Source organism: Rhizobium sp. 01L419, assembly GCF_056400025.1.
This window is the reverse complement of record NZ_JBFTSM010000001.1, coordinates 113,787-169,569: the sequence shown is the minus strand read 5'-3', so window position 1 is coordinate 169,569 and position 55,783 is coordinate 113,787. Positions and strand designations below refer to the sequence as shown.

Annotated in this window: 57 protein-coding genes (1 of these 57 running past the window's edge); 20 read left to right on the top strand and 37 right to left on the bottom strand. The window is 60.1% G+C overall.

Going from position 1 to position 55,783, the window contains the following annotated elements; all coding sequences use genetic code 11:
- Positions 1–77: 77 nt before the first annotated feature.
- From AC1DUP_RS00810 to AC1DUP_RS00780, 7 genes are all read left to right on the top strand, one after another.
- Positions 78–863 carry an ABC transporter ATP-binding protein gene (locus tag AC1DUP_RS00810; RefSeq protein WP_113311287.1) on the top strand — a complete coding sequence of 262 codons (786 nt, stop codon included), beginning with the start codon at positions 78–80 and terminating at the stop codon, positions 861–863.
- 217 nt (positions 864–1,080) lie between these two features.
- Entirely contained in the window at positions 1,081–1,458 is a 378-nt protein-coding gene (locus AC1DUP_RS00805) for an endonuclease domain-containing protein (RefSeq protein WP_477831840.1), read from the top strand.
- The gene (locus AC1DUP_RS00800; protein WP_115034230.1) at positions 1,455–2,339 is read left to right on the top strand and encodes an ABC transporter permease; all 885 of its coding nucleotides are present in this window, start codon (positions 1,455–1,457) and stop codon (positions 2,337–2,339) included. The genes AC1DUP_RS00805 and AC1DUP_RS00800 overlap by 4 nt, the downstream gene beginning before the upstream one ends.
- Positions 2,336–3,463, top strand: a complete 1,128-nt coding sequence (locus AC1DUP_RS00795) for an ABC transporter permease (protein ID WP_477831839.1) — start codon at positions 2,336–2,338, stop codon at positions 3,461–3,463. The genes AC1DUP_RS00800 and AC1DUP_RS00795 overlap by 4 nt, the downstream gene beginning before the upstream one ends.
- A 54-nt stretch (positions 3,464–3,517) precedes the next feature.
- Positions 3,518–4,489: an ABC transporter substrate-binding protein gene (locus AC1DUP_RS00790; protein ID WP_113299749.1), complete on the top strand. Its 972-nt coding sequence runs from the start codon at positions 3,518–3,520 to the stop codon at positions 4,487–4,489.
- A gap of 515 nt (positions 4,490–5,004) precedes the next feature.
- Positions 5,005–6,237, top strand: a complete 1,233-nt coding sequence (locus AC1DUP_RS00785; protein ID WP_477831838.1) for an efflux RND transporter periplasmic adaptor subunit — start codon at positions 5,005–5,007, stop codon at positions 6,235–6,237.
- A 12-nt stretch (positions 6,238–6,249) separates the two neighbouring features.
- The gene (locus AC1DUP_RS00780; RefSeq protein ID WP_477831837.1) at positions 6,250–9,570 is read left to right on the top strand and encodes an efflux RND transporter permease subunit; all 3,321 of its coding nucleotides are present in this window, start codon (positions 6,250–6,252) and stop codon (positions 9,568–9,570) included.
- Positions 9,571–9,627: 57 nt separating this feature from the next.
- Here AC1DUP_RS00780 and AC1DUP_RS00775 read toward each other — a convergent pair whose 3' ends face one another.
- The gene (locus AC1DUP_RS00775) at positions 9,628–10,689 is read right to left on the bottom strand and encodes a LacI family DNA-binding transcriptional regulator (RefSeq protein WP_477831836.1); all 1,062 of its coding nucleotides are present in this window, start codon (positions 10,687–10,689) and stop codon (positions 9,628–9,630) included.
- 155 nt (positions 10,690–10,844) lie between these two features.
- Between AC1DUP_RS00775 and AC1DUP_RS00770 the strand changes: the two genes are divergently transcribed.
- A complete protein-coding gene (locus AC1DUP_RS00770) occupies positions 10,845–11,042 on the top strand; it encodes a hypothetical protein (RefSeq protein WP_477831835.1) in 198 nt (65 codons plus the stop codon).
- On the opposite strand, the gene AC1DUP_RS00765 is transcribed toward AC1DUP_RS00770, so the two are convergent.
- On the bottom strand, positions 11,011–11,265 hold the full coding sequence (locus tag AC1DUP_RS00765; RefSeq protein WP_477832142.1) for a hypothetical protein: 255 nt from the start codon (positions 11,263–11,265) through the stop codon (positions 11,011–11,013). The two genes, AC1DUP_RS00770 and AC1DUP_RS00765, sit on opposite strands and share 32 nt — an antisense overlap.
- Here AC1DUP_RS00765 and AC1DUP_RS00760 point away from each other — a divergent pair.
- Complete coding sequence (locus AC1DUP_RS00760) at positions 11,156–11,842, top strand: Crp/Fnr family transcriptional regulator (RefSeq protein ID WP_113299754.1); 687 nt, start codon at positions 11,156–11,158, stop codon at positions 11,840–11,842. The genes AC1DUP_RS00765 and AC1DUP_RS00760 overlap by 110 nt on opposite strands.
- Before the next feature lie 32 nt (positions 11,843–11,874).
- Here the strand turns inward: AC1DUP_RS00760 and ureG are convergent, their stop codons facing one another.
- The 18 genes from ureG to AC1DUP_RS00670 all read right to left on the bottom strand — a co-directional run bounded on the left by ureG (position 11,875) and on the right by AC1DUP_RS00670 (position 28,328).
- Positions 11,875–12,486, bottom strand: coding sequence for an urease accessory protein UreG (gene ureG, locus AC1DUP_RS00755; protein WP_113299755.1), 612 nt, complete (start codon positions 12,484–12,486; stop codon positions 11,875–11,877).
- An 87-nt stretch (positions 12,487–12,573) separates the two neighbouring features.
- Entirely contained in the window at positions 12,574–13,245 is a 672-nt protein-coding gene (locus tag AC1DUP_RS00750; protein WP_477831834.1) for an urease accessory protein UreF, read from the bottom strand.
- A 6-nt stretch (positions 13,246–13,251) separates the two neighbouring features.
- Positions 13,252–13,851 carry an urease accessory protein UreE gene (locus AC1DUP_RS00745; protein ID WP_477831833.1) on the bottom strand — a complete coding sequence of 200 codons (600 nt, stop codon included), beginning with the start codon at positions 13,849–13,851 and terminating at the stop codon, positions 13,252–13,254.
- A gap of 96 nt (positions 13,852–13,947) precedes the next feature.
- Positions 13,948–14,811, bottom strand: a complete 864-nt coding sequence (locus AC1DUP_RS00740; RefSeq protein WP_115034224.1) for a GGDEF domain-containing protein — start codon at positions 14,809–14,811, stop codon at positions 13,948–13,950.
- A gap of 406 nt (positions 14,812–15,217) precedes the next feature.
- Positions 15,218–15,892, bottom strand: a complete 675-nt coding sequence (locus AC1DUP_RS00735; RefSeq protein ID WP_477832129.1) for a TIGR02117 family protein — start codon at positions 15,890–15,892, stop codon at positions 15,218–15,220.
- Between the two features lie 21 nt (positions 15,893–15,913).
- On the bottom strand, positions 15,914–17,626 hold the full coding sequence (gene ureC, locus AC1DUP_RS00730; protein ID WP_477831832.1) for an urease subunit alpha: 1,713 nt from the start codon (positions 17,624–17,626) through the stop codon (positions 15,914–15,916).
- A gap of 3 nt (positions 17,627–17,629) precedes the next feature.
- Positions 17,630–18,253 (bottom strand): Urease operon accessory protein, encoded by a 624-nt coding sequence (locus AC1DUP_RS00725; RefSeq protein ID WP_477831831.1) that lies wholly within the window; start codon positions 18,251–18,253, stop codon positions 17,630–17,632.
- A gap of 16 nt (positions 18,254–18,269) precedes the next feature.
- Positions 18,270–18,680, bottom strand: a complete 411-nt coding sequence (locus AC1DUP_RS00720) for a lysozyme inhibitor LprI family protein (RefSeq protein ID WP_477831830.1) — start codon at positions 18,678–18,680, stop codon at positions 18,270–18,272.
- A gap of 27 nt (positions 18,681–18,707) precedes the next feature.
- Positions 18,708–19,013: an urease subunit beta gene (locus AC1DUP_RS00715; RefSeq protein ID WP_477831829.1), complete on the bottom strand. Its 306-nt coding sequence runs from the start codon at positions 19,011–19,013 to the stop codon at positions 18,708–18,710.
- A gap of 10 nt (positions 19,014–19,023) precedes the next feature.
- Entirely contained in the window at positions 19,024–19,275 is a 252-nt protein-coding gene (locus AC1DUP_RS00710) for a DUF1272 domain-containing protein (protein WP_477831828.1), read from the bottom strand.
- A 9-nt stretch (positions 19,276–19,284) separates the two neighbouring features.
- Positions 19,285–19,587 (bottom strand): urease subunit gamma, encoded by a 303-nt coding sequence (locus tag AC1DUP_RS00705; RefSeq protein ID WP_113299763.1) that lies wholly within the window; start codon positions 19,585–19,587, stop codon positions 19,285–19,287.
- Positions 19,588–19,607: 20 nt separating this feature from the next.
- Positions 19,608–20,432: an urease accessory protein UreD gene (locus AC1DUP_RS00700; RefSeq protein WP_477831827.1), complete on the bottom strand. Its 825-nt coding sequence runs from the start codon at positions 20,430–20,432 to the stop codon at positions 19,608–19,610.
- Between the two features lie 175 nt (positions 20,433–20,607).
- A complete protein-coding gene (urtE, locus tag AC1DUP_RS00695; RefSeq protein ID WP_113311271.1) occupies positions 20,608–21,303 on the bottom strand; it encodes an urea ABC transporter ATP-binding subunit UrtE in 696 nt (231 codons plus the stop codon).
- 1 nt (position 21,304) lies between these two features.
- On the bottom strand, positions 21,305–22,060 hold the full coding sequence (gene urtD / locus AC1DUP_RS00690) for an urea ABC transporter ATP-binding protein UrtD (protein ID WP_113311270.1): 756 nt from the start codon (positions 22,058–22,060) through the stop codon (positions 21,305–21,307).
- Positions 22,061–22,064: 4 nt separating this feature from the next.
- Positions 22,065–23,228, bottom strand: coding sequence for an urea ABC transporter permease subunit UrtC (gene urtC / locus AC1DUP_RS00685; RefSeq protein ID WP_113311269.1), 1,164 nt, complete (start codon positions 23,226–23,228; stop codon positions 22,065–22,067).
- Positions 23,225–24,844, bottom strand: a complete 1,620-nt coding sequence (gene urtB, locus AC1DUP_RS00680; protein WP_477831826.1) for an urea ABC transporter permease subunit UrtB — start codon at positions 24,842–24,844, stop codon at positions 23,225–23,227. Before urtB ends, urtC begins: the two co-directional genes overlap by 4 nt.
- Before the next feature lie 104 nt (positions 24,845–24,948).
- Positions 24,949–26,241 (bottom strand): urea ABC transporter substrate-binding protein, encoded by a 1,293-nt coding sequence (urtA, locus tag AC1DUP_RS00675; protein ID WP_113299768.1) that lies wholly within the window; start codon positions 26,239–26,241, stop codon positions 24,949–24,951.
- Between the two features lie 182 nt (positions 26,242–26,423).
- Positions 26,424–28,328 (bottom strand): acid phosphatase, encoded by a 1,905-nt coding sequence (locus AC1DUP_RS00670; RefSeq protein WP_477831825.1) that lies wholly within the window; start codon positions 28,326–28,328, stop codon positions 26,424–26,426.
- Positions 28,329–28,508: 180 nt separating this feature from the next.
- Here AC1DUP_RS00670 and AC1DUP_RS00665 point away from each other — a divergent pair, with 180 nt between their 5' ends.
- Positions 28,509–31,892 (top strand): hybrid sensor histidine kinase/response regulator, encoded by a 3,384-nt coding sequence (locus tag AC1DUP_RS00665; protein WP_477831824.1) that lies wholly within the window; start codon positions 28,509–28,511, stop codon positions 31,890–31,892.
- Positions 31,885–32,796 (top strand): response regulator transcription factor, encoded by a 912-nt coding sequence (locus AC1DUP_RS00660; RefSeq protein ID WP_113299771.1) that lies wholly within the window; start codon positions 31,885–31,887, stop codon positions 32,794–32,796. Before AC1DUP_RS00665 ends, AC1DUP_RS00660 begins: the two co-directional genes overlap by 8 nt.
- Before the next feature lie 20 nt (positions 32,797–32,816).
- On the opposite strand, the gene AC1DUP_RS00655 is transcribed toward AC1DUP_RS00660, so the two are convergent.
- The 7 genes from AC1DUP_RS00655 to AC1DUP_RS00625 form a co-directional block, all read right to left on the bottom strand.
- Complete coding sequence (locus AC1DUP_RS00655) at positions 32,817–33,785, bottom strand: 2-hydroxyacid dehydrogenase (protein ID WP_113311265.1); 969 nt, start codon at positions 33,783–33,785, stop codon at positions 32,817–32,819.
- A 159-nt stretch (positions 33,786–33,944) separates the two neighbouring features.
- Entirely contained in the window at positions 33,945–35,069 is a 1,125-nt protein-coding gene (locus AC1DUP_RS00650) for a branched-chain amino acid ABC transporter substrate-binding protein (RefSeq protein ID WP_113299773.1), read from the bottom strand.
- A gap of 120 nt (positions 35,070–35,189) precedes the next feature.
- Complete coding sequence (locus AC1DUP_RS00645; RefSeq protein ID WP_477831823.1) at positions 35,190–35,543, bottom strand: DUF6867 family protein; 354 nt, start codon at positions 35,541–35,543, stop codon at positions 35,190–35,192.
- 25 nt (positions 35,544–35,568) lie between these two features.
- Positions 35,569–36,297 carry an ABC transporter ATP-binding protein gene (locus AC1DUP_RS00640; RefSeq protein ID WP_113299775.1) on the bottom strand — a complete coding sequence of 243 codons (729 nt, stop codon included), beginning with the start codon at positions 36,295–36,297 and terminating at the stop codon, positions 35,569–35,571.
- The gene (locus tag AC1DUP_RS00635; protein ID WP_113299776.1) at positions 36,297–37,163 is read right to left on the bottom strand and encodes an ABC transporter ATP-binding protein; all 867 of its coding nucleotides are present in this window, start codon (positions 37,161–37,163) and stop codon (positions 36,297–36,299) included. The genes AC1DUP_RS00640 and AC1DUP_RS00635 overlap by 1 nt, the downstream gene beginning before the upstream one ends.
- Positions 37,163–38,560 carry a high-affinity branched-chain amino acid ABC transporter permease LivM gene (livM, locus tag AC1DUP_RS00630; protein ID WP_113299777.1) on the bottom strand — a complete coding sequence of 466 codons (1,398 nt, stop codon included), beginning with the start codon at positions 38,558–38,560 and terminating at the stop codon, positions 37,163–37,165. Before livM ends, AC1DUP_RS00635 begins: the two co-directional genes overlap by 1 nt.
- A 3-nt stretch (positions 38,561–38,563) precedes the next feature.
- A complete protein-coding gene (locus AC1DUP_RS00625) occupies positions 38,564–39,466 on the bottom strand; it encodes an ABC transporter permease subunit (RefSeq protein ID WP_113299778.1) in 903 nt (300 codons plus the stop codon).
- Positions 39,467–39,958: 492 nt separating this feature from the next.
- On the opposite strand from AC1DUP_RS00625, the gene cysQ reads away from it, so the two are divergent.
- On the top strand, positions 39,959–40,756 hold the full coding sequence (gene cysQ / locus AC1DUP_RS00620) for a 3'(2'),5'-bisphosphate nucleotidase CysQ (protein ID WP_113311264.1): 798 nt from the start codon (positions 39,959–39,961) through the stop codon (positions 40,754–40,756).
- Positions 40,757–41,444: 688 nt separating this feature from the next.
- Positions 41,445–42,161 (top strand): sugar transferase, encoded by a 717-nt coding sequence (locus AC1DUP_RS00615; RefSeq protein ID WP_113299780.1) that lies wholly within the window; start codon positions 41,445–41,447, stop codon positions 42,159–42,161.
- A 24-nt stretch (positions 42,162–42,185) separates the two neighbouring features.
- On the opposite strand, the gene AC1DUP_RS00610 is transcribed toward AC1DUP_RS00615, so the two are convergent.
- Positions 42,186–42,932, bottom strand: a complete 747-nt coding sequence (locus AC1DUP_RS00610; RefSeq protein WP_113311263.1) for a helix-turn-helix transcriptional regulator — start codon at positions 42,930–42,932, stop codon at positions 42,186–42,188.
- Between the two features lie 397 nt (positions 42,933–43,329).
- Here AC1DUP_RS00610 and sciP point away from each other — a divergent pair, with 397 nt between their 5' ends.
- A complete protein-coding gene (sciP, locus tag AC1DUP_RS00605) occupies positions 43,330–43,605 on the top strand; it encodes a CtrA inhibitor SciP (protein WP_007533628.1) in 276 nt (91 codons plus the stop codon).
- A gap of 20 nt (positions 43,606–43,625) precedes the next feature.
- On the opposite strand, the gene AC1DUP_RS00600 is transcribed toward sciP, so the two are convergent.
- Entirely contained in the window at positions 43,626–44,090 is a 465-nt protein-coding gene (locus AC1DUP_RS00600; RefSeq protein WP_113311262.1) for a paraquat-inducible protein A, read from the bottom strand.
- Between the two features lie 103 nt (positions 44,091–44,193).
- Here AC1DUP_RS00600 and AC1DUP_RS00595 point away from each other — a divergent pair, with 103 nt between their 5' ends.
- Positions 44,194–44,472 (top strand): GNAT family N-acetyltransferase, encoded by a 279-nt coding sequence (locus AC1DUP_RS00595; RefSeq protein ID WP_113311261.1) that lies wholly within the window; start codon positions 44,194–44,196, stop codon positions 44,470–44,472.
- Between the two features lie 115 nt (positions 44,473–44,587).
- On the opposite strand, the gene AC1DUP_RS00590 is transcribed toward AC1DUP_RS00595, so the two are convergent.
- Positions 44,588–44,938, bottom strand: coding sequence for a flagellar export protein FliJ (locus AC1DUP_RS00590; protein WP_112543982.1), 351 nt, complete (start codon positions 44,936–44,938; stop codon positions 44,588–44,590).
- A 435-nt stretch (positions 44,939–45,373) separates the two neighbouring features.
- Here AC1DUP_RS00590 and ctrA point away from each other — a divergent pair, with 435 nt between their 5' ends.
- Positions 45,374–46,075 carry a response regulator transcription factor CtrA gene (gene ctrA / locus AC1DUP_RS00585; protein WP_007815188.1) on the top strand — a complete coding sequence of 234 codons (702 nt, stop codon included), beginning with the start codon at positions 45,374–45,376 and terminating at the stop codon, positions 46,073–46,075.
- 126 nt (positions 46,076–46,201) lie between these two features.
- Here ctrA and AC1DUP_RS00580 read toward each other — a convergent pair whose 3' ends face one another.
- Together AC1DUP_RS00580 and chpT are read right to left on the bottom strand one after the other, a co-directional pair.
- Positions 46,202–46,564, bottom strand: coding sequence for a response regulator (locus tag AC1DUP_RS00580; protein ID WP_113299784.1), 363 nt, complete (start codon positions 46,562–46,564; stop codon positions 46,202–46,204).
- A 113-nt stretch (positions 46,565–46,677) separates the two neighbouring features.
- Complete coding sequence (chpT, locus tag AC1DUP_RS00575; protein WP_113299785.1) at positions 46,678–47,325, bottom strand: histidine phosphotransferase ChpT; 648 nt, start codon at positions 47,323–47,325, stop codon at positions 46,678–46,680.
- 181 nt (positions 47,326–47,506) lie between these two features.
- Here chpT and AC1DUP_RS00570 point away from each other — a divergent pair, with 181 nt between their 5' ends.
- The gene (locus tag AC1DUP_RS00570; RefSeq protein ID WP_113299824.1) at positions 47,507–48,097 is read left to right on the top strand and encodes an EipA family protein; all 591 of its coding nucleotides are present in this window, start codon (positions 47,507–47,509) and stop codon (positions 48,095–48,097) included.
- 130 nt (positions 48,098–48,227) lie between these two features.
- Positions 48,228–49,385: a hypothetical protein gene (locus AC1DUP_RS00565; protein WP_477831822.1), complete on the top strand. Its 1,158-nt coding sequence runs from the start codon at positions 48,228–48,230 to the stop codon at positions 49,383–49,385.
- Between the two features lie 6 nt (positions 49,386–49,391).
- Here AC1DUP_RS00565 and AC1DUP_RS00560 read toward each other — a convergent pair whose 3' ends face one another.
- Together AC1DUP_RS00560 and AC1DUP_RS00555 are read right to left on the bottom strand one after the other, a co-directional pair.
- Positions 49,392–50,216 (bottom strand): TrmH family RNA methyltransferase, encoded by an 825-nt coding sequence (locus AC1DUP_RS00560; RefSeq protein ID WP_477831821.1) that lies wholly within the window; start codon positions 50,214–50,216, stop codon positions 49,392–49,394.
- A gap of 7 nt (positions 50,217–50,223) precedes the next feature.
- On the bottom strand, positions 50,224–50,616 hold the full coding sequence (locus AC1DUP_RS00555) for a hypothetical protein (protein WP_113299788.1): 393 nt from the start codon (positions 50,614–50,616) through the stop codon (positions 50,224–50,226).
- A gap of 43 nt (positions 50,617–50,659) precedes the next feature.
- On the opposite strand from AC1DUP_RS00555, the gene AC1DUP_RS00550 reads away from it, so the two are divergent.
- Complete coding sequence (locus tag AC1DUP_RS00550) at positions 50,660–51,685, top strand: RluA family pseudouridine synthase (protein WP_477831820.1); 1,026 nt, start codon at positions 50,660–50,662, stop codon at positions 51,683–51,685.
- Positions 51,686–51,697: 12 nt separating this feature from the next.
- Here AC1DUP_RS00550 and AC1DUP_RS00545 read toward each other — a convergent pair whose 3' ends face one another.
- Positions 51,698–51,859, bottom strand: coding sequence for an entericidin (locus tag AC1DUP_RS00545; protein ID WP_113299790.1), 162 nt, complete (start codon positions 51,857–51,859; stop codon positions 51,698–51,700).
- A 267-nt stretch (positions 51,860–52,126) separates the two neighbouring features.
- Here AC1DUP_RS00545 and rpoH point away from each other — a divergent pair, with 267 nt between their 5' ends.
- On the top strand, positions 52,127–53,035 hold the full coding sequence (gene rpoH, locus AC1DUP_RS00540; RefSeq protein ID WP_113299791.1) for an RNA polymerase sigma factor RpoH: 909 nt from the start codon (positions 52,127–52,129) through the stop codon (positions 53,033–53,035).
- A 93-nt stretch (positions 53,036–53,128) separates the two neighbouring features.
- On the opposite strand, the gene AC1DUP_RS00535 is transcribed toward rpoH, so the two are convergent.
- Both AC1DUP_RS00535 and AC1DUP_RS00530 read right to left on the bottom strand, forming a co-directional pair.
- The gene (locus tag AC1DUP_RS00535; RefSeq protein WP_477831819.1) at positions 53,129–55,531 is read right to left on the bottom strand and encodes a hypothetical protein; all 2,403 of its coding nucleotides are present in this window, start codon (positions 55,529–55,531) and stop codon (positions 53,129–53,131) included.
- 60 nt (positions 55,532–55,591) lie between these two features.
- A protein-coding gene (locus AC1DUP_RS00530) for an adenylosuccinate synthase (RefSeq protein ID WP_113299793.1) crosses the window boundary here: on the bottom strand, positions 55,592–55,783 show its final stretch. 1,107 nt of this gene lie beyond the right edge of the window; 192 of the gene's 1,299 nt are visible here — the last part of the coding sequence; the start codon falls outside the window, past its right edge; the stop codon is at positions 55,592–55,594.

Below are 55,783 nucleotides of genomic sequence, written 5' to 3'. Positions count from 1 at the left end.
TGTGCTGTCGGTAAGACCGGCGGCAATAATATCACGGAAAACCGCGCCGGCGCGGCGAAAACAAGACTGGTTTATTGATGCAAGCACCCTCCGTCGTGACCGCCAAGGATCTCTGTCTCACCTACCAGACGAATGATGGGCCGGTGCATGCGCTCGCTGATGTCAATCTCGATATCCGCAAGGGCGAGTTCGTCTCCTTCATCGGCCCTTCCGGCTGCGGCAAGACGACTTTCCTGCGCGTCATCGCCGATCTCGAGCGCAAGACATCGGGCGAAATTGCCATTAACGGCATGACACCGGATGAGGCCCGCAAGGCCCGCGCCTATGGCTACGTCTTCCAGGCGCCGGCGCTCTACCCCTGGCGCACGATCGAGAAGAACATCGCCTTGCCGCTGGAGATCATGGGATACGCGAAGCCAGAGCAAAAAAAGCGAATCGCTGGAGCGCTCGATCTCGTCGAGCTTGCGGGCTTCGAGAAGAAATTCCCCTGGCAACTCTCGGGCGGCATGCAGCAGCGCGCCTCGATCGCCCGCGCGCTCGCCTTCGATGCAGACCTGCTGCTGATGGACGAACCGTTCGGGGCGCTGGACGAAATCGTCCGCGATCATCTGAACGCTGCGCTTCTGAAACTGTGGTCGCGCACCAACAAGACGATCTGTTTCGTCACCCACTCCATTCCGGAAGCCGTCTACCTCTCGACGAAGATCGTCGTGATGTCGCCGCGCCCCGGCCGCGTGACCGATATCATCGACTCGACGCTGCCCAAGGAGCGACCACTCGACATCCGCGAGACCCCCGAATTCCTGGAAATCGCCCATCGCGTCCGCGAAGGGCTGAGGGCGGGGCATAGTTATGAGCAATAGATTGGGGCTCCAGAGCGTGGCAAAGACCCCTCCCCAACCCCTCCCCACAAGGGGGAGGGGCAGATCTGCCGCACCCTCTTCTTTCATGATCGAGGCTGCTACCAGCAGCAGAGTTGAGACAGGTACGCCAAGCAGGCGGCAACCACCTGAGCCCCTCCCCCTTGTGGGGAGGGGTTGGGGAGGGGTTTTCCTTTCCACATCAGGAATGGAGGCCTGAATGCCACATTCCAACATTAAGCCCAAAACCCGTGAAAGAGCCCGTCGCCTTCGTCGTGAACTGACAAAGGCTGAATCCGCCATGTGGAACATGCTGCGAGATCTCCGTCCCTGGGGCGCTCGCTTCCGCCGCGAAACACCAATCGGCCCGTATATTGCAGACTTTGCCTGGCTCTCCGCTCGTCTCATCGTAGAAGTAGACGGCGACAGCCATGAAACCGAAAGCGGTCGCCATCATGATCTCGCTCGCGATGCTTTCTTGAAAAACCAAGGCTTCACCGTACTCCGTTTCGACAACGCCCAAGTGCTTGATGGCCCGGATTATGTGTTCATCGAAATACAAAAACATGCCGCACCATTCTTGAGGCAGGCCGCATGAAACCCGACACCCTCAAAGACAAGATCGTCCCCGTTCTCACCATCCTGCTGGTGCTGGTCGCCGTCTGGTATGTCGCCGCCGTCTTCCTCAACGCGCCGTTCCAGCGCGACATGGACACGCGCAACAACGTCACCTCGACGACAACGGAATTCATCGGCAGGACCCTCTCCCAGCCGAAGCCCATCCTGCCGGCACCGCATCAGGTGGCGCAGAACGTCTTCGAAAACACCTTCCTGCGAAAACTCTCCAGCAACCGCAGCCTCGTCTACCACGCAGGCGTCACCCTCTCCTCCACCGCGCTCGGCTTTGCGCTCGGTACGCTGCTCGGCATCGTGATCGCCGTCGGCATCATCCATATCAAGGCGCTCGACCGCAGTCTGATGCCGTGGATCATCGCATCCCAAACCGTACCGATCCTGGCGATCGCGCCGATGGTCATCGTGGTGCTCGGCTCGATCAGTATCACCGGCCTCATCCCGAAGGCGCTGATCTCCACCTACCTCTCATTCTTCCCGGTCACAGTCGGCATGGTGAAGGGGTTGCGCTCGCCCGAGGTCATGCATCTCGATCTGATGCGCACCTATAATGCCACGGCTGCCCAAACCTTCTGGAAGTTGCGCGTGCCCGCCTCCATTCCCTTCCTCTTCACCTCGATGAAGGTAGCGATCGCCGCAAGCCTCGTCGGCGCGATCGTCGGCGAACTGCCGACCGGCGCCGTCGCTGGCATTGGCTCCAAGCTGCTTGCCGGCTCCTATTACAGCCAGACCATCGATATCTGGGCAGCACTAGTCGCCGGCTCGGTCCTGGCAGCCATCCTTGTCGCCATCGTTGGCCTCGTGGCGAAGATCGTCGACCGCGCCATGGGTGGGAGGCCGGCATGAAGCAAGTCGTGCTTTCCTGGCAGGGCCTGATCGCCCTCCTCTGCGTGGCGGGCGCAATGGTCATGCTGCCTGTCTTTGCGGCCGGTGCGACACAGCCTCCGTCGGCAGGGACTATCATCCTGGTCGCTCTGCTCGCGATCGTCGCGGCACTGATCTCCTTCGCACCCCTCCCCACATCGCTTGTCGCAACCGCCCTCTTCATCGGCGCTCATGGTGCAGCATGGCTGCTGCTTGGCACCCTTTCGGGCAATGAAGGCTTCGCCGGTACCTCCTTCTTCCTGCTGCTGGCCGCCTGCTGGCTGCTTGCCTGGCGCTGCGTGACGGAGCTTTCGGAGCTCAAACCGACAACGCCAGCCGGCCAGTGGTTCCTGCGCCTGCTGATCCCGGCAATCTTCGGCGCTTGGATCCTCATCATCTGGGAAACGATCACGCGCGGCGCCGGTGTCCCTTTCGTGCTGCTGCCGCCGCCGTCCGCGATCGGCGCACGCATCGTGGGTTCCCTGCCGATCCTCGGCGAGGACATAAGGCAAACGATCTTCAAGGCCGTTCTGATCGGTTACGCCATCGGCTGCATCAGCGGCTTCGTCGTCGCCATCCTCGCCGACCGTTTCGCCTTCCTGCGTCGTGGCCTGCTGCCGATCGGCAATTTGGTTTCGGCCCTGCCGATGATCGGCGTGGCTCCGATCATGGTCATGTGGTTCGGCTTCGACTGGCCGTCCAAGGCCGCCGTCGTCATCATCATGACCTTCTTTCCGATGCTGGTGAACACTGTTGCGGGGCTTGCCGCCTCCGGCAACATGGAGCGCGACCTGATGCGCACCTATGCATCGAACTACTGGCAGACGCTGGTCAAGCTCCGGCTTCCGGCCGCAATGCCCTTCATTTTCAATGCACTGAAGATCAACTCGACGCTGGCGCTGATTGGTGCCATCGTTGCGGAATTCTTCGGAACGCCGATCGTCGGCATGGGCTTCCGCATCTCCACGGAGATCGGCCGCATGAATGTCGACATGGTCTGGGCCGAGATCGCCGTTGCGGCGCTTGCAGGCTCGGTCTTCTACGGTGTCGTCGCCCTTGCCGAGAGGGCGGTGACGTTCTGGCATCCGTCTATCCGTGGTGGTTAGACGGGCCCCGGCCCCGCACCAGGGCCTGGGCATAACTTCAGAGGGAACAAGAAAATGAAAAAATTGATGGTTGCAATGATGGCGAGCGCGATGTCGCTTGCCGCCGCCCACGCGATGGCGGCCGATAAAGTCGCGCTGCAACTGAAATGGGTTACCCAGTCGCAGTTCGCCGGCTACTACGTCGCCAAGGACAAGGGCTACTACGAAGAAGAGGGCCTCGATGTCGATATCAAGCCGGGCGGTCCTGATATCGCTCCCGAGCAGGTGATCGCCGGCGGCGGCGCCGATGTGATCGTCGACTGGATGGGTGGTGCGCTGGTGGCGCGTGAAAAGGGCGTTCCCTTGGTCAACATCGCCCAGCCCTATCAGAAGTCCGGCATGGAAATGATCTGCCGCAAGGACGGCCCGATCAAGACCGAAGCCGATTTCAAGGGCCACACACTCGGCGTCTGGTTCTTCGGCAACGAATATCCGTTCTTTGCCTGGATGAGCAAGCTCGGTCTCAAGACCGACGGCGGCCCTGACGGTGTGACCGTGCTGAAGCAGAGCTTCGACGTTCAGCCGCTGCTGCAGAAGCAGGCCGACTGCATTTCCGTCATGACCTATAACGAATACTGGCAGGCGATCGATGCCGGCCTGAAGCCGGAAGATCTCACCGTCTTCAACTATACCGCCATGGGCAATGACCTCTTGGAAGACGGCCTCTATGCTTCGGAAGAAAAGCTGAAGGATCCGGCCTTCAAGGAGAAGATGGTCAAGTTCGTCCGCGCCTCCATGAAGGGCTGGAAATACGCCATGGAGAACCCGGATGAAGCCGCCGGAATCGTCGTCGATGCAGGAGGCCAGGACGAAAACCACCAGAAGCGCATGATGGGCGAAGTCGCCAAGCTGATCGGTGACGGCACCGGCAAGCTCGACACCACGCTCTATGACCGGACGGCAAAGGCTCTTCTCGATCAGAAGATCATCAACAAGGAACCATCAGGCGCCTGGACCCACGACATCACGGACGCCGCTGCCAAATAACATCATATCGATGCCAAAATGCAACGCGCGCGGGAGATTTTCCCGCGCGTTTTCTATTTTTTGCACTCAATGAAAAAAATCGCCTTGCAACTGTCGCATTTGTCGGGCGTCAAACGTCTATTGCATGTCGCGCGAACGGGGACACCGGTTTTGCGGGTAACGACATGATTAAAACAGAGACTTAAAGTGTGGCGAGCGGATCTGAAAGATCGTGACACGCTTTAAGATATGCAGGCCGATCAATCATCGTCATGTTCACATAACCCTTTAGTGATTGATGAGCCTCGCATTGGTAATTAATAGTGTCTCATAGGGAATTATTTTCTGCCGGGCTTGCACGTGGAGCAAATCGATACCACGTTCTAGCCTGATTTGCCGGATGGGAACGATGTGTTCCGGCAGATGGGATGCGGGTAAATACCTCTGAGATTTGGAAGACGGCATTTGCCCGGTTCGCGAGTTGCATGACGACGCGCGATTCCGGCCGATCCTGTCAAGAGATTGGACGAAGACGCATGGCACTGAAGCCGCACGCATTATTACGCGCCTCTACTTTCCCAGTCGCCGCTTTTGCGGTCTCGGCGCTTCTTGTCGCCACTTTCGCGGCCTCGGCTGTATTTGCTCAGGAACCCCAGGCGACGCATCCGCAGGCCCAGGCGCCCCAGAACCTGCCGGCAATCGTCGTCACCACGGCGGTGAACCGGACCCTCGTCGACCGTGTCATCGGCACGGGAACGGTCAAGCCCGTCGAGGAAGTCTATATCCAGCCACAGGTCGAAGGCCTCTCCATTCGCACCTTGAAGGCCGATGTCGGAGACAAGGTTCAGGCCGAAAGCACGCTGGCGACGCTCAACGATGACGCTCTGGTCCTGACCAAGAGCCAGATGATGGCGACGAAAGCCAAGGGCGAGGCAAGCCTTGCCCAGCTGCGCGCCCAGCTCATCGAGGCACAGGCCAATGCCGAGCAGGCAAGGCAGCAGCAGGCCCGTGCCCAGGAAATGGGCAAGAAGGGCACTGTTTCCACCGCCCAGGTCGAGCAAGCCGATGCGACGGCCGCAGCCGCCAATGCCCGCGTCGCTTCCGCCGAGCAGGCGATCGAGGTCGCCGAAGCCGACCTCAAGGTCTTCGACAGCCAGATTGCCGATGCGGACCTGAAGCTGGCGCGCACCGATGTGAAAACACCGGTTTCAGGCGTCGTTTCGGCCAAGAACGCCAAGGTCGGCGCCATTGCCGCCGGCAACGGCAATCCGCTGTTCACCATCATCCGCGACGGCGACATCGAACTTGTCGCCGAAGTCGCTGAAAGCGACATCGTCAAGGTCGTGGCCGGCCAGAAGGCGACGATTTCGCTTTCCGGCAGCCGCGAGAAGCTTTCCGGCGCGGTGCGCCTGGTGTCGCCGACCGTCGATCCGGTCACCCGCCTCGGCCTCGTCCATATCTCCATCGACGATGACAGCAAGGCGCGTTCCGGCATGTATGGCAGCGCCGAGATCATCGTCCGCGAGACCGAAGGCGTATCGCTTCCGCTGACGGCAGTGCTTACCGGCAGCGAAGGCTCCTCCGCCCGCAGGGTCGAGAATGGCGTGGTGAAATTCGCCAAGGTCGAGACCGGCATTCAGGACGGTGCCTATATCGAGATCATCAGTGGATTGAAGACCGGCGACGATGTCGTCGCCAAGGCGGGCGCCTATGTCCGCGACGGCGACCACATCACGCCGGTGCGCGAACAGCCCTCGGCTTCCAACTAAAGAGACCATCCGATGAATTTTTCAGCCTGGTCCATTCGAAATCCGATCGCGCCGCTCCTGGCCTTCTGCCTGTTGATCTTCATCGGCATGCAGTCATTCAACGCGCTGCCGATCACGCGCTTCCCCAATATCGACGTGCCGCTCGTTTCGATCAGCGTGACCCAGAGCGGCGCCTCGCCGGCCGAACTTGAAATGCAGGTGACGAAGGAGATCGAAGACGCGATCGCCTCCATCACCGGCATCGACGAAATCCAGTCGTCGGTAACCGACGGCAGCTCGCAGACCAACGTCATGTTCCGGATGGAAGTGCCGACGGAACAAGCTGTACAGGACGTCAAGGACGCGATCGACCGCATTCGCAGCGATCTGCCGGCGACAGCCGAAGCGCCTATTGTCACCAAGGTCGATGTCGAGGGGCAGGCAATCCAGACCTTCGCCGTATCCTCGCCAGACATGTCGCTGGAAGAGCTCTCCTGGTTCGTCGACGATACTATCAAGCGTGCGCTGCAGGGTCAGGCCGGCATCGGCCGCGTCGACCGTTACGGCGGCGCGGAGCGCGAAGTGCGCATCGAGCTCACCCCCGACAAGCTCAATGCCTACGGCATCACCGCCGCAAGCGTGAACCAGCAGCTGCGCGGTACCAACGTCGACCTCGGCTCCGGCCGCGGCCAGGTGGCGGGCAGCGAACAGGCGATCCGCGTTCTCGGTGACGCCCGCAACGTCGCCGAGCTTGCAGACACGACGATTGCGCTGCCGAGCGGCCGCTTCGTCAAGCTGTCCGATCTTGGCGTTATCAAGGACACCTACGAGGAGCCGAAATCCTTCTCGCGCTTCAACGACACGCCGGTGGTTACCTTCGGCGTTTTCCGCTCGAAGGGCGCGAGCGAAGTCAGCGTCGCCGAAACCGTGGGGCAGAGCCTCGAAAAGGTGCGCAGCGAAAACCCGAACGTGAAGATCGAGCTGATCGACGATTCGGTCTACTTCACCTACGGCAACTACGAAGCCGCCATTCACACGCTGCTCGAAGGCGCGCTCCTCGCCATCATCGTCGTCCTTCTGTTCCTCAGGAACTGGCGGGCGACCCTGATATCGGCCATCGCGCTGCCGCTCTCCGCGATCCCGACCTTCTGGGTCATGGACATGATGGGCTTCTCGCTGAACCTCGTCAGCTTCCTCGCCCTGACGCTTGCGACGGGTATCCTCGTCGACGATGCGATTGTGGAAATCGAAAACATTGCGCGTCACATCAAGATGGGCAAGACGCCCTATCGGGCGGCGATCGAGGCGGCGGACGAAATCGGCCTTGCCGTCATCGCAACCACCTTCACGATCATCGCCGTCTTCGTGCCCGTTTCCTTCATGCCGGGCATTCCGGGCCAATACTTCATCCAGTTCGGCCTGACGGTCGCCTTTTCCGTTTTCTTCTCGCTGATGGTGGCGCGCCTCATCACCCCGATGATGGCCGCCTATCTGATGCGTGCCGAAGACGGCATGGAAGACCATCACGACAATGACGGCCTGCTGATGAAGGGCTATACGCGCCTGGTACGCGGCACGACCGGGCACTGGTACACACGTTACGCGACCCTGCTTGCTGCGATCGGCTTCCTGGTCGGTTCCGTCTTCTTGCTGATGCAGGTTCCCGGCAGCTTCCTGCCGCCGGAAGACGCCTCGCGCATCGTTCTCTCCGTCGAACTGCCGCCCAATGCGCGGCTCGACGACACCGAGAAGACGACCGATGCGATCTATGACAGGGTCAAGGACATCAACGGCGTCGAAAGCGTCTTCGTGCTCGGCGGCGCATCGCCGAAGGGCGATCTTGAACTGCGCCGCGCGACGATCACGCTGGCACTTGACAAGCTCGACCAGTCGCTGGTCAAGAAGGTGGTCAACGATGTGCTCGGCCATATTCCCGTCATCGGTCCGATGCTGCCGAAGGTGGAAGTCCACGGCCGCGAACGTCCGCAATGGGATATCGAAAAGGAAGTCTTCGCCAAGCTGCGCGACATTCCCGACGTCCATATCCTCAAGCTCAACGACCGCGGCGAACGCGACCTCTCCTTCAACTTCCTCTCCAAGAACGAGAAGGACCTGAATGATGCGGTCGGCATTCTGGAATCCAAGCTGCGTGCCGATCCGCTACTGGCCAATGTCAGCGCCGACGGCGCCCTGCCCCGTCCGGAATTGCAGGTCTACCCGCGCAAGGACGAAGCCGCCCGCCTCGGCATCACGCCGCAGCAAATCTCCGAGACGATCCGCGTCGCCACGATCGGCGACGTCGATGCGGCCCTTGCCAAGATCTCGCTCGACGATCGCCAGATCCCAATCCGGGTTCAGGCATCACTCGACATGCGCCGCGATCTCGCGGCCATCCGGGCACTGAAGATCCAGACCGCCAGCGGTGGCACCGTTCCGCTCGCAAGCGTCGCCAATATCGACTATTCGGAAGGCGTCAGCTCGATCAAGCGTAACAACCGCTATCGCGTCGTCTCGATCGGCTCCGACCTGCCGCAGGGCGTGGCGCTCGACACGGCTTCGGCCCGCTTTCGCCAGATCGTCAACGACTCCAAGATCCCGGCCACCGTGCACCTTGCCGAAAGCGGCGACACCAAGGTGCAGTCCGAGATGCAGCAGAGCTTCGTCAATGCCATGCTGATGGGCCTCCTCTTGGTGCTGACGGTGCTGATCCTGCTCTTCAAGGACGTGATCCAGCCCTTCACCATCCTGTTCTCGCTGCCGCTCGCCATCGGCGGCGTGGCCGCGGGCCTGATCGTCACCAGCAACCCGCTGTCGATGCCGGTCATGATCGGCATCCTGATGCTGATGGGTATCGTCACCAAGAACGCCATCCTGCTCGTCGATTTCGCGATCGAGATGCGCCACCAGGGCATGGCTCGTGTCGAGGCCATGGTCGAAGCCGGCCGCAAGCGCGCCCGCCCGATCATCATGACCTCGATTGCCATGTCGGCCGGCATGCTGCCTTCCGCGCTCGGCGTCGGCGAAGGCGGCTCGTTCCGCGCGCCGATGGCGATCGCGGTGATCGGCGGCATTATCGTCTCGACAGTGCTCTCGCTCGTCGTCGTGCCCTCCTTCTTCCTGATCATGGACGATCTTTCCCGCCTGCTCGGCTGGATCTTCGGCCGCTTGGTCGGCAAGAAGGACAAGGAGGACCTGCCGATGTCGAGCGAAGATCTCACCCGCGTCGCCCGCGAGAACCGCAGCGACATCGACTCGCTGGAGGAACGCCTGACCGCGATCGAGAAGCCGGAAAGCAAGCGCAAGGTTGCCAACGACACCAATGTGCTGCGCCTGCCGCCCTTCGCGGCTGAATAAGACAGGGATCATAGTGCAAAAGGCCGGGCATCGACCCGGCCTTTTGTTTTCCCGAGCCTACCGCAGCCTTGGTGCCGCCGTGCTGTCTCTCACGACAAGTTCGAGATCAAGCGCCTCACGGTTTTCCGGCACTGCATTTTCGAGGATCGCCGTCACCGAGCGCCGTGCGATTTCGGCAAAGGGCTGCGCGACGGTGGTCAAACGCGGAAGCGAGATTGCAGCTTCAGGCACGCCGTCGAAGCCGATGATGGAAACATCCTCCGGCACTTTCAGCCCGCGCTCGGTCAGCCACTGCATGGCAAACAATGCAACCTTGTCCGACATCGCCAGAATTGCCGTCGGCGGATTGGCAGAGGAGAACAGGGCTTCCATGGCCATCAGCGTGCTCGATCTGTCATGCAAAGTTCCCTGGATCGGAACGGCTTCGCGAGGAATGCCATATTCCGCCAGCGCCTGCCAGTAGCCATGCATGCGGTCACGCGGCGTCGCTTCCATTTCAGGATCGACACGCTCGGGCGCCACCACGCCGACAAGGCCATCGACATCGCCGATCGACAGGATCGCGATGTTCCGGTGCCCGAGTTCCAGGAGATGCCGCGCAGCCGCAGCTCCGCCCGAGACATTGTCGATGCCAATCGCCGGAATGGTCTCGTCCTCGATACCGAGCGCCAGCGCGATGAACGGCAGCTGGCGCTGGCGGGTGAGTTCCACCAGCCTCTCTCCGCCTTCCACGCACAGCAGGATGAAGCCATCGACGAGCGCGCTGTTGATGTTCCAGGCAAGCCGCTCCTCATTCATCGCCGATACGACGGCAATACCGGTGCCGCTGGCATCGCAAACTTCGCCGATCGCGGTCATTAGCGAACGCGCCCAGGGATCGTCGAAGAAATAGGTGAGCGGTTCGACTGCAGCCACACCGATCGCGTTCACCCGCCCTGCCCTGAGCAGCCTGCCCTTGATATCCGGCCCGCCGTAACCGAGCTCTCGGGCGACATTGAGCACCCGCTCGCGAACCTCCTCCCGGACCACTTCTGGACGGCTGAATACATTCGATGCCGTGCCCTGCGATACGCCTGCCGCCTTGGCGACATCAGCCAGTCTCACATGCCCCTTAGCCAAAACCGCTCCTTGCAGATATGAACGACAGCACCCTAGCAAAAAATTGTATCGGTTCAAAATAAACTTGACAGCATCAAGGATGAGGAAGAGAATTGAATCGGTTCAAAAAATCCGCCGATATTTTGAATCGATTCAACCTCGTGGAGAATGAAACGATGGTCCCGATCAGTTCGCTATTCAAGGATCTCTATGAAGACTGCTGGGGTAACCCGCGCAACAACCATCCTGCCAGGGAGGTCGAACGCGGCAAGCGCCTCTTTGTCCTCCTGCCTTTCATCCGTCGGTTCACCAGAAGCCGCAAACATCCGGACGCCTGGTCCTTCACAATCCCGATCGATCGCCGGCTTCGATAAGAGTTCTCAACAGCAGCGTTTGACCAAAATCAATTCCCCCGCGCTTCGCTTCCTCTATTCTGGCATCATCAAGGGGAATATTGGCGGCATTGGCCGCCGCCGGAGGCGGGAACATGAACAGGATGCTGATGCCGAGCAGCCGCGAGCGGACGCTGCTTTCCAGAGCCGGAATATTTGCAGAACTGGACAGTGCGGAAACCGAGGCGCTGCGCGCCTGTTCCACTGTAATGGCTTCCGCTTCGCACGACATTCTCTTTCAGGAAGGCGAACCCGGCGTTTATTTCTACAGCGTGCTGGAAGGCTACGTCCGGCTCTTTCGTCTGAACGGAGAAGGTCGCGAGGCAGACATCCGCATCTGCGAGCCGGGCGACAGCTTCGCCGAATGTCTGATCCAGGCAGGCGGGATCTATCGTTACGCCGCCCAGTCGATGGACAACACGGTTCTTGCCCGCTTCCACGTAGGCAAAGTGCGCGCCCTGCTGGCCGAGTACCCACGGATCGGCACAGCGATCATGCGCAGCCTGTCGCTGCATCTGCTGTCGACGATGGAATGCCTCGCCAACGACCGCATGCAGACGGCGCCGCAACGCGTGGCGCACTATCTTCTCTCGCACTGCGTCGAAGAAGGATCGGCAACGGCATCGCTGCGCCTGCCCTTCCCGAAGAACCTGCTCGCCCGCAAGCTCGGTCTGGCGCCGGAGGCGCTGTCCCGCGCCTTCTCGACGCTTAAGTCTGCAGGCGTGACCGTGCGCGGGCGCTTCATCGCCATCAGCGACATCAACACGCTCAAGCGTATCTAAGCTCTAGATGTGGAACCCTTGACGTTCCACATCTAGAGACCGCCCTGCACCCGCAGGAAGTCGACGATAGAACTGATGCCGTCGCCACGCTTCATGTCGGAGAAGACGAAAGGGCGGGTCGCCCGCATGCGCGTCGCGTCGCGGTCCATCACATCGAGGTCGGCGCCGACATAAGGCGCCAGATCCTTCTTGTTGATGACAAGAAGGTCGGATCGGGTAATGCCCGGCCCGCCCTTTCGCGGGATTTCCTCGCCCTGGCAGACGGAGATCACATAGATGGTGATATCGGCGAGATCGGGCGAGAACGTCGCCGCCAGATTATCGCCGCCGGATTCGATGAAGACCACGTCGAGATCCGGGATTCGCTCATTGAGCCCCGCGATGGCTTGCAGGTTGATCGTCGCATCCTCGCGGATGGCCGTATGCGGGCAGCCGCCGGTCTCGACGCCGACGATGCGCTCGGACGGCAGCGCCTGCATGCGCACCAGCGCTTCGGCATCCTCAGTCGTATAGATATCATTGGTTACGACAGCGACGGAATAGTCGTCGCGCATCGCCTTGCAGAGCTTTTCGGTCAGCGCCGTCTTGCCCGAGCCAACAGGCCCGCCGATGCCGACGCGCAAGGGTCCGTTTCTTGATTTCATATGTCTTACTCCAATCGAAGCCGGATGATAGCGAAGCGCCGGTTTCTCGCCACCGTCAAATGACGCAGATATCAGGATAAGTCTCGTTCAGGAGCGGAACAGCCGCGTCTGCTGCGTCTCATGCCGAAGTCCCGCTATATCAGCCTGAACCGTTGCAGAACCCAGATCGTCAAGGCTGGAGCGCGCTGCACGCGCGGCAATATCAATCACATGCTCCTCCAGCCCGGCGAGGATCGCAACACCGTCCTTCTGTCCGGCAACACCGAGCCGGATGCCGGCGGAAACGGACTGGGAGAGATAGGCGTGCAGAAAGGCGGCAAGTGCCTTCTCCAGCTGAATGCCGTGCGCGCCCGTTACCGCGCCGACGGCGACCGGATAGGCTGCCTTCTTCGGCAGCCGGCCGAGTACATCGTCCGGCCACGCTTGCGCGGCGATGAGGAAGGCCTCGCCGAGCAGCATGGTTTCCTGATGCCGCTCACGCGACCCGGCAAGCGCTTCGGCAAGTTCGGCAAGCTCCGAAAGGCGATCGGCGTCGTCATGACCGCGATGGCTTTCGGCAAAGAGGACCGCATCGTTCCAGACCGAGCCATTGCCGGTCAGGGTCTCCAGCCAGCGGCGCAGCATGACGGCATCTTTGACGAGCCCATCGGCGACCGCCCGCTCAAGGCCGCCGGAATAGGCAAAGGAGCCGATGGGAAAAGCCGGCGAAAGCCATGCCGTCAGGCGCAGCAAAGCCTGCAGCTCACGATCCTCAGCCATCAGGCTTCAGTCGTGCTTATGATGGCTGTGGTCGTGGTTGTGACCATGCTCGTGGTCATGGTCGTGATGATCGTGCCCATGTTCATGATGCGCATGGTCATGGTGCTCGTGGTCGTGATGCTCATGATCATGATCATGTCCGTGATCGTGATCATGCCCGTGCGAATGTCCGCCCTGGGAATGATAGGCGCCGCGCGCCGGTTGGAAGGGCTCGTTGATATCGAGCACCATCGCGCCCAGTCCCTGCAGCATCGTGCGGATGACATGATCGCGCAGGATCACGATGCGATCCTCCTCGATCTGGGCCGCGAGATGACGGTTGCCGAGATGCCAGGCGAGTTCGACCAGATGCACACGGTCGCGACCGCGGACTTCGAACAGCTTCTCGTCGGCGGCAAGGATTTCGATCAACTCGCCGTCCTCGCGAACCAGCATGTCGCCATTGGCGAAAAGCACTGGATCCTTGAGATCGAGCATCACCATCTCGCCGTTCTCCAGATGCAGGAGCTTGCGGCGCAGGTGCCGCAGATCGTGCGGCAGCTTGACCTGTGCGGTCGGGTGAGAGGAAGGGGTGCCGGCGGGGAGATAAGATGTGACGCGCTGCATGACATATCCGTTAAACTGGGACCTAGACCATGCAAAATAGCCCTTCGCGATGCAAGCACCAATGCACGTTTCGTAAACGGCCAGTCAGGAAAGGCTCTAGATTCCGGATGCCTGCAGCAGGCTTGCCTCGTCAGGCCCGATACCCTGCACGCCAAGGCCGTTTTCGACAAGGCCGTGCCAGGCATGGTTCAGCCCTTCCCGCTCATGAACGACACGATTGCGGCCGAGCGCCTTGGCGAGATAGAGCGCCTTATCGGCAGAGGCATAAACCGCCTCCTTGTCGCGTCCCTCTAGGAGATCGGCAATGCCGCCTGATATCGTGATGGTGACATTGTGCCCATCCGCCGGAATCGGCCGCGCCGCAATCTGTGCCCTCACGGCTTCTATGCGCGCCACCCGCTCCTCCGGCGCTCCGCCCTGAACGACGATACCGAACTCCTCGCCGCCGAGTCGCGCCACGACCGACGCGCCGTCAAAAGCGGCCGAGAGCATCGCCGAGACGGCAGTAATAACAGCGTCACCACAGCCATGGCCGAAACGGTCGTTGATCGCCTTGAAACGATCGACGTCGAAAATGGCGAGACAAGCGTCGCCGTCGACTTTCTCCAGGGCATCGGTAAAAGCGCGCCGGTTCAAGAGCCCCGACAGCGTATCGGTACGGCTGAGCTTTTCGAACTTCGCACGCGAGACGGTCAGATCATGAATGGCGAAACCTGCAACGAGCGACAGCACGCCCGAGACCATTCCGCCGATCAGCCAGGAAAGAATAATGGCAAAGATCATCGCATGCCCGAGGGTGATCGGCAGCATTCCCATGAAGTTGAGCGGAGGCAGAATGATCATGATGATGAAGCCGGACAGGATAACCGCCAGAAAACTCATCTTCAGCGCAAAAGTATAAACGGTTTTGCGATGCTCGAAACTGCCCAGATCAGCCTGAAGCGATATCCAATTTTCCATGAGAATCGACCTTCCTGCCCGCGTTTCCTCGGCATTGATAGGGTCGCAATTGCTGCGGGGGTCTTAATCCAATCGCTAAAATTCGAGTGATCTCGGGGGATTCAGCCGATCTGTTTTTTCTAGCAGGAGATGCAACTTTTCGGGACAGGACCTGCCATGGTGGGAGACACATCTAACAATTTGATTTTAAATATATTTTATACGAGCCGATCAGCACGTGTTTCAGAATGGTCTATGGCTGAAAAATCACAGTCTATCCATAGATTTCCACAACCAAACAGAGAGTGATGCTCAGACTTCACTTCAAGAGCAACAATGCGGGACCTGGCGTCAAAAAGACAAGAGTTAAAACGGAAAATAAAGCAGCGCCATCACGGCCGCCGAGGTTGAGGAGGAGCCTTCAACTTCAATTATAGAGGCCAAGCGAGAGCACCAAAGTCTGCGGCAGCGGGTTCCAAAAACCGGTTCGCAAACCGCCCGCCCGCAATGTCGCTGCAGTCCATGTATTGCAGCCGAACAGCGCATTGAAATAGCCCTTCGCCTTGAAGAACCTGTCGTAGTCGCCATATCCCCGTTCCCCGATCGGCAGGGTGGTTCCATTCTCTCTGACGAAACTGTCATTGATGAAGCCGACCAGTTGCTCGAACCGTTCGCCATCGACATTGAGAACCGTCACGGCCGGGTGGGTTTCGGAGATGCTTCCGGCGACATCGACATGCATCACCGACCTGTCGATCGTCAGCGCACGAAACACCGGCATCGGCTTCAGATCGCCCCAGGTCGGCGTCTCGAGATAGAATGAGCGGCCACCCCATCCGAAGATCAGCCATTGTGCAGCGGGATCACTCACCGGAATGCCGGCGTCTTCCAGGAACGAAAAGGAGGCCCTAAGCCGATCGTCGAGCGGGATCGCGATATCCGTGTGGATCGGGCCGGAAAGCAAAAGAATGCGTTGCGAGGATGTCGTATCGGGAGAAGCGTTGGCTGCAACGAGGAGCGGCCTTGGAACGAAGGTCCCGGCAGCCGCCAGGAACAAAAGCAGCGCGATTGCCCTCATCAGCCACCGCGCTGCCAGTTTCAAGCCTCCCATGGACGAACAACCTCAGAACAGGAAATAACGCTGCGCCATCGGCAGCACTGTTGCTGGCTCACAGGTCAGCAACTCGCCATTCGCCCGCACCTCGTAAGTCTCCGGATCGACCTCGATATGAGGTGTCAGGTCGTTGTGGATCATCGATGCCTTGGAGATGCCGCCGCGGGTGTTCCTGACGGCAACGAGATCCTTGGCGACGCCAAGGCGGCCCTTGATACCGGCATCGAGCGAAGCCTGCGAAACGAAAGTGACTGAGGAATTCGTCAGGCTCTTGCCGAAGGAGGCAAACATCGGCCGATAATGCACCGGCTGCGGCGTCGGGATGGAAGCGTTCGGATCGCCCATCGGTGCGGCGGCAATGGAGCCACCGAGCAGCACCATGTCCGGCTTCACGCCGAAGAAAGCCGGGTTCCATAGGACGAGGTCGGCACGCTTGCCGACTTCGATGGAGCCGATCTCGTGCGACAGGCCGTGCGCGATCGCCGGATTGATCGTGTATTTGGCGACATAGCGACGGACGCGGAAATTGTCGTTGTCGCCCTTTTCTTCCTTCAGGCTGCCACGCTGGCGCTTCATCTTGTCGGCCGTCTGCCAGGTGCGGATCAGCACTTCGCCGACACGGCCCATGGCCTGGCTGTCCGACGAGATGATCGAGAAGGCGCCAATATCGTGCAGGATGTCTTCGGCCGCGATCGTCTCCTTGCGGATACGGCTTTCGGCAAAGGCGATATCCTCGGGGATCGACGAGGACAGGTGATGGCAGACCATCAGCATGTCGAGATGCTCGGCGATGGTGTTGACCGTATAGGGTCGCGTCGGATTGGTGGACGACGGAATGACGTTGGGCTGGCCGCAGATCTTGATGATGTCTGGCGCGTGGCCGCCACCCGCACCTTCCGTATGGAAGGCATGAATGGTGCGGCCCTTGATGGCGCCAATCGTATCCTCCACGAAGCCGCTTTCGTTCAGCGTATCCGTATGGATCATCACCTGCACGTCATACTCGTCGGCAACCGACAGGCAGCAGTCGATGGCGCCGGGCGTCGTGCCCCAATCCTCGTGCAGCTTCAGCGAGGTGGCGCCGGCAAGCACCATTTCGACCAGCGCGCCCGGCAGCGAGGCATTGCCCTTGCCGGCAAAGGCAAGGTTCATCGGAAAGGCATCTGCTGCCTCGATCATGCGGGCAATATGCCAGGGACCTGGCGTGCAGGTCGTTGCCAGCGTGCCATGCGCAGGCCCGGTGCCGCCGCCGAGCATGCAGGTCACGCCGCTCATCAGCGCTTCCTCGATCTGCTGCGGGGCGATGAAATGGATATGGCTGTCCATGCCGCCGGCCGTCACGATCTTGCCTTCACCGGCAATTGCTTCCGTGCCCGGACCGACGATGATGTTGACGCCGGGCTGCACATCCGGATTGCCGGCCTTGCCGATCGCCGCGATGCGCCCGTCCTTCAAGCCGATATCGGCCTTGTAAATGCCGGTATGGTCGATGATGACGGCATTGGTGATGACGGTATCGACCGCACCATCTGCTCGCGTCACCTGGCTCTGACCCATGCCATCACGGATGACCTTCCCCCCGCCGAACTTCACCTCTTCGCCATAGGTGGTGAAGTCCTTTTCGATCTCGATGAAAAGCTCCGTATCGGCAAGGCGGACCTTGTCGCCGGTGGTTGGACCGAATATGCCGGCGTAGGCCTTGCGGGAGATCTTGTAGGGCATCTATCAGGCTCCTTGGGAGGAAGAGGCGAATTGTTTTCCGGCAAGCCGCCTGAGACGGCCCGCCGCAATGTAGGAGTCGACGAGCTGCTTCTCGGCGGCGAAGGGATGCCATTCCCAGCCCACATGGCCGAAGCCTGCGAGTGTCACCTCGTCACCGGGAAATCTGTCGAGTACGTCGCCGATCACGATCATGCCGCTGCTCGGCACGACGTAAGGCGCCGGCGAGAAGGCAGAAAGCGCCTGATCGACGGCTTCATGAATCCGTTTGTCGACGACCCTATGCAGCTTGCCGGCTTCGGCACAGAAGTCGCTGAATTGATCGGTATAGTCGTCGCAAAAATCATCGAGTTCGGGATGCGAAACGGCAAGCGGCCCGCGCATCGCCGCAAACTTCGCGGGATCGCGCACGCCCCAGATTTCAGAGGCCTCGACAACGCCCGGATGGATGCGCCAGCTCTCGGAACTGATCATGGCCTTGCCGGGCCGACCGGTATTGCACACGGCCACCACGTCGGTGCGCGTGCCGCCAGTGCCATAGGAGCGGCACTCGTTGAAGCGGATGACGAAGTCGGCAGCATCGATGATCTCTGCCCCTCCTTCTCCCACGTCGCCGTTGCCCACGATCATGATCGACCTGCCCACCTTACTGGCCCATTCCATCGGCGAGCGCTTTGAGCTCTTTGGTTCTGAGATCGGTCAGGTCGGCGAGGCAGCCCGCCACCAGCATCGGCTCCATCGTGCCGCCGCGAGCCTGGAAGCCATAGTTTTCGCACTGCGCGTCGCGATAGTTGATCCAGGCGCGCTGTGCCTTGAGGAGCGCCTGCTCGGCGCCCTTCATGTCACCATCGAGATCCTCGTCGATCGTCGCCATAGCGGCACGTGTCAGCTTATACTGGGCATTAAGCCCCTTGTCGGCCTCGTCATAACGCGCCTGCGCGCAACTGGTCATGTCGGACTGCGTCTCTGCATTGTCGCAGTCCACGTCCTCCGCATTAACGCCACCGGCGACAAACAGCATCAGGGCCGCACCGATGAGCCCGATCTTCAAGCGCATGTATCTCCTCCCGTCATTTTCTTTTATTTAGAGCCGACCCATGACGAGCTGGCGGAAGCCATAGATCTCACCTTTGCCGGACAGCGGAATGAGTGTCACCGATCGGGTCTGGCCCGGCTCGAAGCGCACGGCGGTGCCGGCGGGAATATCGAGCCGCATACCGTGGGCCTGGTCGCGATCGAAGGACAGGCCGGCATTGGTCTCGGCAAAATGATAGTGGCTGCCGACCTGTACGGGGCGGTCGCCGGTATTGGAGACATCGAGTGTGACGGTCGGCACACCGGCATTGAGCTCGATCTCGCCATCAGCGGCAATGATTTCGCCAGGGATCATCTATCTCTCCTTAAGCCGCCTTGGGCGCACAGCCCTCGGCCTTCAGAACACGCTTGGTGGAAGCCGGATTGTTGGCAAGTTTCGCCGCGGGCCGGATGGGCCTGACAACGAGATTGCCGCCGCAATTCGGGCAGACACCCTTCAAGACGTTCTCGACGCAATTCGCACAGAAGGTGCATTCGAACGTGCAGATCATCGCTTCCGCGCTGTCGGGTGGCAGATCCTTGTCGCAGCATTCGCAGTTCGGTCGAAGCTCCAGCATGATGCCCCCTCAGCGGATCGGTTCGTGTACGGTGACCAGCTTCGTTCCGTCAGGGAATGTCGCCTCGACCTGCACGTCGTGGATCATCTCGGCAATGCCTTCCATCACCTGGTCGCGACCAATGACATGGGCACCGGCTTCCATCAACTCGGCGACCGGGCGGCCATCGCGCGCGCCTTCCACGACGAAATCGCTGATGAGCGCGATCGCTTCCGGATAGTTCAGTCTCACGCCGCGCTCCAGCCGCCGTCGCGCCACCATGGCCGCCATGGAAATCAACAGCTTGTCTTTTTCTCTCGGAGTGAGGTTCATCGTCTACCTGCTTGTTGAACTTATAGATTCCAGACTTTCGGCACAGGCGCTCCGTTGCGCAAGGCGGAAATGACCGGGATCAGGATTTTTCTGAGCGCGAAGCCATCAGCTGCGGCAAGGCGCACGACGATCTTGTCGCTCCACGCACTCGCGCCACCCATATGCCCATCGACCAGCGGCCGCACCTTGGAAAGATAGGCTTCCGACATCGGCCCGGCATAAAGAACCGTCGCAAAGGCCACCTGTCCGCCGAGCACTGCCTGCTCTGCCGCAAGCAGCGCCACGGCATCGGAGAGGCGCAGTTCCTCGGCATGGATCAGCCGGCCGGACCGGCGGATGCGCCAGCGATCGCGAAACAGGCCCGTCTCCATCGTCTCGCCCATCGCCTTGCGCCCGAGCAGAATGGCCTCGACGGCCAGAAACTCGGCGCTGTCGTCGAGATCGACATCTAGACGGCGAAACAATGATGCACGGTCGAAGAGAATGGTTTCCTGCGGCAGCCAGTCGACGCGGGCGCCCGGCCCGACCTGGATCTGCGTCGTCATCTCGGCCGTACCGGTCGACGCCTTGTAGATCTTCTCGCAGGCTTGCGTTGTGACATCGATGCGCGTGCCCGCCCCGGCCGATACGCTCCAGTTCATGCGGTCGCCACCGGTCAATCCGCCGGCCGTATTGATGATGACAGCCTCCATCGACGCATTGAACGTATCCGGCAAGCGAATCTTCGCCGCGCCTTCCTGATAGAGCTCGTGGATCCGCGTGCGCCCGCCTTGCACCTTGGCAGCGAGATGCCCGCGTCCTTCCGCTCTCTGCAGTCTTGTCGTGCCCGCCGCCGCGCCTGTCATGCCACCCCCGTACAGATGCCGTTCTGTCTGGCACTTTGCGTTGAATGTGTCTGGTGACTGCAGGAAAGCAAGTCCCGTGCCGCATTCCGAAAGCCCGTGCCCCACGGACGATCCGGATGGCGCGAAAGGCATTTGCCGCAAAATGCGGCATCTGCCAGCGCGATCACCAGAAAGATCACACAGTCAGATGGCGGCGCGCTTCCGACGTGTCCAAAGTTTCGGCAAGACCTTCGTGCACGATCTCGCCGCGGTCCATGATGTAGACATAGTCGGCAAGCTCGCGGCAGAAATCGAGATATTGCTCGACCAGCAGGATCGCCATGCCGGTGGAATCGCGCAAATAGCGTATCGCTCGGCCGATATCCTTGATGATCGACGGCTGGATGCCCTCGGTCGGCTCGTCGAGCACCAGGATCTTCGGACGCGTGACCATGGCGCGGCCGATCGCCAGCTGCTGCTGCTGCCCGCCCGAGAGATCGCCGCCGCGACGCGACAACATCGACTTCAGCACCGGGAAGAGACTGAAGATATCATCAGGGATATTGCGGTCGCGGCGGCCAAGCGGAGCAAAGCCGGTTTCGAGGTTTTCCTTGACGGTCAAAAGAGGGAAGATTTCGCGCCCCTGTGGCACATAGCCGATGCCCTGTTTGGCGCGGGCAAAGGGCGGCAACCCGTTCAACTTCGCATCGTTAAAGGTAATCGTGCCGGCCGAAAGGGGATGCTGGCCCGTAACGGCGCGCAGAAGAGAACTCTTCCCCACGCCGTTACGCCCCAGCACGCAGGTAATCTTTCCCATCTCCGCCTTGACGGAGATGCCGCGTAGCGCCTGCGCTGCGCCATAATGAAGATTTGCGTTTTCGACTGTCAGCATCTTAGCGCCCCAGGTAGTTCTCGATCACCTTCGGATCGGAGCTCACAAAATCGATCGAGCCTTCCGCCAGCACCGAGCCTTCAGCAAGACAGGTCACCTTCACACCGAGATCGCGAATGAAACCCATGTCATGCTCGACCACGACGACCGACCGAGTCTTGGCGATGTCCTTGAGGAGAATGGCCGTTTCCGCCGTTTCCGCATCGGTCATACCGGCCACCGGTTCATCGACCAGCAACAGCTTCGGCTCCTGCGCCAGCAGCATGCCGATCTCCAGCCACTGCTTCTGGCCATGCGACAGGTTGGCCGCAAATTCGTCGCGCCGATGCGTCAGCCGTACCGTCTCCAGGATCTCCTCGATGCGCGCCTTGTCCTCACCGGACAGCCGATAGAACAGCGTCGAGAACACCGTGCGACGGCGGTTCAACGCAAGCTCCAGATTGTCCCAGACCGTGTGGCTCTCGAAGACTGTCGGCTTCTGAAACTTCCGGCCGATGCCGAGCTGAGCGATATCGGCCTCGTCCTTCTTGGTGAGGTCGATATTGCCGTTGAAGAACACCTCGCCCTCATCGGGCCGGGTCTTGCCGGTGATGATATCCATCATCGTCGTCTTGCCGGCACCGTTCGGGCCGATGATGGCCCTGAGTTCGCCGGGCTCGATGACGATCGATAGCGAGTTCAAAGCCTTGAATCCGTCGAAGGAGACCGACACGCCATTGAGATAGAGTACGCTGTTGGGTTTGACGTCGGGGATCATGGGTCTACTCCGCAGCCTGGATTTTCGCGTCGACACCTTCTTCGGCCACCACCGGCGGCACGTCATTTGAAACCGGCTTCCGCTTGCCGACATGCTGGGCGATCGTGCCGACAATGCCCTTCGGCAGGAGCAGCGTGACGAGCACGAAGAGACCGCCGAGCGCAAAGAGCCAGTAATCGGGGAAGAGGCCGGTAAAGATCGTCTTGCCGCCGTTGACGAGGATGGCACCGATGATCGGCCCGATCAGCGTTGCGCGCCCGCCGACAGCCGTCCAGATGACGACTTCGATGGAGTTGGCCGGCGCGAATTCACCGGGATTGATGATGCCGACCTGCGGCACGTAGAGCGCTCCGGCAATGCCTGCCATCATCGCCGAGACGACGAAGGTGAAGAGTTTGAAATGCTCGACGCGGTAGCCGAGGAAGCGCGTGCGGCTTTCCGCATCGCGCACGCCGACCAGCACCTTGCCGAATTTCGAGCGGACGATGGCCGAGGCAATCATCAGCGACAGAGCAAGGAAGATCGCCGTGGCTGCAAAGAGCGTGGCACGCGTACTGTCCGCCTGCACGTTGAAACCGAGGATCTCCTTGAAATCGGTCATGCCGTTATTGCCGCCGAAGCCCATGTCGTTGCGGAAGAAGGCAAGCAACAGCGCATAGGTCATCGCCTGCGTGATGATCGACAGATAGACGCCGTTGACTCTGCTGCGGAAGGCGAACCAGCCGAAGACGAAGGCGAGCAGTCCGGGCACGAGCAGCACCATCAGCGCCGCAAACCAGAACTGGTCGAAGCCGTACCAGAACCAGGGCAGTTCCTTCCAGTTCAGGAAGACCATGAAATCAGGCAGGATGGGGTCGCCATAAACGCCGCGCGGCCCGATCTGCCGCATGAGATACATGCCCATCGCATAACCACCGAGCGCGAAGAACGCGCCATGGCCAAGCGAGAGAATACCGCAGAAGCCCCAGACGAGATCGAGCGCCAGCGCCAGCAGCGCATAGGTCAGGTATTTGCCGAACAGCGCCATGATGTAGGTCGGCACATGCAGCGGGTTGTCCGCTGCGGTGGCTAGATTGAGCACCGGCACCAGAACCGCCACTGCCAGCAGGATGGCGATGGCAATCGAGATCCGGCGATCGAGAGACCGGAGAAGGAAGGCCGTAATCATGCTTCCACCGCCCTTCCTTTGAGTGCGAAGAGCCCGCGCGGACGCTTCTGGATGAAGAGAATGATGAGGACAAGCACCAGGATCTTGCCGAGCACGGCGCCGGCAAAGGGCTCGAGGAACTTGTTGACGACGCCGAGCGACAGGGCGCCGACCAGCGTGCCCCAGAGATTGCCGACACCGCCGAAGACCACGACCATGAAACTGTCGATGATGTAACTCTGGCCGAGGTTCGGCGAGACGTTATCGATCTGCGAGAGCGCCACACCCGCCATGCCGGCAATGCCGGAGCCGAGCGCGAAGGTAAAGGCGTCGACCCAGCCGGTGCGGATACCCATGGACGAGGCCATGCGCCGGTTCTGGGTGACAGCGCGCATCTGCAGGCCGAATGCGGAGCGTTTCAGGAGCATCAGCAGCGCCACGAAGACGGCCATGGAAAAGACGATGATCCAGAGTCGGTTCCAGGTGATCGCCAGGCCGCCGAACTCGAAAGCGCCCGACATCCAGCTCGGATTGCGCACTTCGCGATTGGTCGGACCGAAGATCGTACGCACCGCCTGCTGCAGGATCAGCGAGACACCCCAGGTGGCCAGCAGCGTTTCCAGCGGCCGGCCGTAGAGATAGCGGATCACGGATCGTTCGATGATAAGGCCGACGAAACCTGTGAAGACAAAGGCGGCAGGCACGGCAAAGGCCAGCGAATAATCCGCCATGCCGGGAAAGGCCGAGGTGATGTATTCCTGCACGACATAGGTCGTGTAGGCGCCGATCATCACCATCTCGCCATGCGCCATGTTGATGACGCCCATGACGCCGAAGGTGATGGCAAGGCCGATTGCAGCAAGCAGCAGCACTGAGCCGAGCGACAGGCCGTACCAGACGTTCTGGACGATATTCCACAGAGCCAAGCTGCGATCGATGGTGCTGATATGCGCCTGAATGGCAGGTTTCAGGTCGTCTGGAGCCGTCGCCAGCGCCGCGGTCAGAATGGTCAGCGCATCGCGGCCGCCGCGGGCTGCGACAGTATCGATGGCCGCCTTCTTCTCATCGGCGCTCACATCGCTCTTCAGCACCATCACGGCGCGGGCCGCTTCCATGGTGCTCTTGATCTCGGCGTCCTTTTCATCCGCCAATGCGGAGTTCAGCAGATCGAGATTGGCTGGATCGGCATCTTTCAGAAGGCCCTGGGCAGCCGCAAAGCGAGCGCCGCGATCGGGGCTCAGCAACGTCAGCTGGCTCATCTGGGTGGCAATGAGCGTGCGCACCGAATTGTTGACCCTGACCTTCGACATCGTGTCGGGATCGATGTCGGCCACAGCCGCGCCGGTGAGTGGATCGGAATAGGTCGGCTCGTCATCAGTGCCGCCCTGCAGGAGCACGGGACCGCCCTCGTCCGAATTGACGTAAAGCAGGCCGTCGCTCAGCTGCTGCAATATCTGGCTGACATGCGCATCCTTGGAAGCGACGAGCGCCTTGATGGCCGCTTCACGCTCCGGAAAACCTCCAACGCCAAGCGCATCGACAAGGGCGTGGACATCATCCTGGGCCTTCAGACCGGCCGTTAGCCCCGTGAGTGTCAGGCAAACAGTCAAAAGAAAGATCTTGATGGCGCGATACATCGGCTTTCCCGCCTAAATTATCCTAGCAACCGCTGGGGACAGAGCTTCCGCCCGGATTTGAAATCCGGACGGAAGTCTTGGAGGCTCGTGTCGGAGCGGCTAACTCAGGAACCCTTGCCGCCGCACTTGCCAGTGGCAACGTTGAAGTTGCCGCAGTTCATAGGCTTGCGCCAATCGGAGATCAGATCCTTGGAGTCCGGCAGGAAGTCGGACCATTCGTCGCCGACGACCGCGGGGGTCTGCTGGACGATTTCGAACTGGCCGTCGGCCTGAATTTCACCGATCAGCACCGGCTTGGTGATGTGGTGGTTCGGCATGACGGTCGCAGTGCCACCGGAGAGGTTCGGAACGGATACGCCGATAATGTGGTCGAGTACGGCATCCGTATCGGTCGTGCCGGCAGCCTGAACGGCCTTAACCCAGGCGTTGAAGCCGATATAGGCAGCTTCCATCGGGTCGTTGGTCACGCGCTTGTCGTTCTTGGTATAGGCGTGCCATTCCTTGATGAACTTCTTGTTGATCGGCGTATCGACCGATTCAAAGTAGTTCCACGCCGCCAGGTGGCCGACGAGCGGCTTGGTGTCGAGACCAGCAAGCTCTTCTTCGCCGACCGAGAAGGCGACGACCGGAATGTCGGTCGCCTTGACGCCCTGGTTGCCGAGTTCCTTGTAGAAGGGAACGTTGGCGTCACCATTGATGGTGGAAACGACGGCGGTCTTCTTGCCGGCTGCACCGAATTCCTTGATCTTCGAGACTTCCGTCTGCCAGTCGGAGAAGCCGAATGGCGTGTAGTTGATCAGGATGTCTTCCTTCGGAATGCCCTTGGATTCGAGATAGGCTTCGAGGATCTTGTTGGTCGTGCGCGGATAGACATAGTCGGTGCCTTCGAGCACGAAGCGCTTAACGCCTTCATTCTTCATCAGGTAGTCGACCGCAGGGATCGCCTGCTGGTTCGGCGCGGCACCGGTGTAGAAGATGTTGCGCGAGGATTCTTCACCTTCGTACTGAACCGGGTAGAAAAGCAGCGAGTTCAGCTCTTCGAAGACGGGCAGCACCGACTTGCGTGAAGAGGAGGTCCAGCAACCGAAAACGGCCGCAACCTTGTCCTTCTCGATCAGCTCGCGCGCCTTTTCCGCAAAGAGCGGCCAATCGGAAGCCGGATCGACGACGACGGCCTCAAGCTTCTTGCCGAGAAGGCCGCCCTTCTTGTTCTGCTCATCGATGAGCATCAGCATGGCGTCTTTCAGCGTGGTTTCGGAAATCGCCATCGTGCCGGAAAGCGAGTGCAGCACGCCGACCTTGATCGTATCGTCGGCGGCAATCGCACCGTGGAAGGCAGCCGATGCCGCCATGACGGCGCCAAGTGCTGCGCCCCTAAGGGTGGATTTGAGATTCATATGGTTGATCCCCTCTTCTTGTTCCGCAACAGGCCGGAAACGGAAATTAACTGTTGCCGAGAGGACTATCGGGTGCTGCAGCGCAAAAACACATACGCAAAATGACGTAGGCGGCAGGGGCAAACGGGCAGGCAAGGACAAGACAGGGCATCCCGCGGAGGGCATGCCCTGTCGGTTTGATATTATCCGCCGATCGTCAAGGTGACCGATGTCGGGCCGTAGGAAAGGGTCGCCTTGTGGCCGGAGAGGGTGAACTTGTCGAAGATGCCGGTGACGGCTCCCGCCTTCAGGATCTCGATCTTCGTTCCGGCCGCCGGGGCGTAGCCCGAGGCAAGTGTCACGTCGAGAGTGCCGGCGAGCGCCGCCTTGCCCGCGATGACCACCGTGCCTGCCCCGTCAGCACCGAGCGTCGGCTTCGCCGTGGCATTGGCGAACTGCTGGTATTCGCCGCCTACGATCAAGGGCTTGTCTGCTGCCAGAACGAGAGAACCGCCATTCACGGACAGTCCGCCGGTGCCGAAGGCCGAGGGCGAGCCTGCCACCAGCACGCCTTCCTCCAGCACCGTGCCGCCAGCATAGCTGTTGGCGCCTGATAGCCCGAGGATGCCGCTGCCGCCCTTCACCAGCCTGCCCTTGCCGCCGATGTCGTTGCGCCAGGTGTCGATCGCGTTGAAGCCGCCCCTTGCCGCATCCATCCTCACGGTCACATCCTGTTCGAAGGCGCCGTAGCCATCGGCGGCGGCAAACAGGTTGAGGCGACCGTAACCTTCCGCGTCATCGAGGAGCGGGTAGCCGGAGGCAACCTCCGTCGTCTTCAGCACGTCGCGGCGCTGTTCACCGTCGAGATAAGGCAGACGTGTTTCGAGAAGCGCTTCGGCGCCCTGCGGCACGCGGGCCGCCCGATCGGTCGCATGGATCGACGGCAGGCCGTAGCTCAGGCGTTGAAGCACATAAGCTCGGTTGGCATCATGATCGGCGAAACGGTCTGCGGCCAGCGGCGCTGCATGAGCCACGACTTCGAGCGCGCCCGCATCCGCAACGCCTGATTTGGCAATGAGCCATGCCTGCGCCTGGGCGTAAGCATCGCTCTTCAACGCGGCATTGTCGGCCTTGTTCAGATTATAGACGACGGTGGCGGTGCCGAGCATGCGGCCGCCCATCACGTCGAGCGGAGAATGCATGCCGGCAAGGATGCGGTCTTCACCCAGTTCGCTGGCGCGCGTGAGCATTTCCTGAAAACGCTGCGGTACTAGATAGGCCATGGCAAGCGCATCCCGCCAGGCTTCCGCCGTGTGTCCGCTCGGGAAACCGCCGTCTTCGGCCGGTTTACCGCTCTTGGCGGTCTCGAGCGCCGGGACAACCGACACGTCCTGGCTCCAGCGGTAGGGTCGGCCATATTTGAAATAACGCTTGGCGGGCTCAGTCGAGCCGTCACCGCTCGCGGCACTGATGAAGTCGATGGCAAGGCCCATGTCCGGATTGGCGTCGGTCTTGTTTTCGGTGTCCGGCTTGCTGCCGGCGCCGCGATTATTGCCCTTGTCGTCGTATTTGACCGTCGTCGCATCGGCCGCGACTTCGGTGATCGTGGTGGTCTGCTTGGAGCCCGCTTTCCAGGCATCCGTCAGCGGACCGAGGCCGTCGACGATGCTGGCATTCTTGCCCCGCCGATCGTCGAGATAGGCGGCAACCGCCTGAGCGTCCGTCCGCGCCCGCGTCGCTTTGACGACATAGGCGATGTTCGCATCGTGGACGAGCTTGTTGACGACCTGGCCGTCCGTCTTGCTGAAGGGAATGCCGTCCCAATCCGTCTTGGCAACAGCAGGGCAATTATCCTTGGCCGGAGCCTCTACGCCGGCATCGACGAACGACGTGCGCGGTGTCCAGATTTCGAGGAAGCCTGAGAGAAGATGGACGGCGGCATTGGCGTCTGCCGTCGAGAAGCAGGCGTCGCCCCGCTTGTTGGTGTTTCCGGCCTCCACATAGGGCGCTTTCGCCGTCGTGGCCTGCTCGGCGGCGGCAAGCGATGGCACGATCGAAAGAAGGCAGACGAGAGCGGTGCTCAGACGGCAAAGGCTTAAGACAGACATGGGCGACACCCGAAATCGTTGAACGAACGGCAGGAGAGTTAGAGCCCTTATGTGACGGACCGGTTTCAAAAATATTGCCGTTCTGTGAATCTGCCAGGGCTCCGCCTCTTGCCTTTCCCGCCCGTCCCGCCAAAAGTGGCATGGAGACGATGAGCCCAACCAGGATGCCGGAAAGAGGGCATGACAGCGCGCCAACGCATCATTCCGGTGAGACGCGAATATAATCGCTGGGTCGCCAACCAGACGCTGGAAGACTACGCGCTGCGCTTCACGGCCAAGAGCGCCCGGCGCTTCTCCTCCCAGCGCATCTCGCAGACGGCGATCGGCGCAATCTCCTTCCTGGCGCTGGAAGCGATCGGCGGCGCCATCACACTGTCCTACGGCACGACCAATGCCTTCTTCGCCATCGTCGTCGCCTCCATCGCCATGCTGGCAATCGGCCTGCCGATCAGCCGCTACGCGATCCGCCACGGCGTCGACATCGACCTGCTGACACGCGGCGCCGGCTTCGGTTACATCGGCTCCACAATCACTTCGCTGATCTATGCAAGCTTCACCTTCATGCTGTTTGCGATCGAGGCCTCGATCATGTCCGGCGCGCTGGAGCTGACGCTCGGCATACCCTTGTGGATCGGCTACATCATCAGCGCCGTCATGGTGATCCCGCTCGTCACCCATGGGGTGCGGCTCATCAGCAAGTTCCAGCTGATGACCCAGCCTTTCTGGATCATCCTGAACATCCTGCCCTTCATTTTCATCGCCTTCCTGGACTGGGGCCAATTCGATGTCTGGCGCGCCTTTGCCGGCATCCGCCACGCCTCCGGCCCGCCCGGCACGGTCGCAGATTTCAACCTCGTCGAATTCGGCACCGCCTCTGCCGTCATCCTGGCGCTCATGTCGCAGATCGGCGAACAGGCGGACTTCCTGCGCTTCCTGCCGCCCGACCCACAGCGCAAGTGGCGCCACCGCCTCGCCATTTTCCTCGCCGGCCCCGGCTGGGTCGTCATCGGTGCGCCGAAGCTGCTTGCCGGTTCCTTCCTGGTCGTTTTGACCTTTACCTCGGGCGTGCCGCTCGACCGCGCCGCCGACCCGGCACAGATGTATCTGACCGCCTTCGGCTACATGATCCCCTGGCACAATGCCGCCCTACTGCTGATGGCTGCCTTCGTGGTCGTCTCGCAGCTGAAGATCAATGTGATGAATGCCTATGCCGGTTCGCTCGCCTGGTCGAACTTCTTCTCACGGCTAACCCACAGCCACCCTGGCCGGGTCATCTGGCTGGTCTTCAACGTGGCAATCGCGCTGTTGTTGATGGAACTCGGCATCTACAGGTTGCTCGAAGAAACGCTCGGCATCTTCTCGATCATCGCCATGGCATGGCTTTGCACGATCTCGGCCGACCTCTTCATCAACAAGCCGCTCGGCCTTGCCCCTCCCGGCATCGAGTTCAAGCGCGCCCATCTTTACGACATCAATCCGGTCGGCCTCGGCGCCATGACGCTGTCTGCCGGCATCGCGCTGGTTGCCCATTTCGGCCTCTTCGGCTCGGTCGCGGCCTCGCTTGCACCTTACATCACACTCGTCATCGCGCTGATCGCCTCGCCCGCCATCGCCTGGGCAACCAAAGGCAAATTCTATCTCGCCCGCAAGCCGCGGCACGCCTGGAAGAACCTGACTGCTATCACCTGCTCCGTCTGCGAACATCCCTTTGAACCGGAAGACATGGCCTGGTGCCCGGCCTATGCCGCGCCGATCTGCTCGCTCTGCTGCTCGCTCGACAGCCGGTGCCACGACATGTGCAAGCCGAACGCGCGTTTGAACGCACAGGTCGGCGCCGTCGCAAAGACCCTGCTGCCGGCAAACATCGTCCAGAAACTGACGACCCGCCTCGGCCGCTATGGCATCGCGGTGGCGCTTGCATTGACGGCCGTGGGCGCAATCCTTGCGATGATCGCGCATCAGGTCGCCTCGGCCTCACCGGAGACCGCCGAAGTCGTCAACCGCACAATTCTGATCGTCTTCTTCGTCTTTTCGGTCATCGCCGGCATCGCCTGCTGGTTCTATGTGCTCGCACATGACAGCCGCGTCGTTGCCGAAGAAGAATCGTCTCGCCAGAACACGCTGCTTCTCAAAGAGATCGCTGCTCACAAAAAGACCGATGCCGCCCTCCAGAGCGCCAAGGAAACGGCCGAGGCCGCCAACCGCGCCAAGAGCCGCTATGTCGTGGGTCTCAGCCACGAACTGCGCACGCCGCTGAATGCCGTCCTCGGTTATGCCCAGATCCTCGAACGTGATGAGACGATCCCTGCGCCGCGCCACTCTTCCATCAAGGTGATCCGCCGCAGCGCCGAGCATCTTTCCGGCCTCATCGATGGCCTTCTGGATATCTCGAAGATCGAGGCCGGCCGCCTGCAGGTCTATTCGAACGAGATCAATATCCAGGACTTCCTCGACCAGATCGTCGACATGTTCCGGCCGCAGGCGCAGGCAAAGGGCCTGTCCTTCATTCATGAGCGCTCGCAGGCCCTGTCGCAATTCGTGCGCACCGACGAGAAGCGGCTGCGCCAGATCCTCGTAAATCTCCTCTCCAACGCCATCAAATTCACTGACGAAGGCAGCGTCACCTTCGATGTCGCCTATCGCAGCCAGGTCGCGACCTTCACCGTCTCCGACACCGGTCGTGGCATCGCCGAGAAGGACCTGACGCGTATTTACGAGCCCTTCCAGCGTGGAGAGGCGGAAAGCGTGCGGCCCATGCCAGGCCTCGGGCTTGGCCTCACTATCACCCGCCTTCTGACCAACACGCTCGGCGGCGAAATCTCCGTCACCAGCGAGAAAGACAAGGGCTCCACCTTCCGCGTCCGCCTCATGCTGTCGGCAGTGATGCGTCCCGCAGCACCGCCGCAGGAGAAAAAGATCGTCAGCTATGACGGTCCGCGCCGCACCATCGTCGTTGTCGACGACAATGAGGATCATCGCGAGATGATGCGCGAAATCCTGGTCCCCCTCGATTTCATCGTGCTGACTGCGGCGACCGGCCCGGATTGCCTGACGCTGGTTGAAGGCATCGAGCCGGATCTGTTTCTTGTCGATATCTCCATGCCCGGCATGAATGGCTGGCAGCTAGTCTCCCGGCTGCGCGAGACTGGACGCACTGCACCGATCCTGATGCTGTCAGCCAATATCGGTGATGCCGCCGCACACAGCGACAGCGATGACAGCCACAATGATGCGATCGGCAAACCTGTTGATATCAAGCAACTGCGTGACAAGCTGGCTCTGCATCTCGGCCTGAAATGGCTTTATGCCGACGATCAGGCGCCGGCGCCGGTGATCGCCCCCATGCCGCTGAAGAGTCCGGGTGCCGCGCATGTGCATGAACTGCTTCGCCTCGGCGAGATCGGCTATATCAGAGGCATAGAAGCCAAGCTCGCCGACCTTGCCAAAGTAGAGGCAAATCAGCCATTCACAGAGAAACTCCATTCCTATGTCGCCGCCTTCGATCTCGCCGGCTTCATGGATTTCCTGCACAAATTCGAAGAAAAAGGTGAAACCGTTGGCTGAGCTTCCCCGCGACATCGTTCTGCTGGTCGATGATTCGCCGGAGGCTCTCGGCTTCCTGACCGATGCGCTGGAACAGTCGGGCTTTTCCGTGCTGATCGCCACATCGGGCGCAGCCGCGCTCAACATCGTCGAGCGCATCACGCCCGATCTCATCCTGCTCGATGCGGTCATGCCCTTGATGGACGGCTTCGAGACTTGCCGCCGGCTGAAGGCCAATGCCGCAGTCGCCCAGGTGCCTGTTATCTTCATGACCGGGCTGACCGAAACCGAGCATGTCGTGCATGCTCTGGAATCAGGCGGGGTCGACTATTTGTCGAAGCCGATCAACATCGACGAATTGCGCGCCCGCATCCGCGTTCATCTGCGCAATGCCCGCTCGGCACAGAGCGCGCGCGTGGCGCTCGATGCTGCCGGCCGCCATCTGCTCGCGGTGAAGGGCAATGGCGCAATCCACTGGTCCACGCCGCAGGCAACCCGCCTCGTCAACGCCGCCATGGGCAGCGATGACGGCATGGAAGTCGTCTCCCGCACGATCGGCAACTGGATGAAAGAGCGCGCCGCTGCCGCCCGCGATGCCCTCATCTCGATCGCACATGCAGGTCAAGCAGCGCTGCAACTCGCCTTCCTTGGCGCCATCGGCCCGGACGAGTATCTGTTCCGCCTGACGGCCGCCAACAAGCGCAACGACGACCAGGTCCTGCGCCAGCACTTCTTGCTGACGCAGCGCGAATCCGAAGTGCTCATGTGGATCGCCAAGGGTAAGGCTAACCGTGATATCGGCGAAATTCTCGGTCTCTCCGCGCGCACGGTGAACAAGCACCTGGAGCAGATCTACGTGAAACTCGGTGTGGAGAACAGAGCATCCGCCGCCGTGAAGGCGGCGCATGTGTTGCATGAAATGTGAGGGATAGCCGGCGCCGCGCCTTAAACCACGCGGTCCGGAACGTCTCGCCCCTCAAAGAACGCTGTCACATTCTCCACGACCTTCATTCCCATCGCTGTGCGGGTTTCCTCCGTCGCGCTGCCGAGATGCGGCAACAGAACGACATTCTCCATCCGCCGTAACGCTTCAGGCACATGCGGCTCCGCCTCGTAGACGTCGAGCCCTGCGCCGCGGATCGTGCCTTTATCAAGCGCTGCAATCAACGCTGTCTCATCGACCACGTCGCCGCGTGCCGTATTGATGAGAAAGGCGCCTGGCTTCATTGCCGCAAACCGCGCCGCGTTCATCAGATGCCGGTTTTCTGCTCCGCCTGGGCAATGCAGCGAGGTGAAATCGGAAGCCGCAAGCACCTCCTCCACCGAAGCAAGCTGACGTGCACCATAGCGAGCCGCCTCCGCCGGATCGACCTGTGAGCGGTTGTAGAACACGATGTCCATGCCGAAACCGAAATGGCAACGCTGCGCGAAAGCCTTGCCGATCCGGCCGAAGCCGATAATGCCGACGGTCTTCCCGGTCACCTTCGTACCGACCATATGCGTCGGGCACCAACCCTTCCATTCACCGGCGCGCACCTGACGCTCGCCCTCCCCGCCGCGGCGCGCGACGGACAGCAGGAGCAGCATGGCGATATCAGCCGTGCAATCGGTCAGGACCCCAGGCGTGTTCGTCACCACGATGCCCTTCGCCTTGGCACTGGCGATATCGATGTGATTGAAGCCGACCCCGAAATTGCCGAGGATTTTCGTACGGACATCCCCGGCAAAGACCGCTGCCGGCAGCTTGTCGGAAACGGTCGGGAGCACGGCATCATAATCCGCCAGCGCCTGACGCAATTCGCTTTCAGCAAGCGGTACATCATCTCTGTTGAGCGTCAGGTCGAAGCGCTCTGCGAGCACGGCCTCTACCGCGGCAGGCCAGCGCCGGGTGACGAGAATGCGGGGGTTTGGCATGAATCTGGATCCTCCATCCTTGCCTCTGGCTTAGGCCATGAAGGCCAGGAATGGAATGGCTTTCGAACCCGTAAAGACTGAGATCTTGAACTGCGGAGGCGAAACGAAAGAAGCCCGGTCGATGACCGGGCTTCCATAACAGGCATCACTGCCAGAGGCTTACTTCTCAGCCTTCTGGAAGTAGCTGTACTTGCCGTCGTCGCCCTTCTTCCATTCGTACATGACGTAGCCCGGAAGCTTCGGGTCGCCCTTTCCGTCGAAGGAGATGTCGCCGAGAACGGTCGGGAACGGACCCTTTTCCTTCATGGCCGCAGCAACGGCTTCAGCGTCCGTAGAACCGGCAGCCTTGGCAGCAGCAGCGATTGTCTGCAGAGCAGCGTAGGAATAGAGCGTGTAAGCTTCCGGGTTGAAGCCGGCAGCCTTGAACTTCGCAACGAGGTCCTTGTTGGCCGGGTTGACCGTCGGATCCGGGCCGAATGTGTTCAGCGTACCGGCAACGGCGTCACCAGCGATGGAAGCAAGTTCGTTCGAGACGATACCGTCACCCGAAACGAGCGCTGCCTTCAGGCCCTGGTCGGCCGACTGGCGGATGATGAGACCGGCTTCGGTGTGCAGACCACCCCAATAGATGATGGAAACACCGGCTTCCTTCATCTTTGCGATGAGAGCCGAGAAGTCCTTGTCGCCGACGTTCACGCCTTCGTACATGGCTTCGGTGACACCAGCGGCATTCAGAGCCTTCTTGGTTTCGTCAGCGAGACCCTGGCCGTAAGGAGTCTTGTCGTGAATGACGGCGATCTTGGCGTCCTTGAAGTGGTCGGCCAGATACTTGCCGGCAATCGCGCCCTGCTGGTCGTCACGACCGCAGGTGCGGAAGGTGTTCCACAGGCCGCGCTCGGTGAAAACAGGGTTGGTAGCAGCCGGGGTGATTTCGAGAATGCCGTTCTCGGCGTAAACTTCAGAAGCCGGGATGGAAACGCCCGAGTTGAAGTGACCGATAACGAACTTCACGCCGTCAGCAACGAACTTGTTGGCAACGGAGATGCCCTGCTTCGGGTCGGAAACGTCGTCGCCGAGTTCGATCTTGATCTGCTCGCCGTTGATGCCACCAGCAGCATTGATGTCGGCAGCTGCCTGCTCGGCACCCTTCTGCAGCTGTGCGCCGAATGCAGCGTTCGGGCCTGTGAGCGGGCCACCAACGCCGATCAGGATGTCAGCTCGTGCGATGCCGCCGAAAGCGACGATCGCCGTCAGTGCCACCGCTGACAAGAGAGACTTCTTCATATTGTTACTCCCAATTTTTGGGCGGGTTTCGTTAGAAGACCCAGCGCACTACCCACCATTGACTACGCCGGGAAAGCTGTTCCACTCTGGAGGCAATTCATGCCTAGTTTCAACGGGCTGTCAATGTTTCTCCTTCCACGAAAACGCGGAAGTTTTTTCGTACAGCCAGTAATAGTTGTTGACCATTTGATTGGTGCGGCGATAGCGGAACCCGGCTGTCGAGAAGATCAGCAGGGTGATGAAATCAATAATGTAGAAGAACGCGCTGAGCATCGGTCCGTCGAACAGCGCATGATGCAGGAACTGCATCGCCCAGGCCAGCAGGAAGGTATAGACGACGACCAGCGGATAGTTGCTCCAACCGTCCGCAACCGCCTTGCCGGCCCGGCATGCTGTCCAGAAACCGATGAGCACGACAAACGCGCGGATGACGAGCTTTACGCCGTTGTCGCTTTCGAAGAAAAGTCCCTGCATAGTCAAACTCTCCCTTCTGCAGCGATCAATGCCGCCCGCCTTCGAGATAGGCGGCGCGAACTTCCGGATTTGCGAGCAGTTCCTTGCCGCTGCCGCTCATCGTCACCTTGCCGTTGACGAGCACATAGGCGCGGTGCGACAGCTTGAGTGCTGCGAATGCGTTCTGCTCCACGAGGAAGACGGTCAGCCCCTCCTTCTCGTTCAGCACCTTGATGGCCTCGAAGATGCCCTTGACGATCAGCGGCGCAAGCCCGAGCGAAGGTTCGTCGAGAAGCAGGAGCTTCGGGCGCGCCATCAGCGCGCGGCCGATCGACAGCATCTGTTGCTCGCCCCCCGAAAGCGTGCCGCCGCGTTGCGACTGGCGTTCCTTGAGGCGCGGGAACATTACAAAGACCTTCTCCACGTCCTCATTGAAATATTTGAGGTTGTCGAGGCCGGCACCCATCTGCAGGTTTTCCAGAACGGTCATGCGCGGGAAGATACGGCGGCCTTCGGGAGACTGCGCGATACGCAGCCGCGCAATCTCATGCGTCGGCAGCTTGGTGATGTCCTGGCCGTCGAAGATGATCGAGCCGGTGCGGGCCTGCGGGCTACCGCAGATCGTCATCATCAACGTCGACTTGCCGGCACCGTTCGCGCCGATCAGGCTGACGATTTCGCCCTTCTTCACCTCGACATCGATCCCGGCGAGCGCACGGATATTGCCATAATAGGTTTCGACGCCCTGAACCTTGAGAAGCTGTTCCCCGGCCATTAGATTGCGCCCCCCTCTACGATCGCAATGACCTCTTCAACTTCTTCGTCTTCGACACCGAGATAGGCCGCGATGACCTTCGGGTCGTTCTTCACGTGGTCAGGGTTACCGTCGGAAATCTTCTGGCCGTATTCCAGAACGATGACGTGGTCGGAAATTTCCATGACCACCGACATGTCGTGCTCGATGAGCAGGATCGAGGTACCGGTCTCAATGCGGATGCCCTTCAGCAGCGCGTTGAGCGCTGCCGATTCGCGTGGATTGAGGCCGGCGGCAGGCTCGTCGAGGCAGAGCAGCTCCGGACCGGTGCACATGGCGCGGGCGATTTCCAGACGACGCTGCGCGCCATACGGCAGATCGCCGGCCGGATCGTCGGCGCGGTCGATCAGATCGGCCTTCTCCAGCCAGTAGCGCGCCAGCTCGATGGCTGCTGCCGCTTCTTTCTTGTAGGGACCGATGCCGAGCAGACCCAGCACGGTGAAACCCGAAGCTTTCATCAGCTTGTTGTGCTGGGCAACGAGCAGGTTTTCCAGAACTGTCAGGCCCGAAAACAGGCGGATATTCTGGAAAGTACGCGCGACCTTCGCTTCCTTGGTGATGCGAAAATCCGGCAGGCGTTCGAGCAGATACTGCTTGCCGCTCTTCTGCGTCAGCGTGATCATGCCCATCGTCGGTTTGTAGAAACCGGTGATGCAGTTGAAGACGGTCGTCTTGCCTGCTCCGTTCGGGCCGATCAGCGCGGTGATTTCGCCGCGCTTGGCCTCGAACGAGAGGTCGTTGATGGCCATCAGGCCGCCAAACTTCATCGACAGGTGCTCGACCTTGAGCAAAGTGTCATTGGACATTGTGTTCTCGACAGGGCTCATCAACCATGGCCCTCCTTGGTAAAGCTTCCGGATATCGCCTTGCGCTCCTTGAGGAAGGCGGTCGGCTCACGCGAGCCGACGAAACCGCGCGGCTTGAACAGCATGACGATGACCATGGCGAGGCCGAAAAGCAGCATGCGATAGAGTTCCGGCGTGAATTCCGGTCCGAAGATGACCTTGAGGAAATCCATTTCACGCAGCAGTTCCGTGCCGCCGACCATAACGACGGCAGCGATCGCGATACCCGTCAGCGAACCCATGCCGCCTAGGACGACGATAGCGAGGATGACCGCCGATTCCAGGAACACGAAGGATTCCGGCGAGACGAAGCCCTGGCGGGCTGCGAAGAAGGAACCGGCGAAGCCGCCGAACATCGCACCGGTGGCGAAAGCCGTCAGCTTCGTCGTCACCGTGTTGATGCCGAGCGAGCGGCAGGCGATCTCGTCCTCACGCAACGCTTCCCAGGCGCGGCCGATCGGCATGCGGCGCAGGCGGATCGTCACATAGGCGGTGAGCATGCAGAGCGCCAGGATAACGTAGAACAGGAAGATCTTGTAATAGGCCGACGACGACGGCAGGCCGAAGACCTTGGCGAAATTGTTCGCCTTGCCGACATCGAAGCTCAGGATACCGAAGACCGAAGCCTTGGCGATGCCAGAGATACCGAAGGTGCCCTTGGTCACTTCGGTCCAGTTGATGATGACGAGGCGGATGATTTCACCGAAGGCAAGCGTGACGATCGCCAGATAGTCGCCGCGCAGGCGCAGCACCGGGAAGCCGAGAATGACGCCCCAGAGAGCAGCAAAGATGCCGGCGAGCGGCAGCAGCACCCAGAAGGACAGGCCGAAATGGGCCGACAGCAGCGCGTAAGAATAGGCGCCGACCGCATAGAAGGCGACATAGCCAAGGTCGAGCAGACCGGCGAGACCGACAACGATGTTCAGTCCCCAGGCGAGCATCACATAGATGAGGATCTGGATGCCGAAATTGTCGACCCACTTCAGCGCGCCCTGCGGACCGAGGAAATAGGCCGTCGCCAGCGGATAAACCAGCAGGAATACGAGGGCGATCTTCAGGAAATGCGTCCGGAAAAAGCCCTTGTCCGTCGAAATCTCCAGATCACCCCGGCGCGCCTTGAGAAGCTTGCGCTGGTCGAGATGCGGCTTGACGAAAACCACCATGATGAAACGGCCGATGGCGGCGACCAGCACGAAGACTGCAAGTAGACCCCAGCGCTGAACGATGATCAGCTCGTTGTTGATGTTCTGCTGCGTGCCGAGACCGACATAGAGAACGAACAGGCCAAGTGAGATGAGACCGGCGAAGAAGGCTTCCCTAAGCCCCTTCTGGACAAGTCCCGCGTTGGACTTGCCAGTGGAAGTGTCGATGTTTGCCATGACTTATACCTTCTCGACTTCCGGCCGCCCAAGAATGCCCGTCGGCTTGAAAATCAGCACGAAAGCGAGGATGGCGAAGGTGGCGACATCCTTGTACGCGATGGTGAAATAGGCCGACCACAGGGATTCGATAAGACCGATCATCAGCCCCCCGAGAACGGCACCCGGCAGCGAGCCGATGCCGCCGAGAACGGCTGCGGTGAAGGCCTTGACGCCCGGAATGAAGCCGTCATTGAACGACGCGACGCCATAATACATCAGGTACATCGTGCCGGCGACGGCTGCGAGTGCCGCCCCCATGACGAATGTAATGGAGATCGTCTGGTCGACATTGACCCCGAGCAGGGCCGCCATCTTGCGGTCCTGTTCGGTCGCGCGCTGGGCTCGTCCGAGCGCCGTCTTGTTGACGATGTACCAGAAGGCCGCCAGCAGGACCACAGTGACCACGATGATGATGATCTGCTTCAGCGAGATCGAGAGACCGCCGACATTATAGACCGTGCGGACGAGCGGCGGGATCGGCTTGTTGCGCGGCCCCTGCGTGACCTGAATGAAATTCGACAGCGTGATCGACATACCGATCGCTGTAATCAGCGGCGCCAGGCGGAATGAGCCGCGTAGCGGGCGGTAGGCGACGCGCTCGATCGTCCAGTTCCACAAACTCGTCATCAGCATCGCGACCACCAGCATCGCCAGCAGCAATACCGCTACCGGAAGACCTGCGAAGATGGATGTGAGAACGAGAAAGACGATAAGAGCAGCGAAGCCACCGAGCATGAAAATATCGCCATGGGCGAAGTTGATCATGCCGATAATGCCGTAAACCATCGTATAGCCAATAGCCACAAGGCCATAGATGGATCCGAGAGTCAGCCCGTTGAAGAGCTGCTGGACGAAATACTCCATATGTCATTTCCCCTGGATGCGAACCATATTTAAGTTGCATCTCTTATTGGTTTTATCGCCTGTGCTTTCACACAAGCCACTAGCTCGCATTGCATAGCGGTTTCATTGGAAATGTGAAGACAAAAAGGATTTACTGCGTCAGAATCTTGGGTAAACAGGCCTAAATGGCGCAATTCAAACCAAAATCCACACAAAAGCGGCATCGATTGGCAAATTTTTAGCCAGGGCGGAATTCACCAATTAATCTTAGATGCTAAACGAAGCCACGCTGGCCTTCTGCGTAAACTGTTCCGCAAGTTGACGAAATTTCAAGCTCGAAGATGCCGCTCATTGCAAATGCCAGTTTTCGAGCACTGCTCCTGACGAGCTTTGTGCAAACCGGCGAACCCATGCTAGTGTGACTGCATTCCGCCAAAGGGGTGCGGCAGCGCCGGCTATACACTATATAGTGAATGTGATCCCAAGACGAATTCGCAGACGAACGGCAGGAATATGCTGAGGACATTTGAACGGGCGGCACTCGAAGCCGGCAAGGTCATCATAGAAGTCTTCGACAACGGCTGCCCGGTGAGAATGAAGGCAGATGAAAGTCCGGTGACGATTGCCGACCAGGAGGCCGAGCGCATCATATTGGCGCATCTGGAACGCGATTTCCCTGAGATCCCCGTTATCGCCGAAGAATCGGTAGCTGCCGGCAAGGTGCCTGATATCGCCGGAAAGTCCTTCTTCCTTGTCGATCCGCTCGACGGCACCCGCGAATTCCTGGATAAGCGCCAGGAGTTCACCGTCAACATTGCATATGTGGAAAGCGGCGTTCCCATCGCCGGTATCGTCTATGCCCCGGCACTCGGAATCGCTTTTTCCGGCGAGCGCGCAAGCGCGGAGAAGCTGGTGATCGACGAGAACTTTGCGATAACGGAGAGAATGCCGATCAAAGTGCGCAAGCAGCCGGCAGAGAGTATGGCGCTCGCCAGCTTCAGGCATGACAGCCCCGAGACCAGCCTTTTTCTCGCCAGGCATGCGATCTCCAAATGTACCAACATCGGCTCGTCCCTGAAATTCTGCCTGCTGGCAGAAGGCAAGGCCGACGTCTACCCACGCTTCACCCGCACCATGGAGTGGGATACCGCGGCCGGCGACGCAGTGTTGCGCGCGGCCGGCGGATCGACCGTCACGATGGACGGCCAGCTGCTCATCTACGGCAAAACCGGTGCGGCTGCCGATTTCGACTTCGCAAATCCCCATTTCGTCTCCTGGGGCGGCACGAAGCCTGCGCTCGCACGGGCGTAGCGATCGCCGAAAGTTTCGCATCTTTCAGCTTTGTCGCAGGAATATCGCAACGGGGTGGTTTTACATCGGCGCCCTGATGCCCTTCCTCGGGAAATCACACTTGGCTTCGGTCTTCATTTTTGATTCGGAGGAGACGTCCTTCCGCTCGGACAGCGCGACCTCTCGCCGCAATGTCGCCACAATCAGGGCCGCCAGCAAGCTGTGACTTCGGTAACATCGCCGCAGCAAACAAACATAATTATGGAATATCCCGTAATTACGGAAACCCCGTTCCGCTGGATCGTCTCATTCCCACTCTGGCACAATAGGCAACAAACTCGACCCTGGCACAACCGAGATCGCCTCGACCCTGTAGGGGATGGAGCGTTTTGGTACGGTGTGGGTGCCTGCAATCACAACCGTCGTTTGCCGTCCCGAATCTGCCAAACACATAAAATTGCTAATAAAAACCCCGGTTGAAAAATAAAACTCCTGATTTTGCATTAACTTAACGCAACTGCGAAGTTTGCTGCGCTGCGAAATTTCTCTGGACTCGGTTAAACAAATGTCGCAAATTTAGGATGTAGTAGGGTTAAACGTCGCCTAACATTGTGGCGCCTTATTGTGGCGCTAACCAAACCTGCGAATGACACCGCCGAAAGCTTCAAAATAAAAGCTTCAAAATACAAAGGGTAGATCCTTGAGCGTCATGGACCTTAACAAAAGTATTTCTGAAGAGAGCTTTCGCGTTCCGCCTGTTCATCAGGTAAACGCGAGGTTCCCAGTTACCGCACTCGACAGCATCGTTCCGCCACCTGCCTCCATGCAGTTCGTGCTGAAGCGAGCCTTCGATATTTTTGCTTCGATCAGCGCACTCATCGTGCTTGCTCCTCTTCTTCTGGTCGTCGCCGCCCTGATCAAGATGGACAATCCCGGTCCGGTGCTTTTCAAGCAGACCCGCTGGGGCAAGAACTGCCGCTCCATCAAGGTCTACAAGTTCCGCTCGATGCGTACCGACATGTGCGACGTCACGGGCGTTGCCCAAACCGTGAAGAACGATCCGCGCGTCACCCGCGTCGGCGCTTTCCTGCGTCGTTCGAACATCGATGAGCTGCCACAGCTTCTCAATGTGCTGAAGGGTGACATGTCGGTTGTCGGACCGCGCTGCCATGCAATCGGCATGCGTGCCGGCGGCATGCTCTATGAAGAGCTGGTTCCGCAATATCATCATCGCCACGCAATGCGTCCCGGTATTACCGGCCTGGCTCAGATGCGCGGCCTGCGTGGTCCGACGGACCGTCCAGCCAAGGCGCGCGCCCGCATTGCCTCCGATCTCCATTATGTCGAGAACTTCTCGCTGGTGATGGATATCCGCATCATCTTCGGAACACTGATTTCCGAACTGAACGGCGGCAAAGGCTTCTGATTGAAAAAGAGAGGGTATCGGCTGTTAGAGCAGCCGATACCTGAATGCTCGGGCGACAGCCTGCATACGGTTGACCGAATCCAGCTTGCGCATCGCGCTCTTCAAATATCCCACCACCGTATGCGATGAGAGATCGAGAATGATCGCAATCTCATCGCTGCTCTTGCCCGCGGCTGACCAGCGCAGGCATTCGATCTCCCGCCGGGTGAGGCTTTCCGATGGCCTGTCTTCCGGCTTCTCGTCGCTCGGCAGTGTGTCCAAAAGCTCCATGCAGCCATAAACCAGCGCCGTCGCTTCCTCGCGAGAGGGCATGGCACGCGTACCGGAAAAAGCGAAGATGTATTGTTTCAGGTCAGCGTCGTGCAGCGCAAACGCGAAGGTATGCTGCAGCCCGTGCATCTGAAACATCGTGTTCAGACGGCGGTTTTCCTGATTCGCTGCATTGCCACCAAAAGACCCCTCCTCGCAGAAGACAGGCATGATCGTGCGCTTCATGACAGCGACCAGCTTGCTGCAATAGAAGAGGTCCGCCTCCTCGTAAAAGTTGACGAGGCTCTGCGGCCAGTTGCTGATCAGCTTGTTTTCCAGAAAGGCCGTCCGGTCCCCGCGCGGGAATACGGAAAACAGGTGGAATTCGAATCCGGCAGCCTTCGTCAGCTCGTCCAGGCGGCTTGCACCGTCGACGGCGGAAATGCCCGCAGGACGGGCTGCGAAGGGCGAAAATGCGGTATCATCGGCGCAGTCGCGGACTGCGCGTTCACGTCTCTTCATTCTCTTGTTCCTTCACGGGCCTGGCTTCGCCTCGGCCTCGCAACCGGCCGCGGATTGGACGCGCCGGACGATCAGGAAAGACGGCATTTGCCCCGCATCCGAAGGATACGAAGCATTCAAATGGCCATCTTTATTGATACTGCGAGAAGAACGGAGACGAAGTCTTTGCGCTCATGCTTATGTTGCAGCGCTTATAAGATTATCCGGGAAAAATATGTAACATTTATTCCGCATGGCTCCCATGCAGTCGCCTCAAATTGACGTAACGGCAGGCGATCCGCAAATCACCCCGCTGGGCATCTAAAGTTGTTATCAAAGTGTTACGATGGGTTTAGGCAATTTTTAAATGTGGCAAGTTAGAGTGGCGTCCGTGGTCTTGCGTTGTGTAGAGAGTCCAATGACCGAAATGATACGTCCCCGAGTGAAATATGTCATCGGCCCCGATGGCAGCCCCCTGACGATTGCGGATCTTCCCCCGCCGAATACGCGGCGCTGGGTCATCCGCCGGAAGGCAGAGGTTGTCGCGGCTGTTCGCGGTGGCTTGTTGAGCTTGGAAGAAGCCTGCGAGCGTTACACGCTCACTGTCGAAGAATTCCTTTCCTGGCAGTCCTCCATCAACAGTCATGGCCTCGCCGGTCTGCGCACCACGCGCATCCAGCAGTACCGCCACTGATCCCATTCCATTCTAGTTGATTATTTCGGGCCGGACGCGTTTCCCTCAAGGGAATGAAGAAGGCCCGAAATCATTGCCGAGGCCGCGTAACACCAGAGGCCGGGCTGCGTAAACGCATTCGCAAGTCCCGTCGTCTTCGCCGCCGCAATCACGATCGCGACGAGCAGCACGTCCATCATGGACCACTTGGACAGATGCGGCACGACGTTGCGATAAAACAGGCTGCCGGTGCCGCCGGCAGCCATGGATCCCGCCGCGATCCCGATCATCTTCAGAACCGGCAGGACAATCGAGACGAGCGCAACGACTGCCGCAAGCGCCACGTCACCGCCATTCCAGAGCGAAGCCACGATTTCCAGGAGCGACGGCGTCTCGTCGAAGAACCAGAGCTTCTCGAAGCGGACGAGCGGCAGGACGAGGCCAAGCGCCAGAAGAAACGGCGCTGTCACCAGCAGAACGGGCCGAATCGCCGAAAGCCTGCTCAATTTGCCGCCTCTCCCTTGAACACACTGTCTCCTGCCACCACGGCTTGGCACGCCGGCGCCGCCATGTCACGTTCCCGATCACATAATTCATCAGGAGACGGACATGGATATCAGGATTGAGGAAAACACCTCCGGCGGCCGCTATGTTGCAGCCTTGGAAGGCCATGAAGCGGAGATGACCTATTCTCGCACATCGCCGAAACTGATCATCATCGATCATACCGGCGTGCCGGACGCTTTGCGCGGCAAGGGCGTCGGCCAGGCGCTCGCCCTTCACGCGGTCGAGGCGGCCCGCGAGGGCGGCTGGAAGATCATCCCGCTCTGCCCCTTCTTTAAATCACAGGCGCAGCGCCACCCCGAATGGAATGACGTGGTAAACTGAGGACGTCGCGCATACGATAGAAACACCAAAAGCCATGCATGACGGACACTGCGTCCGGCATGCATGGCTTCTGTGGTTATCCCCAAGGCGCCGGTACCGGCGCCTGCAATATTCGTCAGGCCCGGGCGCGAACTGCGCCGTCGCGCTCTTCGAGCGCCGTTGCCCTGGCATATTCCGCCTGCATTTCCTCTAGCGCCAGTTCCAGCGCCTCCTCCTGAACCTTCAGTTCCTTGATCGAAACCTGAAGATTGTCGGCGCGCTGACGTGCGGCCTTGGCGAAGGTCGGATATGCAAAGTGATTCGGGTCGGAAATACCGGACTTCTTTTCTTCTACGACGATCTGGCTCTCCAGATCCTTCGTCATCCGTTCAAATTCGGACATCATCATCTGCAACTGCTGCAATTGACGACGCTTTTCGTTAACCTGAAACTCTTTCAGGCGAACGAGGCTCTCTCGCGACTTCATACGCATTACTCCCGTGATGCGAGACCCCGGCTCAACTCTAAACTGCCCTTGCGCGCCGCTTTGACACGGTTTGCCGAAAAATTTCCTCCGATATTAACAAAAACCTACCGCTGGTAACCTTTCGTTTACGGGCATCGTTAATGATAGGTCCGATGATTTAAGGGTCGGTAAACGCCAATACAGGAAACCGAACCTTTTCATTAGCGAGTCAGATGAATCACTTAGCGCAGATTCTTAATGTCGAAGTTGAGATTTGTGGTTTGAGATTTCCATTGGAAAACATAGAAATGGAAAAATTATTTAATAAATTCGATACTCCTTGCCAGAGTGAATTAGAATTTGTTAACCATTTCGTGGCAGCTTCCAAATCACGTAGCTTATTCGGTATCGCGTAGGGGGCCAGGCCACCTTTCGGCGGCGGTAAAGGGGATAATTATGCGGGTACTTCTCATCGAGGATGATAGCGCTACGGCGCAGAGCATCGAACTGATGCTCAAATCTGAGAGTTTTAATGTTTATACGACGGATCTCGGCGAAGAAGGCGTGGATCTGGGCAAGCTGTATGATTACGACATCATCCTTCTCGATCTGAACCTTCCGGACATGTCCGGATATGAAGTGCTGCGCACTCTCCGTCTGTCGAAGGTCAAGACGCCGATCCTTATCCTCTCGGGTATGGCTGGCATCGAAGACAAGGTTCGTGGCCTCGGCTTTGGCGCCGACGACTACATGACGAAGCCGTTCCACAAGGACGAGCTCGTCGCCCGTATCCACGCTATTGTCCGCCGCTCCAAGGGTCATGCCCAGTCGGTCATCATCACGGGCGAACTTATCGTCAACCTCGACGCCAAAACCGTCGAAGTCGGCGGCCAGCGCGTTCATCTGACGGGCAAGGAATACCAGATGCTGGAGCTTCTCTCGCTCCGCAAGGGCACCACGCTCACCAAGGAAATGTTCCTGAACCACCTCTATGGCGGCATGGACGAGCCGGAACTGAAGATCATCGACGTCTTCATCTGCAAGCTGCGCAAGAAGCTCGCAAATGCTGCCGGCGGCGCAAATTACATCGAAACCGTCTGGGGCCGCGGCTATGTGCTGCGCGAGCCCGATGGTGCCGAATACGCCGAAACCGCCTGATCCGCCGAATCCCCTTACCGAAGAAAAGTCCCGCCTCTCCGGCGGGACTTTTATTTTGTCGGTAATGTCCGGAAAAGAAAAAGCCGCCCCAAAGGACGGCTCGCGTTAACGATTTGCGCGACCTCTTCAGGCAGCGATTGCGCGATTTCCGAACACGGCGGTGAGGATCTTGCGGTCGAAGGGCTTGAGCAGGAAGTCGGTGGCCCCCGCCCGCTTGCCGGCCATCAGCTTCTTCAGATCGGCCTCGATGACGCAATAGTAGATCTTGACCTCCTTGCCGCCGTCCATGGCGCGGATATTGGCGATGAGTTCGAGCGCGCCTTCCATGCCCGAATCGACGATCAGATATTCGGGAAGCTCAGCCTGGCAGCGCTGCAACGCCTCTTCGGCATTCGAAGCTTCGCTGACCAGAAAATCGAGCTCGGAAAGGATTCGCTTGCCGACCTTGCGAACGATGTCCGAACTATCGGTGATCATGAATCTCTGCATGGCGGCTCCTTATCCCTCGCGCTGTCTCCGTCGAGGGCCTTCCTAACCTTCGAGGATAGGTTCATCAGGCTAAGGAATCGTTACTGCGCCCGCCTCGATCAGCGATCGATGAACTAGGCTGCGGCCACCTTGGCAGTGAAAACGATCTCTTCGGCGCTGGCCGAATAATCCAGAATCATGCCGCATTCTTCCGCCAGCAACACAGTATAATAAGGCTGGATCGAATGCGCATCGATCGCTTCCTCGACGGTACCGGTGGCGATTTCGACGAATTTCGGCGGCATGCGCATCAGCTTGCCCTTCGCCACGAGCTTGAAACTCGCGTCGAATTCCGGATTTTCCAGCGTAATATCCAGGTTGCCGCCGCGCGGAATGGAAGAATATGCGACGAGGAAGAGGTTCAGGAGCAACTTGACCCTGTTCTTGGCGACAATCGCGCGCGGGCCGCTCCAGCTCAGTTCGGTCTTCTTCTCGGCCACGGCAAAGTCCTTGGCCGCACGTTCGGCCTCGCCGGTATCGATCGAGGCGCCGACGGAACCGGATGCACCGAAGGCAAGGCGTGCGAATTTGAGACGAACTGAAGCATTGAGCGCACTGGTGCGGATGAGATCCATCGCGTCCGAATCCGCTCCGCCTTCGTCCAGAAGCTCCAGACCGTTATTGATCGCGCCGACGGGCGAGATCACGTCATGGCACACACGACTGCAAAGAAGTGCGGCCAGGTCCGGGCCGGATAGAGTGAGATTCGGGTTCTTGGACATCATCGTCTCCTGAGGGCGGCAGTATCATTCCACCCGGTAGTGTGCCTGATCAAAATTGCGCGAAGTTTGCGACCGTACTTGCCGCCATAATGACACCATATTTGGTAAACCGATTGTTAAGACGATCGGAGCAAAATGCATCAAATGCCAATGCCCCCGACAATGACGAATGGATGACATCATGCGCCTCCAATTTCTCGGAAGATTTATCGGCTTCTGCAGGTTGCTGACCGCTATCATGGTATCGTCGGTGATTGTTGCTGGACAGGCCGCTGCCCAGCAGAACAATGGCCAGTACACGGTGCAGGAAATCGTCGATGCCGGTCACTCCTTCTTCGGCGAAACCAGCGGCGGCCTTGCCAAGGTCGTTGAAAGCGCCTTCCAGAAATACGGCCTGCCGAACGGCTATATTCTCGGCCAGGAAGGCGGCGGCGCCTTCATCGCCGGCCTCACTTACGGCGAAGGCCAGCTCAACACCAAGAATGCCGGCGAGCACCCGCTTTACTGGCAGGGTCCGTCTCTGGGTCTCGACTACGGCGGCCAGGGCTCGCGCGTCATGATGCTGGTCTATGACCTGCCCTCCATCGACTCTATCTATGCGCGCTTCGGCGGCGTCAGCGGCTCCGCCTATGTCATCGCCGGCTTCGGCATGACGCTTCTCAAGAACAACAATGTCCTGGTTGTGCCGATCCGCACGGGCGTCGGCGCCCGCCTGGGCATCAATGTCGGCTATCTGAAAGTCACCCCGAACCCGACCTGGAACCCCTTCTGAAAAGCCCAAATCACCGCTAATATCCTTGGGAATATGGTCTTGCCTGTGCTCGCAGCCTTGCCGCTGCGGGCTCTGCGTGCTTAATCAGGCCGACTGACCCGTATCAACCTTTCAAATCGATGGCCGCGCCGTGATCGAATATGCTCTCTTGTTCGGATTGGGCTTCCTGACCGCGGCCTTTCTTGTCTTTCTGGTCTCGCCTGCCGTCCACCGCCGCGTCGTCTGGTATACCGAAAACCGCCTGAAGGCGACCATGCCGCTGAGCCCGCAGGAAGTGCGGGCGCAGAAGGACATGGTGCGCGCCCTCTATGCCGCTGAAAACGCCCGCACCGCACAGGACCTGCACCGCGAACGCGAAAAGTCGCTCTCCCTCCAGCTGCGCCATGACGCACTCGCCGTCGATGCCGGCAGGCTGGCCTCGGAGGTCAACGAGGCGCGTGCACAGATCGGCGAGATGCAGGTCGAGGCTGCCGAGCATCGCTCCCACCTGCGCAAGGACGAAAACTATATCAGCCAGTTGAAGACCAGCCTGCACATTGCCGAACAGGCGGGCTCCAACAAGGATAGCGAACTGGAAACTCTGCGCGCGCGGCTTTCCAAGATCATGGAACAGACCAACAACCTGAAGATCGACCTTGCTGCGCGCGAGACCGAGGCCGAAAACCTGAAATTCCGCACCAATGCCCTGCGAGACGAACGTGATACGATGCGCCAGGACATAACGGTGGCGCAGAAGCGTGCCAAGGATGCCGAGCAGAAGCTCAGCCAGCAACAGCACATGGTCATTCGCCTGGAAGACAAGGCCGCCCGCGAGGCCGCTTCTGCCGCGGACAAGGAAGCCCTGCTCGGCCGCCGGCAACAGGAGATCGCCAAGCTGAAGGATCAGGTGAAGGCTGCCAATGCCGAAATCCGCAAGGCCGCAAAGGTGCTGCGCGATGCCGGCCTCTCCAAGGCGATTGCCGATCTGCCAACCGAACCCGCCGGCGAGACCGAGCCCGCCACGCTGGATGTGGCGGCCATCACCGCGCAGATGGGCGATAATGTGCGCCGGCGTAGCGCCGCACTTGCCGACCATCTGCAGAAGGCAAGAAACAATACCGGTCGTGACGGCGCCCTTCGCGAGGAGATCGCCTCGATCGCCGCCAACATGGTAGCGCTCACGGCGCTCGATGAGGGTCCGTCCTCTCCGATCCTGCCCCTCCTGCCCGGCAGGGAGAAGAAGGGACCGAATGAACGCGTGAACCTCGCCGACCGCGCGGCTGCGATCATCGCCGATCCGCAGCGCTGAACTTATTCAGATCCGCTCCATCGCCGAGGATATGGCAAAGAGCGCAATACCTGTGGCCGTTGCCACATTGAGGCTGTCCAGCCCTTCGGACTGGGCTATGCGCGCACTGCGGAAACGGGAAAGCACCGCCTCCGGCAAGCCCTCGCCCTCGGTGCCGACGACGAGCGCCATGCGATCGGAGGCTGGTATCTGCCGGATGTCAGTCTCGCCGCGTGGCGAAAGCGTCCAGATAACAAAGCCCCGCTCGGCAAGGCTCACGAGAAGATCGAGCGCATCGCCGCCGCGACGATAGGGCATGCTCAGAACAGAACCGACGGAAACGCGCAGCGCCTTGCGGTAGAGCGGGTCGCAGCAGGTTTCGTCAAGGAGGATCGCATCCGCCTTGAAGGCAGCGGCATTGCGGAACATCGACCCGGCATTGTCGTGATTGGAAATGCCGCAACCGACGAGGACCAGCGCCTGCTCGGGCAGCGTATCCAGAAAGACGGTTTCCGTGGCCTGCTCGCGGCGACCGAGCGCAAGCACGCCGCGATGCATGTTGAAGCCGACGATACCATCGAGAACATCGGCGTCGGCCACATAGACAGGTACGTCTTTGGGAAAGCGGTCGAGGATCTCCGCCACGCCGTCGAGCCTGTTGCGAAGCAGCAAGATCTTTTCGGCAGAAAATCCTCTACCCGCCGCATGCGCATCGGCGAGCATACGCAGCACGACGGTACCTTCGGCTATGAAGCGGTTCTGTCGCCCCGTCAGGTCGCGCTCGCGGATATCGCGAAACTCCGCGATCCGCGGATCGTCCGGGGTTTCGATCGTGAGGGGCTTTCCGGCCATGCCGGCCTCAATTGCCCGACAATGTGATGTCGGCCACGATGCGGCCCGCCTTGATATCGAAGACCAGCGCCTTGCGCTTGCCGTTGACATCGGTGCCGTAAAACAGGATCTGTCCGCCCGAAAGCGATGTCTGCTCGATCTTGAAGCCGAGTGGCAGCGAGGCCGTCGAATTCACCGGCGCGTCGGAGGGAACACCGGAAGAGCCTGCGGACGCTGTAGTCTGTGAAGGTTCCGTACGCGTCACCTTGTAGACAACAGCGCCGAAGACCGCCATAAGGCTCACGAACATGATGGCGCCCGAGACGATCTGCAGGCGAACCATCTTGCGCCGGACACTTTCCATAGCCGGATCAAGGGGCTTTTCTTCCTGCTCATCGTCGGCTGGCTCGAATTTCGTCATCTATGGCGTCCCGTTCTAAAAAATACGTCGGAGAAGAAGCGTCTTGAGCGACCCCTTTAAACAAGCAGATGACAATAGAAAAGTCCTGACCGCCGATGAGACAGCCGAAGGCCGCCTCGACGCTTGGCTGACCGCGCAGGTCGGCGAGGAGTTTTCCCGCAGCCGCATCAAGGCGCTGATCAAGGATGGGCAGGTCTTTTTGAAGGGCGCACCGATTACCGATCCCCAAAAGAAGGTGCGAGCCGGCGACAGCTACGAGATCATCCTGCCTGAACCGGAAGACCCGGCGCCGAAGGGGGAGGACATTCCGCTCGATATCCTCTACGAGGATGAAGACGTCATCGTCATCTCCAAGCCGGCTGGTCTCGTCGTCCATCCGGGTCCCGGCAACTGGACCGGTACGCTCGTCAATGCGCTGATCTACCATTGCGGCGACACCCTCTCCGGCATCGGCGGCGTACGCCGCCCCGGTATCGTGCACCGCCTCGACAAGGATACGACCGGCGTCATGGTCGTCGCCAAGAACGATATGGCTCACCGCCACCTCTCGCTGCAGTTTGCCGACCACGGCCGCACCATGCCGCTGGAACGCGCCTATCAGGCGATCGTCTGGGGCCGTCCGCGCTCACTCTCGGGCACGATCGACGCACCGCTAGGCCGTGACACCGGAGACCGTACCCGACGTGCCGTCAAGCGCGCGGACAACGAGAACGCCGACGAGGCGATCACCCATTACCAGGTGCTGGAGCGTTTCCATGAAAGCCCGGATGCGAGCGCGCTCGCCTCGCTCGTCGAATGTCACCTGGAAACGGGCCGCACGCACCAGATCCGCGTCCACATGGCTCATATCGGCCATCCGCTATTGGGTGATACCGTCTACGGCGCCGGCTTCAAGACCAAGGCCAATCTTCTGCCCGACGAGGCCCGCAAGATCGTCAAGGCTTTCGGCCGCCAGGCGCTGCACGCCTTCATGCTGCAATTCGAGCATCCGCGCACTGGCGAGGTGATGCACTTCGAGGTGCCGCTGCCGGATGATATGGTGGAACTCGTCGACGCCCTGCGCGCATAAGAAATGCCGCTGCTATCTCTTGGCGCCGGCACCCAGGACCCGATGCGTGGCATTGTCGAGAGCGTGGCTGGTGTCACGCCCGTCCTGCGCCAATCCCCTTGCGGTATTTCCGCAGGATGAAAGGGCGGCCGAAAGCGTGAGCAGCAGGAGGGCGGCAAGGGCTGGTCTGATCATCTGTTTTCCCTCGTGGAATCGGCGGGCGAGAGTGCTACCGTCACTGGAAAATGCAGCAGCTGTCCGTAAAATCAATGCCTCCAATCGCCACTGGCAGAGGCCGGATAACGCCCTCGTGAACGCCGAGACGACCTTGAATCCCTGTTTCGCCATACTTATCTGTACATAGACTTATTGCGGGCTTGGAGAGAGCCGCATGTCCCGGTTTGCCTTTAACGCAAGGGCGCGTTCCATCGGGAACCGGAATCCATATAAGGAGGGTGCATTATGGCCCGAAATAACTTGCCGTCCATTACCGCCGGCGAAGCCGGTCTCAATCGTTACCTCGACGAAATCCGCAAATTCCCGATGCTGGAGCCGCAGGAAGAGTACATGCTCGCCAAGCGTTACTCCGAGCACGGAGATCGTGACGCGGCACACAGGCTCGTCACCAGCCACCTTCGCCTCGTTGCGAAGATCGCCATGGGCTATCGCGGCTACGGCCTGCCGATCGGCGAAGTCGTGTCCGAAGGGAACGTCGGCCTCATGCAGGCCGTCAAGAAGTTCGATCCGGAACGCGGTTTCCGCCTTGCCACCTATGCTATGTGGTGGATCAAGGCCTCGATCCAGGAATATATCCTGCGCTCGTGGTCTCTGGTGAAGATGGGCACGACCGCCAACCAGAAGCGTCTGTTCTTCAATCTGCGTCGCCTGAAGGGCCGTATCCAGGCCATTGATGAAGGTGACCTGAAGCCGGAACATGTGACCGAGATCGCCACCAAGCTGAACGTCTCCGAGGAGGAGGTCATTTCGATGAACCGCCGCCTGTCCGGCGACGCTTCGCTGAATGCTCCGATCAAGGCTTCTGAAGGCGACAGCGGCCAGTGGCAGGATTGGCTCGTGGATGACCATGAGAGCCAGGAAGACGTGCTGATCGAGCAGGATGAACTCGATACGCGCCGCCGCATGCTGTCCAAGGCCATGAGCGTGCTGAACGACCGTGAACGCCGCATCTTCGAGGCACGCCGGCTTGCTGAAGATCCGGTAACGCTGGAAGACCTTTCGTCCGAGTTCGACATCAGCCGCGAGCGTGTCCGCCAGATCGAAGTCCGCGCCTTTGAGAAGGTGCAGGATGCGGTCCGCAAGGAAGCGCTTGAACGCGCCAAGGCAGTGCGTGTGGTCGAAGCCACCGCATAAGCCGGTTGTCTTTATGATATGAAAAAGGCGGGTCCTTGCGGCCCGCCTTTTGCTTTGCACGATTTTGATGCGCCAGGGAAGCGCCGGCCTTATTTACTGGCTGGTCGAAAGGTCCCCGAGGGCCGTCCATTCCTTGATCGCCGAGGTAAAGGCAGTTCCTCCGGTGGCGCCCTTCTGCATAGTCAGCAGCGCCCGGCGGCCATTGCGATAGGTGATCGGAATGTCGATCCAGTCGCGAGTGCCGAGCAGGTCCAGATTGGCCTTGCGCGCATCCGGATAGTCGTTGAGCGCGATCATGTGGAAATCGTCGGTGATCTTGGCCGGCACTGCAATCAGCGGATCGCCGCGATCCTGCTCCGTGCGCTTCATCGAGATACGCTGAACGCTGTCGATGCTGCCGCCCTCGAAATTCGGCGGAACGGAAAAGACGATCTCGACGAGATGGCTTGCCGGCAGCGACGGATCGGAATTGCGCTTGAAGGTCAGGAGCGCCGAGAGGTTGCGCTCCGGCACGGTGACGTTACCCTGCACGGTGGCTTCCTGGCGGCCGTCCTGCCCGGCTTCATGCTGCATCGTCCAGACAACCGAACCCTCGATTGCGGTCGGCGAGCTTTCGCCGATCCGCTCCTCGTAGAGGAACATCTTTTCCGTAGCGCCAACAGGCACATTCTGCGCCGGTGCGGCCGCCGGGCCGTTCGGCGTCAAGTTTTCGGCAGGCGCTGCATCGGACTGGACGCTCGGTGTGCTGGTATCGGCTGCCGCGACATTCTGCTCGGCGACCGACTTGCCTTCTGCCGTCGGCGTGCCCGGCACTGCCGCAGCGCCGTTATCGACTTCTGTGCCATCGGCGAGCAGCCGCTGGGTGAACTTGGTATTGGCGGCTGAACCGTCCAACGAGGCAACTTCCTGGTTGGGTCGCGTCGGCAGTGTCGCAGCACTCGGATTTGCCGGCGGGGTCGTGGCCGGCGTGCTGCTCTGCTGTGCCGGAGGCGTTGTCGTCGACGTGGCCGTCTCGTTGCGCACAGCCTGTGACGGTGCGGAGCTGACGAGGCCGTCCACCATTTCCATCACCGCATCGCGGTTCATCCAGCCGGCATAGGCGCCACCACCGATAATGCCCAGCGTGACGAGGATCGCCAGAATGGTGCCGATGCCGAAGCGTCGGCGTTTGGGCTCCATGCGGAAGCTCTTGCCCTGCATCTTGGAAGCGACGATCTGGTCCAGATCCATCGGCGGGTTGCCGTCGTCGTCATCGGCAACGGCATTGCGTCGGTCGTAGCCGCGCAGCGCACGCGCCTCACGCCAGTCTTCGCTGGGGGTGGCCGGTGTGGGAGCCGCGGAGCCTGAACCATTGCCGGCATGCACTTCCGCAAAGATATCGACATCGTCGAAATGCGCGGAAGCCGGTGTTTTCTTGTCCGTGCCAGCCTCGATCGGTGGCAGGTCGTCGAAAGCGGCCGCTTCCCAGGAGAGATTCTCCTTGGCAGCCGGCATGACGGCCGGCGATGCGCTATTGCCGAGCGTCGAGATGACCTCATCGAAAGCGCGTGCCGAAGCATCGGCGGGAACGGCGGGAACCGCCTCTGCATAGGACTCGAGCTCTTCGCGCGCCCACTCTGTCTCGGCTTCCTGCGGCGCAGGGGCCGGCGTTTCGGCAGCCGGTTCGGACCACATGCGATCGAAATGCGCCGCCGCATCTGCAGCAAGCGGTTCCTCGCGTGCATGCTCGACGAATTCCTCGACTTGCGGCTGCGATTGCGGCTCGAAATCGGCCATCGGCTCGACGAGCCGATTGGACGCACGGTCTATGCCGCGCGGAGCCGGCTGATGAACCTCCTCGTGCTGAAGCTCTTCTTCCACCTCATGGGCGGTTTCAGCTACCGGCTCGGCAGCGACCTCATCCAGCCGCGGCTCTTCCGGATAATGCTCTTCTACAGGCTCAGGAAGCTGCTCGGGCTCGGCATGAACCTCCGCCTGCTCCGGCGCACGCCATTCTTCGGCAGGCGTCTCTTCCTCATGAGGCGGATGCCACTCGGCATGCTCGGACACCACCTCTTCGGCGGAAGCGGCAGCCTGAACGACCTCTTCCGGCTCGGCAGGCTGCTGCTGCTCGTTGACAGGACGTTCTGCTTCCTGCTGCTCAGGGCTTTCAGGGACAGGGGCCTCAGCAGCAGGCGCCGCCTCTGCGACAGGCTCCTGCTCTAGAGCAGGCTCATGCTCCAGAGCAGGCTCTTGATGGACCTCGGGGGCCGAAGCGGCCGCAACCGGCTCCTCGACATCAGTGGCCTCTGCATGCTCGGTCTCGACTTCACGGATTGCGGCCTCAAGCTTATCAAGCTGACGTTGCAGCATGGCTTCCGGCGGACGCGGCTTCATGTTCTCGAGCTGGCGCTGCACAGCGCCGCGCGCACGCTCGTAGACCTTCACCCGCATTTCGGGCGTATTTTCAGACAGGCCGTCGACTGCCCGCCGAATAACTGCAATAAAATCCGCCATCAGTACTTTCTCAAGAAGTCCGGCACACTCCCGAACGGTCGCCCTAAGTGACCCGCGACATTAATCCTCAAACGGATCGGTCACAAGTATGGTGTCGTCACGCTCAGGGCTTGTGGAAAGAAGCGCGACGGGCGCACCGATCAGCTCTTCGACCTGGCGAACATACTTGATCGCCTGCGCCGGCAGATCGGCCCAGCTGCGGGCGCCGACCGTCGATCCCTTCCAGCCTTCCAGCGTGATGTAAATCGGCTC

Excerpts from the sequence above, each read along its gene's own strand:
- AC1DUP_RS00810 (WP_113311287.1), top strand. The coding sequence starts at position 78 with ATGCAAGCACCCTCCGTCGTGACCGCCAAGGATCTCTGTCTCACCTAC.
- AC1DUP_RS00805 (WP_477831840.1), top strand. The coding sequence starts at position 1,081 with ATGCCACATTCCAACATTAAGCCCAAAACCCGTGAAAGAGCCCGTCGC.
- AC1DUP_RS00800 (WP_115034230.1), top strand. The coding sequence starts at position 1,455 with ATGAAACCCGACACCCTCAAAGACAAGATCGTCCCCGTTCTCACCATC.
- AC1DUP_RS00795 (WP_477831839.1), top strand. The coding sequence starts at position 2,336 with ATGAAGCAAGTCGTGCTTTCCTGGCAGGGCCTGATCGCCCTCCTCTGC.
- AC1DUP_RS00790 (WP_113299749.1), top strand. The coding sequence starts at position 3,518 with ATGAAAAAATTGATGGTTGCAATGATGGCGAGCGCGATGTCGCTTGCC.
- AC1DUP_RS00785 (WP_477831838.1), top strand. The coding sequence starts at position 5,005 with ATGGCACTGAAGCCGCACGCATTATTACGCGCCTCTACTTTCCCAGTC.
- AC1DUP_RS00780 (WP_477831837.1), top strand. The coding sequence starts at position 6,250 with ATGAATTTTTCAGCCTGGTCCATTCGAAATCCGATCGCGCCGCTCCTG.
- AC1DUP_RS00770 (WP_477831835.1), top strand. The coding sequence starts at position 10,845 with ATGGTCCCGATCAGTTCGCTATTCAAGGATCTCTATGAAGACTGCTGG.
- AC1DUP_RS00760 (WP_113299754.1), top strand. The coding sequence starts at position 11,156 with ATGAACAGGATGCTGATGCCGAGCAGCCGCGAGCGGACGCTGCTTTCC.
- ureG (WP_113299755.1), bottom strand. The coding sequence starts at position 12,486 with ATGAAATCAAGAAACGGACCCTTGCGCGTCGGCATCGGCGGGCCTGTT.
- AC1DUP_RS00750 (WP_477831834.1), bottom strand. The coding sequence starts at position 13,245 with ATGGCTGAGGATCGTGAGCTGCAGGCTTTGCTGCGCCTGACGGCATGG.
- AC1DUP_RS00745 (WP_477831833.1), bottom strand. The coding sequence starts at position 13,851 with ATGCAGCGCGTCACATCTTATCTCCCCGCCGGCACCCCTTCCTCTCAC.
- AC1DUP_RS00740 (WP_115034224.1), bottom strand. The coding sequence starts at position 14,811 with ATGGAAAATTGGATATCGCTTCAGGCTGATCTGGGCAGTTTCGAGCAT.
- ureC (WP_477831832.1), bottom strand. The coding sequence starts at position 17,626 with ATGCCCTACAAGATCTCCCGCAAGGCCTACGCCGGCATATTCGGTCCA.
- AC1DUP_RS00725 (WP_477831831.1), bottom strand. The coding sequence starts at position 18,253 with ATGATCGTGGGCAACGGCGACGTGGGAGAAGGAGGGGCAGAGATCATC.
- AC1DUP_RS00720 (WP_477831830.1), bottom strand. The coding sequence starts at position 18,680 with ATGCGCTTGAAGATCGGGCTCATCGGTGCGGCCCTGATGCTGTTTGTC.
- AC1DUP_RS00715 (WP_477831829.1), bottom strand. The coding sequence starts at position 19,013 with ATGATCCCTGGCGAAATCATTGCCGCTGATGGCGAGATCGAGCTCAAT.
- AC1DUP_RS00710 (WP_477831828.1), bottom strand. The coding sequence starts at position 19,275 with ATGCTGGAGCTTCGACCGAACTGCGAATGCTGCGACAAGGATCTGCCA.
- AC1DUP_RS00705 (WP_113299763.1), bottom strand. The coding sequence starts at position 19,587 with ATGAACCTCACTCCGAGAGAAAAAGACAAGCTGTTGATTTCCATGGCG.
- AC1DUP_RS00700 (WP_477831827.1), bottom strand. The coding sequence starts at position 20,432 with ATGACAGGCGCGGCGGCGGGCACGACAAGACTGCAGAGAGCGGAAGGA.
- urtE (WP_113311271.1), bottom strand. The coding sequence starts at position 21,303 with ATGCTGACAGTCGAAAACGCAAATCTTCATTATGGCGCAGCGCAGGCG.
- urtD (WP_113311270.1), bottom strand. The coding sequence starts at position 22,060 with ATGATCCCCGACGTCAAACCCAACAGCGTACTCTATCTCAATGGCGTG.
- urtC (WP_113311269.1), bottom strand. The coding sequence starts at position 23,228 with ATGATTACGGCCTTCCTTCTCCGGTCTCTCGATCGCCGGATCTCGATT.
- urtB (WP_477831826.1), bottom strand. The coding sequence starts at position 24,844 with ATGTATCGCGCCATCAAGATCTTTCTTTTGACTGTTTGCCTGACACTC.
- urtA (WP_113299768.1), bottom strand. The coding sequence starts at position 26,241 with ATGAATCTCAAATCCACCCTTAGGGGCGCAGCACTTGGCGCCGTCATG.
- AC1DUP_RS00670 (WP_477831825.1), bottom strand. The coding sequence starts at position 28,328 with ATGTCTGTCTTAAGCCTTTGCCGTCTGAGCACCGCTCTCGTCTGCCTT.
- AC1DUP_RS00665 (WP_477831824.1), top strand. The coding sequence starts at position 28,509 with ATGACAGCGCGCCAACGCATCATTCCGGTGAGACGCGAATATAATCGC.
- AC1DUP_RS00655 (WP_113311265.1), bottom strand. The coding sequence starts at position 33,785 with ATGCCAAACCCCCGCATTCTCGTCACCCGGCGCTGGCCTGCCGCGGTA.
- AC1DUP_RS00650 (WP_113299773.1), bottom strand. The coding sequence starts at position 35,069 with ATGAAGAAGTCTCTCTTGTCAGCGGTGGCACTGACGGCGATCGTCGCT.
- AC1DUP_RS00645 (WP_477831823.1), bottom strand. The coding sequence starts at position 35,543 with ATGCAGGGACTTTTCTTCGAAAGCGACAACGGCGTAAAGCTCGTCATC.
- AC1DUP_RS00640 (WP_113299775.1), bottom strand. The coding sequence starts at position 36,297 with ATGGCCGGGGAACAGCTTCTCAAGGTTCAGGGCGTCGAAACCTATTAT.
- AC1DUP_RS00635 (WP_113299776.1), bottom strand. The coding sequence starts at position 37,163 with ATGAGCCCTGTCGAGAACACAATGTCCAATGACACTTTGCTCAAGGTC.
- livM (WP_113299777.1), bottom strand. The coding sequence starts at position 38,560 with ATGGCAAACATCGACACTTCCACTGGCAAGTCCAACGCGGGACTTGTC.
- AC1DUP_RS00625 (WP_113299778.1), bottom strand. The coding sequence starts at position 39,466 with ATGGAGTATTTCGTCCAGCAGCTCTTCAACGGGCTGACTCTCGGATCC.
- cysQ (WP_113311264.1), top strand. The coding sequence starts at position 39,959 with ATGCTGAGGACATTTGAACGGGCGGCACTCGAAGCCGGCAAGGTCATC.
- AC1DUP_RS00615 (WP_113299780.1), top strand. The coding sequence starts at position 41,445 with ATGGACCTTAACAAAAGTATTTCTGAAGAGAGCTTTCGCGTTCCGCCT.
- AC1DUP_RS00610 (WP_113311263.1), bottom strand. The coding sequence starts at position 42,932 with ATGAAGAGACGTGAACGCGCAGTCCGCGACTGCGCCGATGATACCGCA.
- sciP (WP_007533628.1), top strand. The coding sequence starts at position 43,330 with ATGACCGAAATGATACGTCCCCGAGTGAAATATGTCATCGGCCCCGAT.
- AC1DUP_RS00595 (WP_113311261.1), top strand. The coding sequence starts at position 44,194 with ATGGATATCAGGATTGAGGAAAACACCTCCGGCGGCCGCTATGTTGCA.
- AC1DUP_RS00590 (WP_112543982.1), bottom strand. The coding sequence starts at position 44,938 with ATGAAGTCGCGAGAGAGCCTCGTTCGCCTGAAAGAGTTTCAGGTTAAC.
- ctrA (WP_007815188.1), top strand. The coding sequence starts at position 45,374 with ATGCGGGTACTTCTCATCGAGGATGATAGCGCTACGGCGCAGAGCATC.
- AC1DUP_RS00580 (WP_113299784.1), bottom strand. The coding sequence starts at position 46,564 with ATGCAGAGATTCATGATCACCGATAGTTCGGACATCGTTCGCAAGGTC.
- chpT (WP_113299785.1), bottom strand. The coding sequence starts at position 47,325 with ATGTCCAAGAACCCGAATCTCACTCTATCCGGCCCGGACCTGGCCGCA.
- AC1DUP_RS00570 (WP_113299824.1), top strand. The coding sequence starts at position 47,507 with ATGCGCCTCCAATTTCTCGGAAGATTTATCGGCTTCTGCAGGTTGCTG.
- AC1DUP_RS00560 (WP_477831821.1), bottom strand. The coding sequence starts at position 50,216 with ATGGCCGGAAAGCCCCTCACGATCGAAACCCCGGACGATCCGCGGATC.
- AC1DUP_RS00555 (WP_113299788.1), bottom strand. The coding sequence starts at position 50,616 with ATGACGAAATTCGAGCCAGCCGACGATGAGCAGGAAGAAAAGCCCCTT.
- AC1DUP_RS00545 (WP_113299790.1), bottom strand. The coding sequence starts at position 51,859 with ATGATCAGACCAGCCCTTGCCGCCCTCCTGCTGCTCACGCTTTCGGCC.
- rpoH (WP_113299791.1), top strand. The coding sequence starts at position 52,127 with ATGGCCCGAAATAACTTGCCGTCCATTACCGCCGGCGAAGCCGGTCTC.
- AC1DUP_RS00535 (WP_477831819.1), bottom strand. The coding sequence starts at position 55,531 with ATGGCGGATTTTATTGCAGTTATTCGGCGGGCAGTCGACGGCCTGTCT.